The organism is Pseudomonas sp. KBW05, from assembly GCF_003852405.1.
Taxonomy (GTDB): Bacteria; Pseudomonadota; Gammaproteobacteria; order Pseudomonadales; family Pseudomonadaceae; genus Aquipseudomonas.
In genome coordinates, this window is sequence record NZ_QAJM01000052.1 from 1 (window position 1) to 57671 (window position 57671).

46 protein-coding genes and 1 pseudogene are annotated in these 57671 nt (G+C 60.1%); 23 read left to right on the plus strand and 24 right to left on the minus strand.

Annotation, left to right across the window (positions count from 1 at the left end; translation table 11 throughout):
- A pseudogene (locus tag DBR46_RS28980) lies at positions 1 to 355 on the plus strand (hypothetical protein); the annotation flags it as partial.
- A 56-nt stretch (positions 356 to 411) separates the two neighbouring features.
- Entirely contained in the window at positions 412 to 1434 is a 1023-nt protein-coding gene (locus DBR46_RS28985) for a hypothetical protein (protein WP_124529675.1), read from the plus strand.
- A gap of 113 nt (positions 1435 to 1547) precedes the next feature.
- On the opposite strand, the gene DBR46_RS28990 is transcribed toward DBR46_RS28985, so the two are convergent.
- The gene (locus DBR46_RS28990) at positions 1548 to 2495 is read right to left on the minus strand and encodes a DUF1853 family protein (RefSeq protein WP_124529677.1); all 948 of its coding nucleotides are present in this window, start codon (positions 2493 to 2495) and stop codon (positions 1548 to 1550) included.
- Between the two features lie 145 nt (positions 2496 to 2640).
- On the opposite strand from DBR46_RS28990, the gene DBR46_RS28995 reads away from it, so the two are divergent.
- The 8 genes from DBR46_RS28995 (at position 2641) to DBR46_RS29030 (ending at position 10915) form a co-directional block, all read left to right on the plus strand.
- Positions 2641 to 3531, plus strand: a complete 891-nt coding sequence (locus DBR46_RS28995) for an NAD(+) kinase (RefSeq protein WP_003217892.1) — start codon at positions 2641 to 2643, stop codon at positions 3529 to 3531.
- Positions 3531 to 4502 (plus strand): metallophosphoesterase, encoded by a 972-nt coding sequence (locus DBR46_RS29000; RefSeq protein ID WP_124529679.1) that lies wholly within the window; start codon positions 3531 to 3533, stop codon positions 4500 to 4502. The genes DBR46_RS28995 and DBR46_RS29000 overlap by 1 nt, the downstream gene beginning before the upstream one ends.
- On the plus strand, positions 4499 to 5374 hold the full coding sequence (locus DBR46_RS29005; RefSeq protein WP_124529681.1) for a rhomboid family intramembrane serine protease: 876 nt from the start codon (positions 4499 to 4501) through the stop codon (positions 5372 to 5374). The genes DBR46_RS29000 and DBR46_RS29005 overlap by 4 nt, the downstream gene beginning before the upstream one ends.
- A gap of 13 nt (positions 5375 to 5387) precedes the next feature.
- Positions 5388 to 5648, plus strand: a complete 261-nt coding sequence (locus DBR46_RS29010) for a YeaC family protein (protein ID WP_124529683.1) — start codon at positions 5388 to 5390, stop codon at positions 5646 to 5648.
- Positions 5645 to 6475, plus strand: a complete 831-nt coding sequence (locus tag DBR46_RS29015; protein ID WP_124529685.1) for a DUF2797 domain-containing protein — start codon at positions 5645 to 5647, stop codon at positions 6473 to 6475. Before DBR46_RS29010 ends, DBR46_RS29015 begins: the two co-directional genes overlap by 4 nt.
- A 13-nt stretch (positions 6476 to 6488) precedes the next feature.
- Positions 6489 to 9146: an aminopeptidase N gene (gene pepN, locus DBR46_RS29020; protein WP_124529687.1), complete on the plus strand. Its 2658-nt coding sequence runs from the start codon at positions 6489 to 6491 to the stop codon at positions 9144 to 9146.
- A gap of 5 nt (positions 9147 to 9151) precedes the next feature.
- Positions 9152 to 10258: a cell division protein ZapE gene (gene zapE, locus DBR46_RS29025; RefSeq protein WP_124529688.1), complete on the plus strand. Its 1107-nt coding sequence runs from the start codon at positions 9152 to 9154 to the stop codon at positions 10256 to 10258.
- Positions 10259 to 10423: 165 nt separating this feature from the next.
- Entirely contained in the window at positions 10424 to 10915 is a 492-nt protein-coding gene (locus tag DBR46_RS29030; protein ID WP_124529689.1) for a GNAT family N-acetyltransferase, read from the plus strand.
- A gap of 100 nt (positions 10916 to 11015) precedes the next feature.
- Here DBR46_RS29030 and DBR46_RS29035 read toward each other — a convergent pair whose 3' ends face one another.
- The 4 genes from DBR46_RS29035 to DBR46_RS30400 all read right to left on the minus strand — a co-directional run bounded on the left by DBR46_RS29035 (position 11016) and on the right by DBR46_RS30400 (position 15816).
- Positions 11016 to 11237, minus strand: a complete 222-nt coding sequence (locus DBR46_RS29035) for a hypothetical protein (RefSeq protein WP_124529691.1) — start codon at positions 11235 to 11237, stop codon at positions 11016 to 11018.
- A 153-nt stretch (positions 11238 to 11390) separates the two neighbouring features.
- Complete coding sequence (locus tag DBR46_RS29040; protein ID WP_124529693.1) at positions 11391 to 13628, minus strand: TonB-dependent siderophore receptor; 2238 nt, start codon at positions 13626 to 13628, stop codon at positions 11391 to 11393.
- Positions 13629 to 13756: 128 nt separating this feature from the next.
- Positions 13757 to 15499 carry a phosphoethanolamine transferase CptA gene (locus tag DBR46_RS29045; protein WP_124529695.1) on the minus strand — a complete coding sequence of 581 codons (1743 nt, stop codon included), beginning with the start codon at positions 15497 to 15499 and terminating at the stop codon, positions 13757 to 13759.
- A gap of 140 nt (positions 15500 to 15639) precedes the next feature.
- Positions 15640 to 15816 (minus strand): DUF6026 family protein, encoded by a 177-nt coding sequence (locus tag DBR46_RS30400; protein WP_256659418.1) that lies wholly within the window; start codon positions 15814 to 15816, stop codon positions 15640 to 15642.
- A 269-nt stretch (positions 15817 to 16085) separates the two neighbouring features.
- Between DBR46_RS30400 and gnd the strand changes: the two genes are divergently transcribed.
- From gnd to DBR46_RS29065, 4 genes are all read left to right on the plus strand, one after another.
- On the plus strand, positions 16086 to 17069 hold the full coding sequence (gene gnd, locus DBR46_RS29050) for a phosphogluconate dehydrogenase (NAD(+)-dependent, decarboxylating) (protein WP_124529697.1): 984 nt from the start codon (positions 16086 to 16088) through the stop codon (positions 17067 to 17069).
- Positions 17066 to 18589 carry a glucose-6-phosphate dehydrogenase gene (gene zwf, locus DBR46_RS29055; RefSeq protein WP_124529699.1) on the plus strand — a complete coding sequence of 508 codons (1524 nt, stop codon included), beginning with the start codon at positions 17066 to 17068 and terminating at the stop codon, positions 18587 to 18589. The genes gnd and zwf overlap by 4 nt, the downstream gene beginning before the upstream one ends.
- Complete coding sequence (locus DBR46_RS29060; RefSeq protein WP_124529701.1) at positions 18586 to 19416, plus strand: HAD family hydrolase; 831 nt, start codon at positions 18586 to 18588, stop codon at positions 19414 to 19416. Before zwf ends, DBR46_RS29060 begins: the two co-directional genes overlap by 4 nt.
- Before the next feature lie 96 nt (positions 19417 to 19512).
- On the plus strand, positions 19513 to 24231 hold the full coding sequence (locus DBR46_RS29065; protein ID WP_124529703.1) for a DUF6543 domain-containing protein: 4719 nt from the start codon (positions 19513 to 19515) through the stop codon (positions 24229 to 24231).
- 1 nt (position 24232) lies between these two features.
- Here the strand turns inward: DBR46_RS29065 and DBR46_RS29070 are convergent, their stop codons facing one another.
- Positions 24233 to 24493 (minus strand): hypothetical protein, encoded by a 261-nt coding sequence (locus tag DBR46_RS29070; RefSeq protein WP_124529705.1) that lies wholly within the window; start codon positions 24491 to 24493, stop codon positions 24233 to 24235.
- 345 nt (positions 24494 to 24838) lie between these two features.
- Here DBR46_RS29070 and DBR46_RS29075 point away from each other — a divergent pair, with 345 nt between their 5' ends.
- Positions 24839 to 26164, plus strand: a complete 1326-nt coding sequence (locus DBR46_RS29075; RefSeq protein ID WP_124529707.1) for a sigma-54 dependent transcriptional regulator — start codon at positions 24839 to 24841, stop codon at positions 26162 to 26164.
- Positions 26165 to 26228: 64 nt separating this feature from the next.
- Here DBR46_RS29075 and DBR46_RS29080 read toward each other — a convergent pair whose 3' ends face one another.
- The 7 genes from DBR46_RS29080 to DBR46_RS29110 form a co-directional block, all read right to left on the minus strand.
- Positions 26229 to 27536, minus strand: a complete 1308-nt coding sequence (locus DBR46_RS29080; RefSeq protein ID WP_124529709.1) for a hypothetical protein — start codon at positions 27534 to 27536, stop codon at positions 26229 to 26231.
- 49 nt (positions 27537 to 27585) lie between these two features.
- Complete coding sequence (locus DBR46_RS29085) at positions 27586 to 28332, minus strand: hypothetical protein (RefSeq protein WP_124529711.1); 747 nt, start codon at positions 28330 to 28332, stop codon at positions 27586 to 27588.
- Between the two features lie 38 nt (positions 28333 to 28370).
- A complete protein-coding gene (locus tag DBR46_RS29090; protein ID WP_124529713.1) occupies positions 28371 to 29051 on the minus strand; it encodes a C39 family peptidase in 681 nt (226 codons plus the stop codon).
- A 62-nt stretch (positions 29052 to 29113) separates the two neighbouring features.
- Complete coding sequence (locus tag DBR46_RS29095) at positions 29114 to 29851, minus strand: hypothetical protein (protein WP_124529715.1); 738 nt, start codon at positions 29849 to 29851, stop codon at positions 29114 to 29116.
- A gap of 67 nt (positions 29852 to 29918) precedes the next feature.
- Positions 29919 to 30470: an adhesin gene (locus tag DBR46_RS29100; RefSeq protein WP_124529717.1), complete on the minus strand. Its 552-nt coding sequence runs from the start codon at positions 30468 to 30470 to the stop codon at positions 29919 to 29921.
- Positions 30467 to 30928: a hypothetical protein gene (locus DBR46_RS29105; protein WP_124529719.1), complete on the minus strand. Its 462-nt coding sequence runs from the start codon at positions 30926 to 30928 to the stop codon at positions 30467 to 30469. The genes DBR46_RS29100 and DBR46_RS29105 overlap by 4 nt, the downstream gene beginning before the upstream one ends.
- A 329-nt stretch (positions 30929 to 31257) precedes the next feature.
- Positions 31258 to 32253: a FecR family protein gene (locus DBR46_RS29110; protein WP_124529721.1), complete on the minus strand. Its 996-nt coding sequence runs from the start codon at positions 32251 to 32253 to the stop codon at positions 31258 to 31260.
- 141 nt (positions 32254 to 32394) lie between these two features.
- On the opposite strand from DBR46_RS29110, the gene DBR46_RS29115 reads away from it, so the two are divergent.
- Complete coding sequence (locus DBR46_RS29115) at positions 32395 to 32664, plus strand: PepSY domain-containing protein (RefSeq protein ID WP_124529723.1); 270 nt, start codon at positions 32395 to 32397, stop codon at positions 32662 to 32664.
- Between the two features lie 20 nt (positions 32665 to 32684).
- Here DBR46_RS29115 and DBR46_RS29120 read toward each other — a convergent pair whose 3' ends face one another.
- A complete protein-coding gene (locus DBR46_RS29120; protein WP_124529725.1) occupies positions 32685 to 37832 on the minus strand; it encodes a DUF6543 domain-containing protein in 5148 nt (1715 codons plus the stop codon).
- Between the two features lie 204 nt (positions 37833 to 38036).
- Between DBR46_RS29120 and DBR46_RS29125 the strand changes: the two genes are divergently transcribed.
- Positions 38037 to 39077, plus strand: a complete 1041-nt coding sequence (locus DBR46_RS29125) for an Ldh family oxidoreductase (protein ID WP_124529727.1) — start codon at positions 38037 to 38039, stop codon at positions 39075 to 39077.
- 32 nt (positions 39078 to 39109) lie between these two features.
- Here DBR46_RS29125 and DBR46_RS29130 read toward each other — a convergent pair whose 3' ends face one another.
- Complete coding sequence (locus DBR46_RS29130; protein ID WP_017738628.1) at positions 39110 to 39430, minus strand: YqjD family protein; 321 nt, start codon at positions 39428 to 39430, stop codon at positions 39110 to 39112.
- Positions 39431 to 39593: 163 nt separating this feature from the next.
- Between DBR46_RS29130 and DBR46_RS29135 the strand changes: the two genes are divergently transcribed.
- On the plus strand, positions 39594 to 39848 hold the full coding sequence (locus DBR46_RS29135; protein WP_003190904.1) for a hypothetical protein: 255 nt from the start codon (positions 39594 to 39596) through the stop codon (positions 39846 to 39848).
- Here DBR46_RS29135 and DBR46_RS29140 read toward each other — a convergent pair.
- Positions 39841 to 40734 (minus strand): LysR family transcriptional regulator, encoded by an 894-nt coding sequence (locus DBR46_RS29140; RefSeq protein ID WP_124529729.1) that lies wholly within the window; start codon positions 40732 to 40734, stop codon positions 39841 to 39843. The two genes, DBR46_RS29135 and DBR46_RS29140, sit on opposite strands and share 8 nt — an antisense overlap.
- An 82-nt stretch (positions 40735 to 40816) precedes the next feature.
- On the opposite strand from DBR46_RS29140, the gene DBR46_RS29145 reads away from it, so the two are divergent.
- The gene (locus DBR46_RS29145; RefSeq protein WP_124529731.1) at positions 40817 to 41743 is read left to right on the plus strand and encodes a carbon-nitrogen hydrolase family protein; all 927 of its coding nucleotides are present in this window, start codon (positions 40817 to 40819) and stop codon (positions 41741 to 41743) included.
- A 110-nt stretch (positions 41744 to 41853) separates the two neighbouring features.
- On the opposite strand, the gene DBR46_RS29150 is transcribed toward DBR46_RS29145, so the two are convergent.
- The 3 genes from DBR46_RS29150 to DBR46_RS29160 are packed head-to-tail and all read right to left on the minus strand — an operon-like array spanning position 41854 to position 44327.
- Entirely contained in the window at positions 41854 to 42420 is a 567-nt protein-coding gene (locus DBR46_RS29150; RefSeq protein ID WP_124529733.1) for a GNAT family N-acetyltransferase, read from the minus strand.
- A gap of 5 nt (positions 42421 to 42425) precedes the next feature.
- A complete protein-coding gene (locus DBR46_RS29155; protein WP_124529735.1) occupies positions 42426 to 42887 on the minus strand; it encodes an LEA type 2 family protein in 462 nt (153 codons plus the stop codon).
- Positions 42888 to 42899: 12 nt separating this feature from the next.
- Positions 42900 to 44327 carry a nucleobase:cation symporter-2 family protein gene (locus DBR46_RS29160; RefSeq protein WP_124529737.1) on the minus strand — a complete coding sequence of 476 codons (1428 nt, stop codon included), beginning with the start codon at positions 44325 to 44327 and terminating at the stop codon, positions 42900 to 42902.
- A gap of 236 nt (positions 44328 to 44563) precedes the next feature.
- Here DBR46_RS29160 and DBR46_RS29165 point away from each other — a divergent pair, with 236 nt between their 5' ends.
- A complete protein-coding gene (locus DBR46_RS29165) occupies positions 44564 to 46189 on the plus strand; it encodes a methyl-accepting chemotaxis protein (protein WP_124529739.1) in 1626 nt (541 codons plus the stop codon).
- Positions 46190 to 46318: 129 nt separating this feature from the next.
- On the opposite strand, the gene DBR46_RS29170 is transcribed toward DBR46_RS29165, so the two are convergent.
- Genes DBR46_RS29170 through DBR46_RS29190 form a run of 5 tightly spaced genes read right to left on the minus strand, consistent with a single transcriptional unit; the run spans position 46319 to position 51404 of the window.
- Positions 46319 to 47296 carry a D-glycerate dehydrogenase gene (locus DBR46_RS29170; protein ID WP_124529741.1) on the minus strand — a complete coding sequence of 326 codons (978 nt, stop codon included), beginning with the start codon at positions 47294 to 47296 and terminating at the stop codon, positions 46319 to 46321.
- Entirely contained in the window at positions 47293 to 48585 is a 1293-nt protein-coding gene (locus DBR46_RS29175; RefSeq protein WP_124529743.1) for an MFS transporter, read from the minus strand. Before DBR46_RS29175 ends, DBR46_RS29170 begins: the two co-directional genes overlap by 4 nt.
- 45 nt (positions 48586 to 48630) lie before the next feature.
- Positions 48631 to 49572: a sugar kinase gene (locus DBR46_RS29180; RefSeq protein WP_124529745.1), complete on the minus strand. Its 942-nt coding sequence runs from the start codon at positions 49570 to 49572 to the stop codon at positions 48631 to 48633.
- On the minus strand, positions 49565 to 50347 hold the full coding sequence (locus DBR46_RS29185; protein ID WP_124529747.1) for a sugar phosphate isomerase/epimerase: 783 nt from the start codon (positions 50345 to 50347) through the stop codon (positions 49565 to 49567). Before DBR46_RS29185 ends, DBR46_RS29180 begins: the two co-directional genes overlap by 8 nt.
- 43 nt (positions 50348 to 50390) lie before the next feature.
- A complete protein-coding gene (locus tag DBR46_RS29190) occupies positions 50391 to 51404 on the minus strand; it encodes a LacI family DNA-binding transcriptional regulator (RefSeq protein WP_124529749.1) in 1014 nt (337 codons plus the stop codon).
- A gap of 246 nt (positions 51405 to 51650) precedes the next feature.
- Between DBR46_RS29190 and DBR46_RS29195 the strand changes: the two genes are divergently transcribed.
- The 3 genes from DBR46_RS29195 (at position 51651) to DBR46_RS29205 (ending at position 57637) form a co-directional block, all read left to right on the plus strand.
- Positions 51651 to 52949, plus strand: coding sequence for a hypothetical protein (locus DBR46_RS29195; RefSeq protein WP_256659419.1), 1299 nt, complete (start codon positions 51651 to 51653; stop codon positions 52947 to 52949).
- A gap of 213 nt (positions 52950 to 53162) precedes the next feature.
- Positions 53163 to 55154 (plus strand): hypothetical protein, encoded by a 1992-nt coding sequence (locus tag DBR46_RS29200; RefSeq protein WP_124529751.1) that lies wholly within the window; start codon positions 53163 to 53165, stop codon positions 55152 to 55154.
- 215 nt (positions 55155 to 55369) lie between these two features.
- Positions 55370 to 57637, plus strand: a complete 2268-nt coding sequence (locus DBR46_RS29205; protein ID WP_124529753.1) for an autotransporter outer membrane beta-barrel domain-containing protein — start codon at positions 55370 to 55372, stop codon at positions 57635 to 57637.
- Positions 57638 to 57671 lie beyond the last annotated feature (34 nt).

A 57671-nucleotide genomic window follows, 5' to 3' on the forward strand; every position in this document is an offset into this window, starting at 1 on the left:
CTACCCCGATGGCAGTGTTGTAGCTGATGGTCGTACGAAACCCGACTTCTTAAAACTCCAAAGCCTACGCACCGGCCGCGCCCGCGAGTGTTTTTCTATCATTCGCTACTACAAATGCCCGGACCGCCGCCCCCAACTATTACCCGAATGGCTCCCCGCCCCCGACAAACCCGGCTTCGGCCGTTACTTCATCGCGGACGAATGGGGCAATGAACTGCCGCGTTACCACTATCGCCTGCTCGGCAAGAGCGGTCAGTCATTCCAGGGCCGGACGGATCCCTCAGGACGCACGCAACCGTTGCCGGACAGCGCCCACCCACCGCTCGAAGTCCAGTTCCCCGAGCGGAAATGGTGACGCCAACTATGCGAACTCAGGCAACCGAGCCCGTTGATACCCAAAAGGACTTCGCCATGTTCTCCCGCATGCCCATGCTGTTATGCGCACTGTTTTTTGGTCTAAGCGGTTGCCGTCAGGACTACAGCCTGTCACCGCCTGCCGACAGTGAAAAGATAACCGTGACAGTAAAGCTGCCTGAGGGACTGAAAAATAAAACCATGTGGGTCATGTATCGTTCGGCCACCTGTAAACACATCGGCACTGGAGCCAGCGGCCAGCGCACCGAGCGAGATGGCTATCACTCGGTTTACAAGGAGTTGGAACGTCAAGGACAGAGTGATCTCTACCAGGTAGAGCTACCAAAAGATGGGGGAGGCGCATGCCGCTGGCACCTGGCGAATGTGACCTTTGGCGTGGAGTATGCCGACCTGACCCGTTTTGGCGAGAACGTGATTTGGGGCGGCGGCGGCGGTGTCGTTGTGATATTCGACCACAATAATTCACCACGGGGTGGGGCGGACTTCATCGTCGATGGGGATCTGAGAATCCGGAAGGATTATTACCCTTGGTTGAGTGAAGCATTTATAGGCGGTTATAAAAAACACATCAGTCTGGCGGGGGAGGGCCGTATATATCTGAAGTACCAAGCGTTGCAGGCTCGCCATATCTATTTCGAGCCCATACTGCATTCGGACTTTCGCGTTTTATCTGCACAACCAAAGGAGATAAAGGAAGGTAACTACACCGCGTTCACCTATCCCGACGGCAGTGTCGTAGCCGATGGCCGCTCCAAACCCGACTTCTTAAAACTCCAAAGCCTACGCACCGGCCGCGCCGGCGATTGCCTTTCCCCCTGGACCTACCACAAGTGCCCAGACCGCCGCCCTCAGCTGTTACCCGAATGGCTCCCCGTCCCGGACAAACCCGGTTTCGGGCAGTACCGCATTGTGGACGAATGGGGGAACAAGTTGCCGACCTATGACTATCGGCTGGTCGGTAAGGATGGCCGAATAAACAAGTGGAAGACGGATGCCAACGGGCTAACCTACCCGGTACCGGAAAGCATGCACCCGTTGCGCGAAGTGGAGTTTCCCTAATGGATAGGATGACGCCGCCCCAGCTAAGCCAGTTTCCACCGTTGGCCACGCCGCCGATCCACGGTGGGAGCTGGCTTGCCTGCGATGGGGCCAAGAAGCTCACCACTGAATTGTCAGCCACCCCCCGGCACATCCGGCCAAAGATCCGCCACCAAAAACAACCGCTCCGCCTCTTCCCAATCCTCACCCACCTGCACCATCCGCACCAACAACTGCGCCGGCGCCATCGGATCAAGTGCTGCCAGCCAGCCTTGCATCTGCGCTTCACTCCACACATCACTCGCACCATAGTGCGCCGGCGCCAGCCATGCATGGCGGGGTAGGGGCTGCCAGCGGCCTGGCGCGCTGGTGCTGACAAAGTCTGGCCAATCCCGTTGATGCAGCCAGCGGCCCCGCAGGTGCTGCGGATGGGCGCCAGCCGGGGCTTGGGCCAGGCCGGGCCAGGGGTAGAGCAAATATCCGCCGAGCCATAAATGTGCGTCGAATTGCTGGATATCCAACGCGGCCAGTGCTTCGCGGCTTTCCGGGCGTGCGGAGATGGGCAGTTGATGCTGGGCCAAGTGGGCCAATTTTCGGTCCAGTCGATCATGGCACCCAGGCCCCAGCCACAAGGCGCTGTCCTGGCCGTTTCCGTCCTGCGGCCCGAGGTAGAGTTTGATCGCCAGTTCCAGGTGATGCACGCCGTCACGGTCGCGCAGGAGCATATCCAGTTCACCGAGGGTATGCCCGCCACGGCGGATGGGCAGGTTGGCGGCCAGCAGCTCCACGCCCGGCGCATGCTGTACGGCGAATTGCCATAACCGCTCGTAATACAGGCCCAGGCGCCGGGTGCGGGACAGGCTTAGCCAGTGTTGCAAGGCGTGGCTGTCTTGATCGAGGTTACGCAGCCAGCGCTCAAGCAAATCCGGCGCTTGTACCCAATCACTGCCCGCCAACGGATGGCGTTGCGCCCACGGTGTTTGCGCGAGCATCGGCGGGGCGAGCATCACCCACGCGAGGTCGCGCACCTCAGGGTGGCGCAACTGGCGGGGCAGGTTGTGCAGATCCGGGAACACAGTCATGGTCCGAGCATAGCCGCTTAAATGTCGTACAGGTGGCTGAGAACCATTGTCATCAAGGCTTCGCGGCGACAAAGGGTTTTGCCTGGGACGGCCTTTCGCCCATAATCGCGGTTTTCCGCCACACCGCACATCCCGCAGGAGCCCCATGGAGCAATTTCGCAATATCGGCATTATCGGTCGCCTGGGCAGTACCCAGGTGTTGGACACCGTCCGCCGGCTGAAAAAATTCCTGCTGGAACGCCACCTGCATGTGATCCTCGAAGATACCATCGCCGAAATCCTCCCGGGCCATGGCCTGCAAACCTCGTCGCGCAAGATGCTTGGCGAAGTCTGTGACATGGTCATCGTGGTCGGCGGCGACGGCAGCCTGCTCGGCGCCGCCCGTGCGTTGGCGCGGCATAATGTGCCGGTGCTGGGGATCAACCGTGGCAGCCTGGGTTTTCTGACGGACATTCGCCCGGACGAGCTGGAAGTCGAAGTGGCCAAGGTGCTCGACGGCCATTACCTGGTGGAAAACCGCTTCCTGCTGCAAGCCGAAGTGCGCCGTCACGGTGAAGCCATCGGCCAGGGCGATGCCCTCAATGACGTGGTGCTGCACCCTGGCAAATCCACGCGGATGATCGAGTTCGAGCTGTATATCGACGGCCAGTTCGTCTGCAGCCAGAAGGCTGACGGCCTGATCGTCGCCACGCCGACCGGTTCTACCGCCTATGCGCTGTCGGCCGGCGGGCCGATCATGCATCCCAAGCTGGATGCCATTGTGATCGTGCCGATGTACCCCCATATGTTGTCCAGCAGGCCCATCGTGGTCGATGGCAACAGTGAGCTGAAAATCGTGGTGTCCAAAGACATGCAAATCTACCCGCAGGTGTCCTGCGACGGGCAGAACCATTTCACCTGCGCCCCCGGTGACACCATCACCGTGAGCAAAAAGGCGCAGAAACTGCGGCTGATCCATCCGCTGGACCACAACTACTACGAAGTGTGCCGCACCAAGCTGGGCTGGGGCAGCCGCTTGGGTGGTGGAGGCGACTGATGCTCGATCCCGCGCGTAGCTACGACCTGATTGGTGACGTGCACGGTTGCGCTCATACCCTTGAGCACTTGCTCGACCAAATGGGTTACCAGAAGATCGGCGGCGTCTGGCGGCATAAGTCGCGGATGGCGGTGTTCCTCGGCGATATCATCGACCGTGGCCCACGCATTCGTGAGGCGCTGCATATCGTCCACGACATGACCGAGGCCGGGCAGGCGCTGTGCATCATGGGCAACCACGAGTTCAACGCCCTCGGTTGGACCACCCTCGCACCCCCCGGCAGTGGCAAGCAGTTTGTGCGTGAGCACAACCCACGGCATGCGCGGTTGATCCATGAAACCCTGACCCAGTTCGAGCACCACCCGGCCGACTGGCACGACTTCCTTGGCTGGTTCTACGACATGCCATTGTTTGTCGATGCCGGACGTTTCCGCGTGGTGCACGCGTGTTGGGATGACGGCTTTATCGCGCCGCTGCGTGCGACATTCCCGGACGGCTGCATTGACCCGCACTTCCTGCAGGCCGCCGCCGTGCCTGGCAGTTTTGCCTGCAACGCCTTTGACCGCTTGCTGCGCGGCACCGATATGCGCCTGCCGGATGGCTTGACGCTGACCGGTGGCGACGGGCTGACGCGCTCGTTCTTCCGCACCAAGTTCTGGGAAGACGACCCGAAAACCTACGGCGACATCGTGTTCCAACCCGACGCGCTGCCTGACCCGGTGGCGCGTACGCCGTTGTCATCGACTGAAAAAAATTCCTTGTTGCGCTACGGCGTCGATGAACCCTTGTTGTTCGTCGGCCATTACTGGCGCAGCGGCAAACCGGCACCGATCCGCGAGAACCTGGCCTGCCTGGACTACAGCGCGGTGCTGTACGGCAAGCTGGTGGCTTATCGCCTGGATCAGGAAACCCGCCTGGATCCGAGCAAATTCGTATGGGTCGACGTTGAGCGCCCCGAGGTTATCCAATGAGTACCGTGGCTGTATTGCGCTTGCCCCTGAGCGTCGACCTGGGCGGTTTCGTCCAACTGTTGCAACGCATGCAAGTGCCCCATCGCGTCAGCGAGGAAGCGGGCGAGCAAGTGCTGTGGGTGCCCGAGACCATCAGTGACGACGTGCGCGTGTTGTATCAGCGCTTTCCCGCCGGTGACCCGGACCAGCAGCTGGACATTCCCGAGCAGCCGCAAGTGCCGGTGACCCGCCCAAGCTTTGTGCAGCAGGTGCGCCACAGTCCGGTGACGGCGTTGGTGTTGCTGGCGAGCATTATCGTTGGCGCCGTGACCTTGCTCGGTGACAACCTGCAAGCCATGGCCTGGCTGACCTTCCTGCCGTTTCGCATCATGGGCGAGTACATCCAGTTCACGCCGCTGGCCGACACCCTCGCGTCGGGGCAGTGGTGGCGGTTGGTCACGCCGATGCTGATCCACTTTGGCATCCTGCACCTGGCCATGAACGGCATGTGGTACTGGGAGCTGGGCCGGCGCATCGAAGTGCGCCAGGGCAGTATCAACCTGCTGGGCCTGACCCTGTTGTTCAGCCTGGTCTCCAACTACGCTCAGTACGCTTACGGCGGCCCGGGCCTGTTCGGCGGTTTGTCCGGGGTGTTGTATGGCTTGCTCGGGCATTGCTGGATCTTTCAATTACTCTCGCCAAACCCGGCCTACCGCCTGCCCCGTGGGGTGCTGGTGATGATGCTGGTGTGGCTGGTGCTGTGCCTGTCGGGCCTGGTCTCGATGATCGGTTTCGGCGAAATCGCCAACGCGGCCCATGTCGGTGGTCTGGCTATCGGTTGCCTCACCGGTTTGCTCGGTGGTTTGTACAACCGCCGCAAAGCTTCTATTTGATAAGGAAGAGCTCATGTCCTCTTTTGCTGAAATGATCGAAAATATCACCCCGGACATCTACGAGAGCCTCAAGCTCGCCGTGGAAATCGGCAAATGGTCCGATGGCCGCAAGCTAAGCGCCGAGCAGCGTGAACTGTCGTTGCAAGCGATGATCGCCTGGGAAATCCAGAACCTTCCGGAAGACCAGCGCACCGGTTACATGGGCCCGCAGGAGTGTGCGTCCAAATCCGAGCCGGTCGCGAACATCCTGTTCAAGTCGGATGCGATCCATTGATTGAGATCGGTCGCGGTGCAGTCAGCAAAATGTCGGCGCAACTCGGTGAGCCGACCGTTCAATATGCGTTCCGCCTGGGCGATGTCGAAGTGCCGGTCAACCCGTTGATCGGCAGCCATATCCGCCTGGAATACCTCGGCGCCATCCATTGCAGCCATTGCGGCCGCAAGACCAAGACCAGCTTCAGCCAGGGCTATTGCTACCCCTGCATGACCAAGCTGGCCCAGTGCGACCTGTGCATCATGAGCCCCGAGCGTTGCCATTACGACGCCGGCACCTGCCGTGAGCCGGGTTGGGGCGAGAAATTCTGCATGACCGACCACGTGGTCTACCTGGCCAATTCGTCGGGGATCAAGGTCGGCATCACCCGTGCCACTCAGCTGCCGACCCGCTGGCTGGACCAGGGTGCCAGCCAGGCGCTGCCGATCATGCGCGTGGCCACGCGCCAGCAGTCCGGTTTCGTCGAAGATGTGTTTCGCAGCCAGGTGGCCGACAAGACCAACTGGCGCGCGCTGCTCAAGGGCGATGCTGCGGCGGTGGACCTCAAGCACGTGCGCGATGAGCTGTTCGCGTCCTGCGCCGAAGGCATCAGCGCCTTGCAGGATCGCTTTGGCCTACAGGCCATCCAACCAGTGACCGACATCGAGCCGATAGAAATCCGCTACCCGGTGGAGCAATATCCCGCCAAGATTGTCAGCTTCAACCTGGACAAGAACCCGATTGCCGAAGGCACGCTGCTGGGGATCAAGGGCCAATACCTGATCTTCGACACCGGCGTTATCAATATCCGCAAATACACGGCCTACCAGCTCGCCGTGCATCAGTAGAAGGATTGCAAGCATGCGCACCGAACAACCGAAGATGATTTACCTCAAGGACTATCAGGCGCCGGACTACCTGATCGACGAGACCCACCTGACCTTCGAGTTGTTCGAGGACCACAGCCTGGTCCACGCGCAGCTGGTGATGCGCCGCAACCCTGAGCGCGGCGCCGGTTTGCCGCCGTTGGTGCTGGATGGCCAGCAACTTGAGCTGTTGAGCGTGAACCTGGCGGACCAGGAACTGACGGCCGCTGACTACCATTTGACCGACAGCCACCTGACCGTGCAGCCCAAGAGCGCAGCCTTCACCCTCGACACCACGGTCAAGATCCACCCGGAAACCAATACCGCCCTGGAAGGCCTGTACAAATCCAGCGGCATGTTCTGCACCCAGTGTGAGGCCGAAGGTTTCCGCAAGATCACCTACTACCTCGACCGCCCGGACGTGATGAGCACCTTCACCACCACGGTGATCGCCGAGCAACACAGCTACCCGGTGCTGCTGTCCAACGGCAACCCGATTGCCAGCGGGCCTGGCGAAGACGGCCGCCACTGGGCGACCTGGGAAGACCCGTTCAAGAAGCCGGCGTACCTGTTCGCGCTGGTGGCCGGTGACTTGTGGTGCGTGGAGGACAGCTTCACCACCATGACTAATCGCGAAGTGGCGCTGCGCATCTATGTCGAGCCGGAAAACATCGACAAGTGCCAGCACGCCATGACCAGCCTGAAAAAATCCATGCGCTGGGACGAAGAAACCTACGGCCGTGAGTACGATCTCGACATCTTCATGATCGTTGCCGTGAACGACTTCAACATGGGCGCCATGGAAAACAAGGGCCTCAATATCTTCAACTCCAGCGCCGTGCTGGCCCGCGCCGAAACCGCCACCGACGCCGCGCACCAGCGCGTCGAGGCCATCGTCGCCCACGAATACTTCCATAACTGGTCGGGCAACCGCGTGACCTGCCGCGACTGGTTCCAGTTGTCGCTCAAGGAAGGCTTCACCGTCTACCGTGACTCGCAATTCTCTGCCGACATGAACTCGGCCACGGTCAAGCGCATCCAGGACGTGGCGTACCTGCGCACTCACCAATTCGCCGAAGACGCCGGCCCGATGGCCCACGCGGTGCGCCCGGACAGCTTTATCGAGATCTCCAACTTCTACACCCTGACCGTGTACGAAAAGGGCTCGGAAGTGGTCGGCATGATCCACACCTTGCTCGGCGCCGAAGGTTTCCGCAAAGGCAGCGACCTGTACTTCGAACGCCATGACGGCCAGGCCGTGACCTGCGACGACTTTATCAAGGCCATGGAAGACGCCAACGGCGCCGACCTGACTCAGTTCAAGCGCTGGTACAGCCAGGCTGGCACGCCACGCCTGGCGGTCAGCGAGTCCTACGACGCGGCGGCCAAGACCTACAGCCTGACCTTCCGCCAGAGCTGCCCGGCCACCCCGGACAAAGTGGAAAAACTGCCGTTCGTGATCCCAGTGGCGTTGGGCCTGCTGGACGGGAAGGGCACCGGCATCGCCCTGCGCCTGGCCGGTGAAGCCACTGCGGGCGACACCTCCCGCGTGATCTCGGTGACCGAGGCCGAGCAAACCTTCACCTTCGTTGACATCGCTGAACAACCATTGCCGTCGCTGCTGCGCGGTTTCTCGGCGCCGGTGAAGCTGAGCTTCCCGTACAGCCGCGACCAACTGATGTTCCTGATGCAGCACGACAGCGACGGTTTCAACCGCTGGGATGCGGGCCAGCAACTGGCCGTGCAGGTGCTGCAGGAGTTGATCGGCCAGCATCAGGCGGACCAGCCGCTGGCGCTGGATCAGCGTCTTGTCGACGCCTTGCGTACCGTGCTGCGCGATGAAACGCTGGATCAGGCGATGGTTGCAGAAATGCTCTCGTTGCCGGGCGAAGCCTACCTGACCGAAATCAGCGAAGTGGCGGATGTCGATGCCATCCATGCCGCACGTGAGTTTGCCCGTCAGCAACTGGCTGAGCAGTTGTTTGACGACTTGTGGCCGCGTTACCAGGCCAATCGTGAGCTGTCGAAGAAAACCCCTTACGTGGCCGCCGCCGAGCACTTTGCCCGTCGCGCCTTGCAGAATATTGCGCTGTCGTACCTGATGCTCAGCGGCAAGCCGCAGGTGTTGGCGGCGGCGCTGGAGCAGTTCGACGCCAGCGACAACATGACCGAGCGCCTCACCGCGCTGGCGGTCCTGGTGAATTCGCCGTTTGAAGCCGAGAAGGCCCAGGCGCTGGCGGTGTTTGCCGAAAACTTCAAGGACAACCCATTGGTCATGGACCAGTGGTTCAGCGTCCAGGCCGGCAGCACGTTGCCGGGCGGCCTGGAGCGGGTCAAGGCGTTGATGGAGCACCCGGCGTTCACGCTCAAGAACCCGAACAAGGTACGCGCACTGATCGGCGCATTTGCCGGGCAGAACCTGATCAACTTCCATGCAGCAGATGGCTCGGGTTATCGCTTCCTGGCGGACCTGGTGATCCAGTTGAACGGCTTCAACCCGCAGATCGCCTCGCGCCAACTGGCGCCGCTGACCCGCTGGCGCAAATACGACAGCGCGCGCCAGGCGCTGATGAAGGCGGAGTTGGAGCGCATCCGTGCCTCCGGTGAACTGTCCAGTGATGTGTTTGAGGTGGTCAGCAAGAGCCTTGCGTAAAACCCATGGCGTTTGACTCACCCCGCGCAGCCTACGAACACGCCATCGCCCAGCAGGGCTTCGTTGCCGACGAAGCCCAGCGTCGGGCGGTGGAGGCGCTGCAAGCCTGCCATGAAGCGCTGCATCAAGGCCGCTCGCCGATCACCGGGGTTTACCTGTGGGGGCCGGTGGGGCGTGGCAAAACCTGGCTGATGGACCAGTTCTACCAAAGCCTGCGGGTGCCTGCGCGGCGCCAGCATTTTCATCACTTCATGGGCTGGGTGCATCAGCGCTCGTTTCAGCTCACGGGTGTTCAGGACCCCTTGCAGGCACTGGCCCGTGAGCTGGCCCGGGAAGTGCGCGTGCTGTGCTTTGACGAGTTGTTCGTCAATGATATCGGCGACGCAATCATCCTGGGGCGGCTGTTCCAGGTGATGTTCGAGGAAGGCGTGGTGATGGTCTGCACGTCCAACCAGCCGCCGGATCAGTTGTACGCGGGCGGCTTTAACCGTGAGCGTTTCCTGCCGGGTATCGCGGCCATCCAGCAGCATATGCGGGTGGTGGCGGTGGATGGCGCCGAGGATCATCGTTTGCACCCAGGCCTGGGCGTGCAGCGTTACTGGGTGAACCAGCCCGATGCGTTGGGCGAGGTGTTCAAGCAATTGACGGAGGGACAGGCTGTGCGCAGCGGGCCGGTCAGCGTTGGCTACCGTTCTATTGTCGCCGTGCAGTCCAGTGATAGCGTGCTCTGGTGTCGCTACGCCGATCTGTGCGAACAACCTCTGGCGGCGATGGATTTCATGCAGTTGTGTGATCGTTTTAGCGCGATCCTACTCGGCGAAGTCCCTAACCTCAGCGCGCAAAAACGCCCTGGGCGCATTGCGCGCGGCACCGAAGATGGTGTCCAGCGTGTCGAGGCGGGTGATCGGGAGTTGCCCGAGTTGTCGGTACACGATGACAGTGTGCGGCGCTTCATTGCCCTGGTGGATGAATGCTACGACCGCAAAGTGCCGTTATTCATCGAGGCCGAGGTGCCGTTGGAGTGCCTGTACACCGAAGGTTATCTGGAGTTTGCGTTTCGCCGCACACTGAGTCGTTTGCAAGAGATGCAATTGCAGCGTTTTGGGGTGTAAGAAAAATCCCCGGCACCTCACTGTTCACGCGTGTTCATGCGCGGAAGCACCGTATTTTCAGGCGGGAATTTGTCGTTAATCTCCTTCATCTATCGCCCGTACCGCGCTTACAATCGTCCGCCTCAAAGGGAGATGACTCCCGTGCAGTCGCTATCGAGGAAGGAAATGGACACCCCAGACATTCTGGTGCTGCAAGCCAGCTATACCAATCCCGTACACGCCGAGGCGATCAGCCTGGTACTCAACCATTACGCCGAAGACCCGATGGGGGGTGGCCACAGCCTGCCTGCCGATCTGCTGCAGCAACTGTCTGGCGAGTTGGCCAAGCGCCCGCATGCATTCAGCGTTCTGGCGTTTGTCGGCGGCGAGCCAGCGGGGTTGGTCAATTGCTTTGAAGGGTTTTCGACCTTTGCTTGTCGCCCCTTGGTCAACGTCCACGATGTGGTGGTGATGAATGCCTTTCGCGGCCTGGGCTTGAGCCAGAAAATGCTGCAGAAGGTCGAAGAAATCGCCCGTCAGCGCGGTTGCTGCAAGATCACCCTGGAGGTGCTCGAGGGGAATGCGGTGGCTCAGTCGGCATACCGTAAGTTCGGATTTGATGATTCGAAGTTTGATCCGGCACACGGACGCATGTTGTTTTGGCACAAGCCTTTGTAAGTGGCCAGTGTTAGAAAGTGCAAAAAAACAAGGCGCCAGATTCTGGCGCCAAGTTACCCTGGTCAAAGGAGCGGCATGACAAAGGGGGGTGACGGGTTAATCAACTTTTCGGTTGTGGCTCGTTGCTGTTTTGAACAGCAGGCACTGTTTTCGGATTCTTCACATTAGCGGCAGCCGTTTGTTCGGCCTTGCTGTTCTGCTGGTCTTGCATGAATTTGAAATTGGCATAGAACTCCCGCGAACGCTCGGCGCCACCTTCAGCAAAGGCGGCGGCAGAGGTCAGGGTCATCAGGCCGGCAAGCATCAAAGTAGAGAGTTTCATCGTCGGTATTCCCATAAGTATTTGATTGGCGTCTGTTCGCTTGATCAGACTCGTGGGGGCGATTATGTGCAGGCATTATTAAGTGAGGCTTAAGTGAGTGACCGCGAAACTTAACGACCTCGTTAAATTTCGCGGCTGCGCAGGCAAGAGGATTTACAGTTTCCAATCCAGGGCCAGCGTAATAGCGCGCGGGTCACCCCAATACACACCATTGTAGAAGCCGACGCGCTCGTAATATTTTTTATCAAATAGATTGTTTACGTTAAGGGATGCCGAAATGTGCTCGTCGAACTGGTAGCGCGACATCAGGTTGACCACGGTATAGGCCTGTTGGGTGATCTTGGCGCGTTCGGTGTTCAGGTAGCCTTCCGTGTCCCGGCCGCCGCTTGGGCGATCGGCGAACTGGTAGAAGTCGCTCTGCCAGTTCACCGCGCCGCCAACGGTCAATCCGCGCCATTCGCCTGGCAGGCGATAGGATGTCGAAACCTTGAGCATGTTCAATGGCACGTTGGTGTTGCTGCGCTGCTTGTCACCGTTCAGCGAGTGGGTGTAGCTGTAGCCCGCCGTGAGGTTCCAGTCCTGCATGACCTCACCTGACACCTCGGCTTCAAACCCCTGGACCTTGCTGCCTTTGCCCCCGGATGTGTAGAACTGTTCGCGGGTGATGGGGTCGGGTTTGGCGGCATTGTCCAGTTCGGCGACGTTGTCCTGGGTGCTCCAGAAATACGCGGCCGCCAGGTTCAGGCGCTCGTTCAACAGGCTGCCTTTAAGGCCGACTTCATAGTTGCTGCCCACCACGGGCTCCAGGTACTTCCTGCTGACGTCACGTACGCTTTGCGGGTTGAAGATGTCGGTGTAGCTGGCGTACACGGTGTACTCAGGCGTGATGTCGTAGAGCAGGCCGGCGTAGGGGGTCCACATGTCGTTGTGGGTTTGCCGGGTTTTTGGTGCGCGGGTCAACTGGAAGTTGGCGTCATACTCCGGCGAGACGCTTTCGATCTCCCAACTGCCATAACGGCTGCCTAGAACGGCGTGCAGTTTTTCGGTGAGGCTCAGGCGTGTCGCCAGGTAGCCGGCTTTTTGTTTCTTGCGCGAGTGCTCGCCTTGCAGGTTGGTGGTGCGGTCGGGGAACTTGGCGATGCCGCCCATGTGTTTCCAGTCTGCGATGTTCTCGTACCCATCCGGTGTTTCAAAACGCTGGTAGGGCGACGAGTCGCGCTGCTCGGACTCGCCGTAACCCACCATCAACTCATGTTCACGGCCTAGCAATGAATAGGTGCCGTTGAGATTCAGATCGACCACATCCATTTTCGACGTGCCCACCATCTGGTTGGTCCAGGCGGTCATGCCGCTGCCATCGGGGTTGGGAAAGCCCGAGCCGCCGTAATACACCTTGCCGTCGGTGTCACTTTGCCGGTGGGTGTAGGCGGCCTTCAGGCGCCAATCCGCAGACAGTTTGTGGTCGATGGAGGCGAAGGTGGTCTTGTCCTTGAGCGGCCAGGAGCTCCAATCGGCCGCCAGGTTGGCCGAGCGTGAGAGTCGCGCCTTGCTGCCGTCGCTGTTCCAATAGGGCAGGGTGCCCCAGGAGCTGCCCTGCACATGCTTGTTCTGGTAGTCAAAACCTACGGCAACCACGGTGTCGTCCGTCAGGTCGCCTTCGAGAATGCCGTAGCCGACTTCCCGTTGCAGTGCGTAGTTGTCGCGAAAGGACTTGCTATCACGGTACGCCAGCACCGTACGCCCGCGCAGCCGGCCGTCAAATGCCAGCGGCCCGCCCACATCCAGGTAGCTGTAGTAATTGTCATGGCTGGCGCCGCTGACGCCGGTCTGGGCTTGCCACTGGGCGGTGGGGCGCTTGCGAATCATGTTGACCGTGGCCGAGGGGTTGCCGGCACCGGTGGTCAGGCCGGTGGCGCCGCGGACCACTTCAATGCGGTCGTAGATGATGGTATCGGCGTCTGACTTCATGCGTCCGAAGGTGTTGAGCATGCCGTCGATCTGGAAGTTATCGATCCCGTAGCCACGGGATGAATAGCCCGCGCGATCCGAGTCCAGATGCTGCACGGTAACGCCCGTGGTCTGGCGCAGTACGTCAGTCAATGTATTGAGATTGAAATCATCCATCTGCTGGCGTGTGACCACCGAGATGGATTGCGGGGTTTCCTTGATCGACAGATTCAAGCGCGTGGCGGTGCTCATCGAGCCCGTGGTGTAGGCGCCGGTATGCTCGGTTGTAGCGCCCAGGCCTTCGGCGGTGATGCTGGTGCTGCCCAGCTCCAAGGCCTTGGCCGGTGTGGGTTCTGGGTCGGTTTCAGCCAGCAGGTCAGGGCTCAGCACGACGCTGAACAGGCCAAGGGTGAAGGTCATGGAACGGGTGAAGGGCGCGAACATCGCGGAAGACTCCTTGTCGTCTTTGCGGCCTTCTCGGTAAGAAAAGGCCATGGCTCAAAGACGAAAGGAGCGAGGGAACTTTAGGGCTAGATGAGAATGATTGTTATCTTTTTGTTACAAACTATCGATTACTTGGCCACCACATCAGTGGGTTCGGCCTTCTTCGGCTTGATCAAACTGAAATCAATCAACGGCTTCTGCTGGCGCAGGTACGGGTTGCCGATCATCTGTGGGCGCGCCTTGAAGCTGTCGCTGACCAGGCTTTTGCTGCGGTCCAGTTCGTCGAAGCTCAGCCCGGCCAGGTCGGCCCAGGTGTGAATCAACTGCGAGCTGCTGTAAGGGCGCTGCAAGTCGCCGGCAAAGCTCCAGTCGTGGCTCTCGCGCCATTTCGGCGAGGCGTAGGCCATGAACGGAATGGTGTACATCGGTGCCGTCGGCTTGCCTTCGTTGCGCCCCAGGGTGGTGTGGCCGGCAGAGTCGAATACGTCTTCGCCGTGGTCCGACAAGTACAGCAGGAAGCCGTTGGGATCGGTCTTGGCGTAATCCTTGATCAGGCTCGACACCACGAAATCGTTGTACAGCACCGCATTGTCGTAGCTGTTGTAGGTCGGCAACTGATCGTCGCTGACCCCGGCCGGTACGCCTTGGCGGTCGGTGAACTTGTCGAAGGTCGGTGGGTAACGGTACTGGTAGCTCATGTGAGTGCCCAGCAAATGCACCACGATGAACTTGCGCTCGGCCGGGTCGGCCAGGGCCTTGGCGAACGGTGGCAGTACGTCGCCATCGTACTGGCGGGCATTCTGGTTGCGGTTGTTGTTGAGGTAGACCTGTTCGTCAGCCTGTTCAGAGAACGTGGTGAGCATGGTGTTGCGCTTGGTCATGGTCTGCTGGTTGGTGATCCAGTAGGTCTTGTAGCCGGCTTGTTTCATCACGCTGACAATGGACGGGGTCTTGAGATAAAGATCCGGGTTCTCTTCGTCAGCAAAAGTGAGGACTTGTTGCAGCGCTTCAATGGTGTAGGGGCGCGGAGTGATGACGTTGTCGAACACCGCCAGTTGGTCGCGCAACTTGTCCAGTTCCGGCGTGGTGTTGCGCGGGTAGCCGTAGAGGCTCATGCGCTGGCGGTTGGTGGACTCGCCGATCACCAGCACCAGGGTCGAGGGTTGGCCTGCCATGGTGTCTTTGAGGTTACGCAGCGGTGGGATCTGGCTGGCACTGTCGAGCATGCCTTGCATATTGTCCAGCTGCTGGGTGTAGCGGTGGTAGGCGACGATCATCTGCCATGGCACCGCCGGCTCGATACGCGCTTCGAAGCGGTCGATGGCATCTTCCATGGTGTCGCTGCGGGCGATCTGCTTGACCAGCGGGTAGCCGACAATCGCGATCACGATGGCAGTGGCCGCCACCAGTGCCTGGCCACGTGGCAGGTACACCGGGCGTACACGGGTCCAGAGGAAAACGGCCAGGGCGGTGTGGGCAATGAACGCCAGCACGATCCACCAGGCGAAGTATTGGGTGGCATATTCGCCGGCTTCAGAGATGTTCGATTCGAACATGATGAAGATGACGCTTTGGGAAAATTCCTGCTGGTAGATGAAGAAATAACCCAGGCCTGCCATGGAACAGGCCCACAGCACCACGCCGATCAAGGCGGCGAACAAACGGGTGTGGCGTGGGAAGACCAACAGGGGCGCGAGCCACAGGGCACTCATGAAGAATGCCTGGCGAAAGCCCGCGAAACCGGAAGTGCCGGTCAGCAGGATAAGCAGTTGGGTAATACCCGAGAAGTACCAGAAAAACAGGAACAGCCAGCCAAGGCCGGCCCAATCAAAGCCTTTCGCAGACTTAGTGCTGCGTTTGAACATCGCCATCCAGCGCTCCAACCCGGTGATTTTTCAGTTGTGTGCAGGAATGCACGCAACAGAGGCCACCCTTGCATGGGGCGGCCCTTGGGGGCTGGAGTATCGGGAAGGGGGTGTGAAAACTTCGTGAGTTTTTTGTAAGGATTGCCTTACAGGGTGCTTAGCGCCGGGATCGAGGCCTGATCGAGCTGGGCTTGCAGGTGCGAGCGCAGGCGCAGGACTTCCTGCTGCAATTGATCGCGCTCATGCTTCAGCTGGCGCAACTCATCGCGACGGACAGTGACGTAGAGGGTCTGTGGAGGGCGGGTCATCTGTGCTGTGCTCATTGCTTGCCTCGCAAATAGCCGGTAGATCGCGGTGCCAGAACGCTTGATTCGAGGTTCTCGGCATCAGTCGGAAGCAAGTCTGAATTCTTTTTTGCGGCAAGGGAACTTTTTTATTTTTGATGGTCGTGTGACTTTCGCTGCCGTGATGGTGAAACGATGGCTACTTTTTTGTCATGAAACTGAATGGATCTGCACTGTTCTCATCCTCATTAGCCTCATTGCGCTATAAACTATGTCACACATTTTTTAGTAGTTAGGAGCATCAGCACATGCAACTGGGGATTATCGGACTAGGCCGCATGGGCGGGAATATTGCACGGCGCCTGATGCTCAATGGGCATACCACCGTAGTTTTCGACCGTAACGAAGCATTTGTCAAAACCTTGAGCGAAGAGGGCGCCACGGGCGTTTCCGACCTCAAGGCCCTGGTCGCCGGGCTGCAAAAGCCCCGCGCCGTCTGGGTGATGCTGCCTGCAGGTGCACCCACTGAAGACACCATCAATGAACTGAGCGAGCTGCTGGAAGACGGCGATGTGATCATCGACGGCGGCAACACCAACTATAAGGACGACGTGCGTCGCGGCAAGGCACTGGCAGACAAAGGCCTGCACTACGTCGACGTCGGCACCTCCGGCGGCGTTTGGGGCCTGGAGCGCGGCTATTGCATGATGATCGGCGGCGACACCGCAACCGTGCAGCGCCTCGACCCGATCTTCAAGACCCTGGCCCCAGGCCTGGGCAATATCCCGCGTACCAAGGACCGCAAAGACAGCGCTGACCCGCGCGCCGAACAGGGCTACATCCACGCCGGCCCTGCGGGTTCCGGGCACTTCGTCAAGATGATCCACAACGGCATCGAGTACGGGATGATGCAGGCATTTGCCGAAGGGTTTGACATCCTCAAGACCAAGAACTCGGACAACCTGCCGGAAGACCAGCGCTTCGACCTCAACGTCGCCGACATCGCCGAAGTCTGGCGCCGTGGCAGCGTGGTGTCGTCCTGGCTGCTGGACCTGACCGCCGACGCCCTGGCCACCGACCCGAAACTCGACGGTTACTCCGGCTCCGTGGCCGACAGTGGCGAAGGCCGCTGGACCATCGAAGCCGCCATGGAACAAGCCGTGCCGGTGCCGGTGCTGTCCACCTCGCTGTTCGCCCGTTTCCGCTCGCGCCAGCAGAGCACTTACGGTGACAAAATGCTGTCCGCCATGCGCTTCGGCTTCGGTGGCCACGTGGAGACTTCCAAAAAATGACCGCCAACGGCAAGAAGTCCAAGGCCGAACCCGCTCCAGCCACCACCCTGTTTCTGTTTGGCGCCCATGGCGACCTGGTCAAGCGCCTGCTGATGCCGGCGCTGTACAACCTCAGTCGCGATGGGTTGCTGGGCGATGGCCTGCGCATTGTCGGCGTTGATCACAACGCCATCAGTGACGCGGACTTTGCCAAGAAGCTCGAAGATTTCATCCGCACCGAGGCCGCAAGCAAGGTCAAGGGCAGTGCCGACAACGCCCTGGACCCACAATTGTGGGCCCAGTTGGCCAAAGGCATCAGCTACGTAGAGGGCGACTTCCTCGACGACAGCACCTATGCGGACATCGGTCAGAAAATCGCTGACAGCGGTACTGGCAATGCGGTGTTCTACCTGGCCACTGCACCGCGCTTCTTCAGTGAAGTGGTGCAGCGCCTGGGCAGTGCCGGCTTGCTGGCGGAAACCGAGGAAGGTTTCCGCCGTGTGGTGATCGAGAAGCCCTTCGGCTCCGACCTGGCCACCGCCGAGGCGTTGAACGCCAGCCTGCTCAAGGTGATGAGCGAGAAGCAGATCTATCGCATCGACCATTACCTGGGCAAGGAAACCGTGCAGAACATCCTGATCAGCCGTTTTTCCAACGTGCTGTTCGAAGCGTTCTGGAACAATCACTACATTGACCACGTACAAATCACCGCCGCCGAAACCGTCGGCGTCGAGACGCGGGGCAATTTCTTCGAAAAAACGGGCACCTTGCGCGACATGGTGCCCAACCACCTGTTCCAGTTGCTGGCGATGGTGGCCATGGAACCGCCTGCCGCCTTCGGTGCCGACGCCGTGCGTGGGGAAAAGGCCAAGGTGATTGGGGCAGTGCGTCCCTGGTCCCTGGAGGATGCGCGGGCCAACTCGGTACGTGGGCAATACACCGCCGGTGAAATCGGCGGCAAGCAGTTGCCCGGTTACCGTGAAGAAGCCAACGTCGCACCGGACAGCAGCACCGAAACCTTCGTCGCCCTCAAGGTGATGATCGACAACTGGCGCTGGGTCGGCGTGCCGTTCTATCTGCGCACCGGCAAGCGCATGAGCGTGCGCGACACCGAAATCGTCATCTGTTTCAAGCCGGCACCCTATGCGCAGTTTCGCGACACCGAAGTGGATGAGCTCAAGCCCACCTATTTGAAAATCCAGATCCAGCCAAACGAAGGCATGTGGTTCGACCTGCTGGCGAAGAAGCCTGGGCCGACCTTGGACATGGCCAATATCCAGCTGGGTTTTGCCTACAAGGACTTCTTCGAAATGCAGCCGTCGACCGGGTATGAAACCCTGATCTACGACTGCATGACCGGCGACCAGACCCTGTTCCAGCGTGCGGACAATATCGAAAACGGCTGGCGCGCGGTGCAGCCGTTCCTCGATGCGTGGAAGCAGGATGACGGGATCGAGGCCTACAAGGCCGGCGAAGATGGCCCGGCAGCGGCAGATGTGCTGCTGGCCCGTGATGGTCGCACTTGGCACACACTCGGATGAGTGATGCCGCGATTCATCCCATCCGATTTGTCCTCAGTGATGTAGACGGTACGTTGCTGCACCCGGATCACCGGCTCAGCCAGCGCACGCTGGATGCGGTGCGGGCCTTGCGCGCCGCTGGGGTGTTTTTCAGCCTGGCCAGCGGGCGCCCGCCCAAGGCCATGTTGCATCTGGTCGAGGCCTTTGGCATCGATATCCCGGTGGCGGGCTTCAATGGCGGCACGCTGATCAATCCCGACGGCAGCGTGCTGGTCGCCCATCATCTGCCCGCCGAAGCGGCGCTGGTCACCCTGGCGCTGTTTTCGGCCGAGCCGGATGTGGAGGTCTGGGTGTTTGCCGACGGCGACTGGTTGCGCCGTGATCCTCCCGGGCCGATGGTGCAGCGCGAGGCTGATGGCCTGGGCTACGGGCCGGTCGTGGTGGAGAGCTTCGAGCCGTATCTGGACCGAATTGACAAAATCGTTGCCGCCAGCCTCGACACCCAACGGTTGATTGAGCTGGAAGCGTTGTTGCAGCCCAAGGTGCAAGGCTTGGCTCAGGTCTCGCGTTCGCAACCGGTTTACCTGGATGTGACGGCGATGTTGGCCAACAAGGGCGAGGCGCTGAAAACACTGGCTGCACACCTCGGGGTTGCCCTGGAGCAGACCGTCGCGATTGGCGACGGCGGCAATGATCCGGCGATGTTTCATGTGGCCGGGCTGTCGATCGCCATGGGGCAGGCTGAAGAAGCGGTCAAACGCCAGGCCAGTGTGGTCACTGGCAGTAATGTCGAAGAAGGCGCGGCTGAAGCGTTTGAACGTTTCATTCTTTCTGCGGGTGTGCGATAGCCCGCTACCGCCTGCGCATCCTGCAATGTCTGAACACTGATGGCCGACCTTGGCGCCCCGATCTTCGGGGCGCTGTTGTTTAAAAGGAAGCGTGCCATGAACCCCGAAGTCTCCTTGTCCCCCAACTCCTATGCGTTGTTCCTGGCGCAGACGCTGCGGCGTTATTTTCTATCGTGCCCCAGTTTGCAGGAGGTAGCGGTCAAGTCCTTGCAACGCAGTCTGGGTGAGCGATACCGCTGGCTTACCATCGACCAGGCCCAGCCTGTCCTGATGGCGCCGCTTTACAGTTTTGATGGCAAGGCCCTCAAGTTGGAAGGTCACAGCAGCCTGACCGTGGTCGATGCGCTGATTGAGCGCTGCGCCACAGGGCGATTCGTCGACTACACCCAGGGCCAGTTCCTGGCACAGAGCCCAGGCAATGGTGCGCCGGTCGCGCTGCACGTGAAAAACAGCGATCTCGAGCAGGTGATCAATGAGCGTGGCGCAACCTTGCTTGAGGATTACCAGGAGGCACTGGTTGACTACTGGATGGCGCGAGATGCCAGCGGCACGGTGCGCTTCCGGTGGCTTGCGGATGTACTCAAGAATGCTTTGTTGTTGGCCGCCGGTAGCGCGCAAGCTACCAGCGAGCAATTGGATATGGTCATCGATGTGATCGTCGACCCGCAGCGGACCAATGGCACGCGTGCCTACATCGTTGATCAGTGGGGGGAGTCGGGCGCGACGAACCTGCAAATGCTCCGCGGCCTGGTTTTGGTCCGTCAGGAGGGGGGCACCACCCGGGTGTTGTTGTTCACCCTGGCCAGGGGAATTCAAGCCTTCGACTCGCTGCACGCGCTGGGAGATTGGCTGGTCAATCTGCTCAGTGATATTGCCCCGGGCCACCACATGCAATGGCGACTGTATGCCCCCGGCGGCAATGTTTTTGACAGCTTCAGCTTGACGTTCCTCGCCAAGCAGCTCGCGGACATCAAGGCCTTGTTGCCCCTGGTTCGACCATACAACAGTGAGTTGCGCGTGTTGGAGCGCGCTTTGCGGGTGGTGACCCGCGATTTTGATACCGCCCCCATCGAATCGCCGCGTCTGGCGCGCTTGCGTGCCGCCTTGCCCAACTGGCTGTTGCAGGCGCCGGCGGAGCTCCAGATGGACATGGCCCGCTACGCCATCGACCTGGCGAACGCTGTGCGTCAGCCAGGCTGGAAGCCTTTTGATGAAGGCGTTCCGTCCCTTGATACGTTTGCCAGGAACGCGTTGTCCGCACAGATGATCAAGAATTTCCCAGACAAACAGGCGTTCTCCCCCGATGCGGTGACCCTGCGCATGAAGCTGGACGAACCTGACCGCTCGGGTACGGTAAAACCTTTCTGGCATGTGCTGCCGTTACTGACCCACGCAGTGTGGACGCTACCGGCGCTCGCCTGGCTTGGTTTGAGCGAGCTGGAGCCCGGGCGGTTGTCCCTGGCCCCGAGCGAGCCTGAAGGCACCGATTTTGGGTTGACTGTCGGCGACATCATGGGCCTGATCACGGCTGCCAATATCGGCGGTAGTTTTGCGCAATTGATCGTCGGCCTGTTCCAGGACCAGGCGCAGGCCACCTGGCGAAAGGCGCGGTTTACGGAGCAATTGGGTCTGCAATTGCCCATGTTGGCACTGGAGTACCACCTCAAGTACCCCAAAGCCTTTTCGCGTTGGGCGTATGACGCGGTAGTCGCAGTACTGCAGCCCGAAGAGTCGGCGCGCAAGGTCGGTGAGCAAGCCATCGTCCTGCGTCCTTTGGCGTTCAAGACCAACGATGGCGGTCCCGATTACGTGCATAACATGTATGTGATCGGCCCCGAGGATGTCAGCGCCGGCAGCCATCTTCTTTATCGGCCGATGGCCAAGGTGAAGCTGATCGAGTTTTCCAGCTGGGACGCAATTCTCAGCGCCATCCGCCAACCGGGGTCGTTGCAATACCAGGTGTTGGCCTGGATGACCGAGCCCGGGCGCAGCCGCTACCTGATACCGGGCTTGCCCATTCCTGGTCCCGAAGTGTTCCAATTAATGGATTTCAACGACAGCGTGTGGACGAAAGACCCCGTTACCCATGTGCAAGACGTCGTGCAGGGCGACTACATGGGCGCGCTGTTCACCAGTGCCGTGGAAGCGTTATCCGACCTCCCGCAGCGGCCACTGTTGAAGGGGATGGAAAACCTCTGGGATTGGATCAAGCGCCATTTCGGCTTGGGTCTGGCACTGGTCCTGACCCTGTATGGTGGCCCTGTTGCCCAGGCGGCTGGCTGGTTGCTTGGCGCGTGGGCCATCGCGCAGGATGTGAAAGAGCTCGCTTCCGACGGGGTTCAAGGCAAGGCAGGCACGATCGCCGATTTGCTGCTCAATATTGGTTTGATTCTATTGAGTCGGGGCGGTGTCTCCACCACGCCGGTAGCACCAGTGGCGGCTGATACGTTGTTGGCAATGTCCGAAGGGGCTGACTTGGAGCAGTCTATCGAAATGAGCTGGTCGGAAGCGGCAGAGCTGCCTTCCGAAGGGGGTAACACCAGCAGAGCCACCCCAGAGCAGTTGCCGACTGAACAAGGTGCGTCTTTGCTGGTGCGTGGCGATAACAGCCTGGAGCAGACCTGGAGCGGCCTATACAGCCGCCTTTCGGTGATTCGACAGGCGGAGTTGGCGTTGTATCGTGTACGGGTACTCCCCTACGCGCAACGTATTCACACGGGAAACTACCGTGGGCTGTACCGCGCCAATGGCAGCATGTTTGCCGATATTGCGGGGGAGTGGTTCAAGGTCGAAGACCATGATGGGGTTGTCCGGGTGGTCAGCGATGAGTTGGTGACGCGTGACGGCCCTGCCTTGATGTCCACAGGGGCAGGGTTGTGGGGGTTCGCTCCCGAGCCAAAGCAGCCGGAAGACCTGAACCAGGCCTTGAAGCTGGAACAACTGCGCCTGAGCAAGCTGAAAAGTGATGAGCAACGGCGAATCGAGCTGGACGCCGAGTACGACACGTTGATCAGGCAATTCGACGGCCAGGTTTTTACCGACAATGAAACCCTGGAAGGCATTACGCACCGAGTCGCCGAGCCGGGAACCGGGGCATTGATTGATGATGAGTTGTTCAAGGCCGATGCATCGCACTGGTGCGCGGTGACGTTACTCGATGCCTTGGTGCGCCGTCGGCAACTGTTGCTGGTACGGGATTTCAGCGCGTTGTCCAACAGGTTCTCCTCCGGTGTGGTCAAGGCGCGGCGAATCCAGGTGACGCTGTATAGTGGCAAGCGCAACTTGATGTTGATGCAAGACCAGATCCGGGTGACGTCCTTTGATGCGTCCAGCCTCAGCGAGGTGGTGCTGACGCCCGCGACCTTGCGACAGGTGGCGGCCACGTTGCCCGATTATGTGGCGTTGCAACAAAAAGCCATCGAAGCCTGCAAAGAGGCGGAAGGGCGTTTTGAGACGATGAAGCAGCACGGTCGTCTTGCCGATACCTCGGTCGCCATTTTGGATACACCCGTCTGGGCGGGGCGGCGGATTTCACTGAAATGGCAGGAGTTGCAACTGCGCACGCTTGCTCTAGGGTGTTTTGATGCCAGCGCCACCTGTTACAGGGACGCCACCCTCGACCTGATTCAAGAAGTCACCTCGCTGTGCAGTTTGAAACTGTTGAGCCGTCGCGAGCTTTTCACCCCGGGCCGTTTCAACCTGGGCCAGCAACTGCGGGTGCTGAACGACGGACTCGACACTCTGGTCTTGGCCAACAGTCGCCTGTCCTATCAGTTGGGGCCATACCCGCGCTACATCAATGCCTGGGCGATAGGCGTCTACCGCAGTTTTATACGCGGCCTGCTCGAGGAGCTCGAACAGGATTTGATCGCGACCTATCGCTCGTACGAAGCCACGCCGCTCGCGACGCAATCATCATCGTCGGCCAGTGGTTCCAAGCAGATCATCGACGATGTGCTTGCTGGCCTTGTAATCGGCAATCGGCGCAGCGTCATGGAACTCGCAGAGATGGAGGAATATGTCGATGTGTTGGAGCCGTTCGACCATCGCAGTGTGTGGTCTTTCAAGCGCATGGGCACCGACAAGGAGCCGGTGTGGAAGGAAGTGCCGCGTGTGCAACCCGCAGTTGCGCCGGACCTGCCCGCCCATGAACGCCTAGCGGATATCGGCGGTGAGGCAAATCGCCTCTGGCGTGAGGCGGGCCGTCAGGTCACCCAGATTACTGCGTTGGAGGCCATCCCTCGCATGTCGCCACGTCGGGTACGCAGCGAGTGGGTGAATTACGCCAACAAGATGATTGTGCAGCGGGACCTGCTCATTGATGCACTGAAAGAGCCGCCGGCGTCGGCCAAGCACCAGGATTTACTGGAGTTTTTCAAATACTCACCGGTCATGTTGCATGACGAAGTCATGCGTTTCCTGGAACAGGCTAACCTGTCGCGCAAGCGCATGATTATGCGCAGCCCACCGTCGTCCGAAAACCTGTTGATTCTGTACAAGTCATGGATGATCGATGTGGTGGAGTTGACGACGGAAGAACCCTTGGTTCGACGCTTCGAGATCCGTGAAAACGCTACGGGTCGTCCGTTCTGGGTCGCCCATTTTGTCTACGAAGAGCAGGCGGCGCGTGACATCGGCTATCACTTTAGCCAAGGACTGCTCAAGCGTTATGCCGAACGTGGCATCAGTTATAGGAAGTTGAAGCAGCGCGCCATTAACCAGGAACTCCTGATCAATGTCCTGCGCTCGAACATTGACCATGAAGTTGCGGAGGTAGTGTTTTTTACCGAAGACGTCGAACCGGCGTCACACTGAGTTACTTGGGCATTGCCCAGGACTGCAACTGATAACCGCCTTTATCGAGTTCGGCGCGGGCTTGCAACAGCAAGTCTTCAAGTTGCGCCGGGTCGGCATAGTCGCTCGAAGACAGTTGCTTGCTGCCGATACGATTGTTGGTACGGTCGATGACGCTCAGGCTCAGGGCGCCATTGCCGTCATGCCAGGCCACGCATTGAAAGGGCTGGAAGGCACGGTCTGCGATCAAAAGAGCTTCGTTGATGCGGAGCGGGGCGTTCATGTGGGTCTTCTCTCTAAATGCCCAATCAAGTGGAGTGCCGTCGGTTGGGCGAGCCAGGCGGCGAGTTACTTGTACTGATGCTCGATGGCGGGGTACGGGTCACATGTTAGAGCAAGAAAATTCAAACTTTCGTGATGAGCGTCATGTAACCGGCTGTTTTGAAAGCTGAATGAAAGTTTCCGGGCGCGGCAACTTTTTCATCCCCAGCACAGCGAAGTGGCTTTTTGCCAACACTTATAGCGAAACGGTACAAGACACGCGTCAATACCTTGCTACTGTAACGATCAGGCATCACAAACCGTTGTTTCTAAATAAATTTAACAATTTTGACGCCAAGGAATAGTCATGGTTGTTACACCTGTGCAGCGCCGCTTGCTGGTGGTTGACCCCTGTGACGACTGTCACGGGTTACTGCCGGGTTTACGCACGGCCGGCTGGGAGGTGGACAGTTGTGCGCTGGAAGCCGTCGGGGACAGGTCATGTGACGTTGGATTGCTGCGGTTGCAGCCTTATCACCTGGAGCGGCCCGAAGCGGTCAAGGAACTGATTGGCCGCAGCGGTACCGAATGGATCGCCGTGCTCAGCCACGACGTCTTGCGCCTGCAGAACGTCGGCGATTTCGTATGTGAATGGTTCTTCGACTTTCACACCTTGCCGTTCGACGTGTCCCGGGTGCAGGTCACGTTGGGCCGTGCGTTTGGCATGGCGCGCCTGCGCGGCCAGGCCAATACGCCGGTGGACGAGCCCGAGCATGAATTGCTGGGTGATAGCCGCCCCATCCGCGAGTTGCGCAAGCTGTTGTCCAAGCTGGCCCCCACCGAATCCCCGGTGCTGATCCGTGGCGACAGCGGCACCGGCAAGGAGTTGGTGGCCAAGACCCTGCACCGTCAATCCCAACGCCATGCCAGGCCGTTTGTCGCGATCAACTGCGGCGCGATTCCGGAACACCTGATCCAGTCGGAACTGTTCGGCCATGAGAAGGGCGCGTTCACCGGTGCTCATCAGCGCAAGGTCGGGCGGATCGAAGCGGCCCACGGTGGCACGCTGTTTCTCGATGAGATCGGCGACCTGCCCATGGAGCTGCAAGCCAACCTGCTGCGTTTTCTCCAGGAGAAGCAGATCGAGCGCGTCGGTGGAAGCCAGCCGATCCCCGTGGATGTGCGGGTATTGGCTGCGACCCACGTCGATCTGGAAGCGGCGGTCGAGAAGGGCGTCTTTCGTGAAGACCTGTATTACCGCCTCAATGTCCTGCAAGTGGTGACCGCGCCCCTGCGCGAGCGCCACGGTGACGTAGCCATGTTGGCCAACCACTTTTCACGCTTCTACAGCCAGGAAACCGGGCGCCGCCCACGCAGCTTCAGCGAAAGCGCCCTGGTCGCGATGGGAAAACACCCTTGGCCGGGCAATGTCCGTGAGCTGGCAAACCGCGTGCGCCGCGGCCTGGTACTGGCCGAAGGGCGGCAGATCGAAGCCGTTGATCTGGGATTGCAAAGTGAGCAGGCAATTGTTTCGCCGATGGCTACACTGGAGGATTACAAGCACCGCGCCGAACGCCAGGCGCTGTGCGATGTGCTCAACCGGCACAGCGACAACCTGAGTGTCGCCGCCCGTGTGCTGGGGGTTTCCCGGCCGACGTTCTACCGGTTGCTGCACAAACACCAGATCCGCTAGGGCGGGTAAACCGAAAAGCCCCGCAACGACCCTTATCGTTGCGGGGCTTTTCCTTGTGTGGCAATCAGAAGTAGTAAGGGAATTTCAGGCTGAAAGTGAAGTCCGGCGCATCGTCGGTCATGCCGATGGCCAGGTTGGGCACGATTGTCAGGTTATCCGACGCAGCAATCGTCATGCCCACGTTGAAGTACCCTGCGTTGGCGTCGCTGGACACCACCGATTGCCAGTCGCCACCGTCAGGCTTGAGCTTGCTCTTGCGCTGGATCAGGTCGGAGACCGAAAACGACATACTCATCTTCTCGTTCAGCGCGAAGGCTACGCCGACGCCGAGTTGGAAGCTGTCGCCAAGGGCGACTTTGCCGCCGACTTTCTGGTTGACGTCGCTGCTGATGTCGTCAAACGAGCCTTCAAAGTTGTGGGTGTAAGACAGCGAGCCAAACAACACGGCGGGATCGAAGGTCTTCACCAGCGAGATGCCTGGCGTGATCGACCATACGCCGTTGCCCGTCGGCAAGTTCTCGGGCACATAAAGGTTGGTATTGGCCGCCGACTGCACCAGCTTGATCCCGAATGGCTCTTTGCCCGTCGGCGCCTTGACCCGCACCGACACCACCGCATCCGGCAGGGACGGGGTTTCGTCGAGGAACTTGTAGGACACCCCGAAGTTGACATCACCAATGGTCGGATCGCGAGACACCGACTCTTCGGAGGTCGAAGTGCCGCTGCCGCCGTTGGCGCCGCCGGATTGGTAGGTCGACTCGCGGTACACCACCGGCACGTTGACGTCGAACTGCCAACGGTTGTCGACGTTGTAGCGCCCGGTCAGGTCCAGGGTCCAGTTGTCGGACTTGATGCGGTCCAGGTTGATATTGCCGAGGAAGATCGAGTCCAGCGCCAGGAAACCGTTAAGGGTCAGTTGGCGAGCGTCGTAACGCGCGTAGGTGATGCCGGTTTCAAAGCTGAAATTGCCATTGCCGAAAAAGCCGCTGGCTTCGTTGTAGAGGTTGCTCACGCTTTGCGCAGGGGCCGAATCGTCCTTGAGGGCCTGGCCATAAGAACTGCCGCCACCGCCCGCGCCACCCGATGCGGCGGCAGCGCCAGTGCCGGCAACGGTGGCGCCGCTGGCTTTCTGGAAGTCTGCCGGGGATTTGGCCAGGCGTTTCGGTGCCGGGGTCGCCGGCTGATCCTCAACCTGGCGTACCCGCTGCTCCAGCACGGCCAGGGCCTTTTGCTGCACTTCGTACCGCTGCTTGAGTTCCAGAAGTTCCTGTTTGAGGGTCTCGATATCGGCGTCTGGCGCGGCATACAACATGGATGCGGGCAAGAGCGTACTTAAACAGACCACCGCACGTAGCGATAACGATCGATGCATGAAATAAGCCGTCCTTTTCTAATGCGAAAGTGTCGAGGGTCAGCGTAGTTCAATAACCGAGAGCGCGTAGGCCTTTGAGTTGGTCCAGGTTGCAGTTCAGCGCTGGGTTATTCAGTCCGTTATTGCCCATCACCACGTTGAGTTGGGTCATGTTGTTGACGAAGTTGGCGTTGCCGGTCAGGCGGATGGATTGGCCCACGTTACCGCCACCGATCTGCTGGAGACTGTTGCCTTGGTTGTTCTTGGCTTGAATCGCCATTTGCAGACCGCCGTTTTGCGCGGAAACGGCGATATCACCTGCCGCGCTTGTGCCCCTGACCACGCCACCCGCCAGGAGTACTTCCCCGGATTGCACGACATTGGCGGGCGCAAAGCCATTTTCAGTCACGCTGATACCGACATTGTTGTAGGCCGTGTTGCCATCGCCGGCGGCGCGTACGCTTTGCGTTACGCCTTGGCCGCTGCCCAAGCCGGCGCCTCCGGTTACCGTGCCGGTGCCCGGCCCTTGGCCAGTGCCCGTCCCCGAAGAACCGTAGGTATGCACATAAAACTGCGGGGTGACCGTGGACGAGTCGATCTGCATGTTGGCCGTGCCGGTGATGATGTTTCCGGCGGCATCTTTGAAGGTGCTGCTCATGACAATGCCAAAGCTGATGATTCGCCCCGGCATCACGTAACGGCCGCGTAGCTCGGCCATTTCCGAATCCTTGAGTTCAATGGGCTTGAACGCCGATGAAGCATAAGCGGGCATTGAGGCTGCCAGGCACATGACCGTCAGCCAACGGTAAGTGTTCATCTTTTGCTCCTGGAGCGTCCTGCCCCTTATTGCGCTTCTTAGAAGAAGTCGCTTTGGATGAAACCGAAGTCCATCAGCTCGGCATCGCCTATAGGCCTGAACTCATTCAACTGGTTCTTGGCAGTCAGCGGCAAGGGCGGGTCGAGCAGGGCGTTGGCCTTGTCGTACCCTTCACCCAGCACGGCGAAGACGATGCCATTCCAACCTTTGACGAAATCATCGTGTGAGTAGCGTTTATGGCCCAGCACCGGGTCGCCGATATAGACCCAGTCCTTGTCCGAACGCTGCAGTACCACGAAGTGCTTGTAGCCACGAATCTCCAGCAACACCACCACAGGGATCTTCAAGGTCGCCAAGGTGTCTGGCCCGATCTTGTAGCCCCGGGCACGCATGCCGATGCTTTCGAGGTAGCGCTTCATGTCCAGCATGGAAAACCCCTGGGTGCGTACCAGGTCCTGGTCGGCGTTGACCAGCATGCCTTTGATCACGTGTTCTTCATCTACGTCGAGCCAATAACCCTGGCGCAGGATGGTGGCGAGTGCGGCAGCGCCGCAGCTGAAATCGGTTTTCTGTTCCACCAGGTTGGCGAAGCGGCGTTCACGGATACTCTCGACCTTCTTGTAGATGACTGCACCGCCAGGCAAGGCGGAGATCGCCATGGTGCCTGCCCAGGTCGGGCCGGTGAGCAACATCAAGAGGGTGAGGGTCGCGAGGCGCATGATCGAATGACCTGTTGGACACTGGAATAAAAAAGGGCCTTGTTGCCAAGGCCCTCGTCACATCAGAAGCGCACGCCGCTGGCGCAGACAGTGCAACCTTGACCAATCGACAGGCTGTTGCTGCCTTGGTTACCCGAACCGGATTGCAGGTTCACACCTACGTTGCCGGAGTTGTGGTTAACCGAGTTGTCGAGGCTGGAGTTGTTCGACACATACTGAGGTTTGCCGTGATGGCCATACCCGCTGGCTGCGGCGTTGAGGTAGCTGTTGGCGAGCGAGTTTTGCTCAGTGTTGGCCGCGGCAGCGATGTTTTTGCCGTCAGCAGTCACGATCGCCAAGTTGTTTTTGCCTTGGTTACCTTGGCCGGCTTGACCGTTGTAACCCACGTTGCCGGAGTTCCAGTTAACCGAGTTATCCAGCGAAGCGTTGTTTTGCGTGCCTTTGTTCACGAAGCTGTTCAGCCCGCTGTTTTGATTCACATCGACCACGCCGAATACGGTTGCAGCATCGCCTTTAGCGCTGGAGATGGCAGCAGAGTTATCTGCCTGGTTGCCACTGCCGGCTTGAGCGTTGACCCCAGTGTTACCGTTATTGCTGTTGACCGAGTTATCGGCCGAGGCGTTGTTTTCAGTTTTAGTGTCGTCGAACTTGTTCAGCCCGCTGTTTTGCACGTCCGTAACGACGGCGGCAATAGTGCCGGTTGGTTGAGGTGCAGGGTGCCAGCCACCTGCTTGAGCAGCAGCAGCCATGAGTGCGGCGAGAGCGAAAACCATTGGTTTCAGAGCCATTTGAGGTTTCATGGTGTTTCTCCTTGCTTCTAATTAGTTGGTTAAGTGTTGGTACGGTCTAACTAGTGCTACCAAGCCTTTACTTGATAGTGATGCCCAGGGTGTTAGCCACTCGGTTCCCCACCCCAGCACTCTGGTTCACCTGAATCACTCCTCGGCTGCCTGTGAAGGCCTGGTCGCTTGTCACGACTTGGCGGCTGCCAGTGGTGGGGGTGAGCCCTGAGTCGGTTGCCAGCGTCGTCGTGTTCTGTTGCAACAGGACGCTGTCGTCGATGCTTTGCGGGCCAGCGTTGACGCTGATCCTCACGGCATTGACTAATTGGTTATTGGCCCCGGCGGACTGGTTGATACCCAACATGCCGTTGCCATTGGTAAAAGAGTTGCCCTCGATCGCTGCCTTGGCATTCAGGGAGGGGTCGACCTTGCCATCCATGTTCTGGATGTTGCGGGTGGTGGCCTGGCCACCGAGTGCAATCGCGCGATTGTTGGCGGTTTGCTGCTGGTTGCCCGCCGACTGGTTGATCATCACGTTGCCGTTGTAGGCTTTGCCGCTGTTGTTCATCACGGCAGTGTTGTCGGCCATCGCTGAGGTGCTGGTGAGCAGGGCGAGGATGAGCAGGGAGCGTGTCATTGTTTGCCTCCCATCATGCCGCCAAGGTTGTTCAGGGGCGCCAGACCACGTTGGATCGAGCCGCTGATCTGCCCGCCCATGCCGCCACTGCTGGCGCCACTGCGGCTGGCGGCTGCGCCAGCGCCCAGGGTGGACATGCTGTTTTGTGTGGCACTCAAGCCGGAGAGATTGCCGTTGGGCTGGAGGGAACGGTTGATGCTCAAGCCGCTGCTGACGTTGCCGAAGTCGCGGTCGCTCAGTTCGCCGGAAAGGGCGCCATGGATTTCCCGGCTCGGATTGACGTTGGCGGTTTGGGGGTATGGATCAGGACCGAACGATGCGCGACCTGCCATGTGCCCTTGCACATTGCGGCCTGTCACGATAATGCCGTCGCCGGCCAGGGTCGGAGCACTGATGCCAACGCTGAGTACACAGCTGATCAGCAGTACGTTCATCGAACCTTGAGTGAGTGTGATCACGGCGGCATTCCTTATTCTTCGCGCTGACCCTAAACAGCGCTGTAAGGGATAGAGCAGAAGCCGTGCCGCTTTTTAATTGTTGTTGTTTTTCAATGGGTTGCCACTTCTGCGTGAAAAAAACGCAGGCGTGTTGTTTCATTGCTGAGACAGTCGCGGTTCAGCCGGGCATACCTGGCCACACCTGAAGCGCTTCACCTGGCTGTATCAGTGGCGTAACACTGCCAATGACAAAACGATGAATCCGCCCCGCGTGGGCAGCGCAGAGGTGGGAGGTGTTTCAAAAATGGACACGGCAGGCGCAAAAAAAGCCCAAGCCTGTCGGTAGGGCTTCAGCCTTTAGGGGTTTTACGCGGAATCGAATTGAGCACAGGGTTGCCATCCTGGTTTTGCGTCAGGTAAACCGGCAAAACCTTGGGCAACGAGGGGACGAGGTTGTTGACCTCATTGATGTTGTAGATACCGCCAATGCGAATCGTGCCGGTATTGGCATCGGCCAGCATCACCGATTTTTTCAGGTAGCGGTTGATCAGAGGCAGCGCGTCAGCCAGGGCCAGGTTGTCGAGCACCAGCTTGCCCTGGCGCCAGGCCAGGGCCGTGTCATTGGGGTTGAACGCGTTGACTCGGGGGGTCGCATCACCTTGGCGGTAACTGGCTTGCATTCCCGGTGTGAGCGGCACGCTGCCGTGCACCCGGTCGCTGGCGATCTGTACCGAACCTTCAAGCAGCATCACGCGGACCTGGTCTTCATACTTCCAGACGTTGAACTGTGTGCCCGTCACCCGTACCTGGCCGTCGCCGGCATGCACGATAAACGGATGGGCGCTGTCATGGCTGACCTTGAAAAACGCCTCGCCTTTTTTCAAGGTGACGCGGCGCTGGTCCTTGTAGTTGCTATAGACCAGCTCGGTGCCCAGGTTCAGTTCCACTTGGCTGCCATCGCTCAGCGTAACTTGACGCAAACCGTTGGGTGCTTCGAAGCGCTCATAGGTGTTTGGCAACCAGCCTGCTTCCCAGCCAGTGAATGCCGCCAGCGGCAGCGCCGTCAGGCAGATTGCCGCCGCTACCGCAAGGCTGCGCAGGCGACGACGCGGTGTGAACGGCACCACCACCGACGCGGGCTCGTCGCGCGGCAGGTGGTCGGCGACGTCCCAGATCTCGAGCATGGCCGCGTATTCAAACGCGTGCAGCGGGTGAGCGTCGTGCCACTGTTCAAAAGCCTGGCGCTCGGCGGGTGTGCAATCGTGCGCGTGCAAACGCATGCACCAATGCGCGGCGGCGTCGGTGATCGCGTCATATTCGGCTTCTGAAAGAGACTTTTCTGTCATTTAAACGTCCTGATTTCCCACATTCTAACCTCCGAGGCTGGCGCCGAGAACTGCCATCATGGTGATTGCACGTCAATTGGAACTTATTCTCGTTTGTGTGCGCCTAAGCCTTTTAGGACATTCCCACAATGGAGTACGAAAATGCTGAAGAAAACCTTAGTCGCCCTGTGTGCAACCACCGCGCTGCTCAGCGCCGGCGCCGCCCTGGCTGATAAGCCGGGGGCGGGCTGGATCACGATTGAAAAAGCCATTGACGTGGCCAAGACCAAGGCCGGTTATGTCGAGGTCTACGCCGCCGAGGCCGATGACAACGGCTATTGGGAAGTCAAGGGCCGCAAGGCCGATGGCAGCGTGTACGAGGCGCGCATCGACGGCGCGTCGGGCAATGTGCTGCGTGATCAGAAAGACTGATACAGGGATCGGGGGCTGCTTCATGGCCCCCGATGCAGCGCCCGTCCCAGGTGCGTAATCAGGTATGTCACCGAGTCCGCATTGGCCAGGATGATGTCCATTCGCCGGTCTGCATCACTCATGAACGTTGCCCGGGCATCTTGCAATGTCTTGGCTCCGGTGAGGTGCAGTACCTTGTCGCGCACTTTGCTCGAACCGATGTCGCCCAAGTCTTCCCAGCGTTGTGACAAGTCATCCCAGGCCTTGAACAGCATGCTTGCAGGCGTTTGTATGGACAGCGCGCTACTTTGCAGGTTGGACAGCGCGGTATATTTTTTCAGGCCTTCGGCCGTTCCACGGTTGATGAGGTCCAGGAACGGGCGCATGGAGTCCATGTACGCGATGTCGTAAGTGTCTGAGACCAGGTGGCTCATTTCATGAATCAACGTGGCCGCTCGTGCATGGTCGTGGATCTCGAAGGGTGTATTCAGGTGACCCTGGTAACTGTCCATTGATGTACTGAAGAAGAGCTCCAGCAGATAGATTTTCTGCTCCACATCTTCCGGTATGACAAAGGCAAAGGTCTGACCAAGATGCCAGCGGGGCGAACCGACCACGAATCGCGTTGAATCGAACCTGAGCAGGCTCCGCTGGGTCAGGCCATCGCGAATTTCCCTGACGCGGTTTTGTATTTTCGCCATTTGTGTCGGGTTGAAGTTAAGCACGCCAAACATCTCCGTCAGCACTCGGCTGACCAGGGAATTGGGATCGTTTTGTGCGGCAAACAGCGTCAGGTTATCCAGGCAGGTGAAGGTGTAGTACAGCGCCACGTTGAGCGCCCGATGAATGGCCAGGGCTTTATCTATGTCCATCGCGCGGATGGCCTGCAATCCCACGGCTTCAACATTGATGGAGTCGCGTACTGTCCTTCGGGTGATGACCTGCCCCCTGAAACGCGACAAGGTCGGCCCGAAGCGCGGCTCGCGCTCGCTCAGGTCCAGTACCCATCGGCCCTGTGCATTGCGTTCGACAAACGGGCCCAACTCCGCAGCAAGGCTTATGCGCCAGTGCTGGCCACTGCGTGCCACCGGGTAAACCCGTCCCGCCACCGGCACATAACTGCGGTTGCTGACCGGCTGCGTGTACACCTGGTGCTGTGGGTCCAGGCGCAGATCATTCAGCGCTACGGTCATGTCTTCAAAATGCCGCAGTCGCGTACGCATCGGGTCTGTCACGTCGAGCGTATCACTGGTGGTCGCAGGTGCGGGGTCGGTCTGTGGCGGGTTGCCGGGCACGGGGGTTGGCTTATCAGGCAGCGACTCGTCGAGTTGTCTACGCAACGACGCCAGCGTTGCCAGGCCCTGGATAAACTTGCGCAGTCCCTCGCCAAAGCGCTGTTGCTGCAAGCCTTCGGCGGACGACTTGAACAGCTTGAAACTGCGCCATACCACTGACGGGTACTTCAGCTTGCCGGCAATGAACTGCATCGTCATGGGAATGCCGTTGCGTAACAGGCTGGTGATGCCATCCCACTGGTCCTTGCCTTCACGTTCGAACTGGCAGGCGAGCATTTTCAGCAGTTGCAGGGTGTTGTCGTGGAACAGCTGCGGCAGGATATTGCCCCGGACCGGGTTCGAGGCCAGGCGGATATCCGAGCCTCGGCGTTGCGGTGCACTCAGCAGGTTGCGGTAGGTCGCCTGCTGCGGCGTCTCCAGTTGGCGAATGACCCAATCCTGCAACGGACCAGGGCGGTTGATTTCGCCCAACAGCTCTTCTTCGCTAGCGTATTCCCTGAGCACGCGTAGCGGGCTGTAGGGCGCGTAGAGTACCAATGGCCCGGACGTCCGCGCTTGCGGACCGATCACGTACACCCCGACAACTTTGACCGTTTGCGCACCCTGCGTCGCCACCAGTTCCAGCGGGCGAATCATTGCCGTAGTGCCGCTCACCTGGTCGCGTGCCACCGCATCCGGCATGTCGAAGATTTGTTGAATAAACCCCCAGGCTGTCTCACTCAGGCGTTCTTCGAGTTTCTCTTCGTGGGCGTGGCGTAACAGCTGCCAGGGCAATTGCTGACAAAACAGGTCGCGCCGTTGGCGCGCATCCTCGGTGTCTGCTGCCAGGTGCGTGCCGAGCAGGGCGCGATAGGTTGACGCAATGTCCAACTGGCGTACCAGTTGAACCACCGCTGCACCGTCGAATGTCGAGGGCAGGGGTGTTGCACCACGAGCTTGCGGCTGAAGGCTGTCGGCGGGCAAGTCGGGCAAGTGACGCAGGGCAAAGTCCGTCAGGCTTTGGCGGTGCCCGTTGAGCGCGATGCGCGTGGGGATCAGGACATCGTCGGGGTTCAAGTCCTGGCCTGGGTAGCGTGCGTCGAGCAAGGCCCGCAGGCGCTCGGCGGCGTGCGTGCGCAGGGGTGGCAAGCTGTGCAGGTAATCGCGCTCATCCGGCGCGCTGAGGCGGTATTGCTCCAGCAATTCGGCGTGCAGCTGTTGCTCCTGGGGCGAGGCTATTCCGAGCCACACGGGTAATGCCTGCTGGTGAATTATCGCCTGGGCAACCGCTGTGGCCCGGCTCAGGTTGGACGGCGAGGCCTGCTGCATCTCGAGGTCCAGGCAATCCTGTAGCTGCGTAGGGCCAAGCGGCGCGGCCAGCCAGTAGTCAATGTTGTCGATCATCTGGTCGAGGTAGCTGCGTTGGCGGTTATCCAGCAAATGCTCGTCGATACGTTGCAGCGCGCCCAGGCCAAAGGTTTTGTGTGGGGGGTGCTGACGGATGGACAGGTTTTGCAGGAGTGCCAGGCGCATTACAGGATGGGCCAGACGTTGTTCCAAGTGCGCGCGCAGGGCATGTACGGAGGCGAAGGCTTCATGGCCACGCTGGGGCGTCCACAGCACTGCCTGGCCGGAGAGGTCTGGGTCGATACCGCCGCGTTCAGTCAATACAAAACAGTTGGCCAAAGGCAGTACGTCATTGCCTTGGGTGAGCGTCAATCCGTAGGCGTCCGGCAGAAATCCCAGCAGGCCATGGCGTTGCACGCGGGTCATGCTGTCGGGGCGTAGCACGGTGTCGAGGATGGCGTAGGCGCCGGGAGCCAGCGTCTTGTTCAACAAGCGCAGTTGGGCTTCGCTGCGTAGCCCGAGTAGGAGGGCGTTGGCCTCTGCATCGCGGTGACTGGCCAGGAAGCTGCGCGGCAACTCGCGCAGGTCATGGTTGGCGAACCCCAGCAGGGCATGGGTAACCAGGCTATTGACGGTCGTGCTGGTCAGGGTGTTCCAGCGCATGGCCGCGCCTGCCTGGCGGCGGGTGTAAAAGCCCATGTCCGGCGTATCGCCCAAGGGGCCGCCGACCTGCGCCAGGCGTTCGACAAAGTAATCGATCAGCGCCACCGAACGCAGCGGTATGCGCTCCTCGCGTTGCTCGGCCTGGGTGGCATAGGTGTTGATGTAAACGTCTCTGGCATCGATATCCAACCGGCGCTTGTGCAGTTCGGCATCCAGTGCGAGGCACACCAGGCTGCGCAGGGTGGGATGGTTGCTGCGCAGTGCAACGGATGCGGCCTGCGCCGCCTGCAGCAGTGGCAACTGCTGCTTGGCGCGTTCGGCCTGCATCGTTGAGGGGCGCCCGTTCCCGCTGCTGACCGGGTGCAGGCTCCAGCGGCCTGCGGCGTCCAGCGCCAACAGGCGGTTGTCGAGCATATGGCGAACGTCCATGGCGCAATCGAGCAGGGCCGCCAAGTCAACGGCGCCATCGCTGCGGCGAAATTGCCCGAGGGCATACTCCATATTGCTCATTTGTTTGTCGGCGATGTCCTTGACCATGCTGGCGAATACACTGCCGACCACTGGCAGGCCACTGACCTGGACCTCGTCCATGGCGATATAGGTACTGCGCTCCTCCAGAGACAGGAAGTTCAGCAACTCATCTTCGTGCCCTGCGGCCTTGAGCATGCTCAGCAACGTGTCATTGAGGTCGTCGAGGTCTTTGAGCACCTGCAGCCCGCGGGCTTGGGTGTAGAGGTAGGCGTGCTTGTCGCTGATCAGCAAGGTCGCGGCCAGCTCCACGTAATGTTGATAAGGCGCGTGGATGCTCACTTTTTCGATGCGCAGCGACGGCTTCCAGGCACGGCGCGCGGCCTGATCGGGCAGGTATATCGCGCGCAGGTCATGGCTCTCTTCAGCCGTCACGATGCCGGACTGGTGTTTTAACAGCAGGTCGACGCGGAATTTGTCACTCATCACCTGGGCAAACAGGTCCAGGCGCGATTGGCCGCTGTCGATGTCTTCGTTCCACCAGGTCAGCATCAAGCTGCTCAACAACTTGGAAAGGATGCCTGCGGTTTGTTGCACCAGGCTTTCCCAGCGTCGCAAGTCCTCGGCGCGTTCGTCAGCGCTGAAGTGGCGGGTGATGTGGCGTGGGTGGGTGAAGGTGCGTGTTTGGCCCGCAGGCCAGTCTTGCTTGAGGTAATACTGCAACAACACTTCGTCCAGGGTGGCGGAGCCGATCCAGCGGGGAATAGCGCTCGGATCGTGTTCGTCGGCAGCGGCGAAGCTGTTGACTCGCGTATCCCGCTGGTCAAGGCCGGGGAAATAGGACTGCGCCATGATGGCAAGCAAGGTCGTGAGCATCGACGACAAGGTCGGCGTTGTGCGTAGTTCCGTCAGCATGGCGTGCAGGTTGAGTGTCTGATTGGCGTTGATGGTGCGTGCCTGGTCTTCGAAGACCGCGCCGGGTATGGCCGCCGTATCTAATGTAAAGGCAGTGCCCGGCGGAATTTTTTTACGCTGCTCTGATGATAAAAAGCTAATTAAATCAATTCTTTGAGTCGTATTCATCAAGCGATTTATAAGCTCATCTACCACTTCATTACGGTCATGGAACACCTCGATCCCGCCATACGGTGTGTAGAGCAACTCTTTGTTGTCATCTGGGCTTGGGCTCATCAGGAAGGCCCCGGCCAGGGGGATGGATACCTCGGGAGACAGCGTGAGGATGATTGTTTCGACCCGCATGGGGTGATCGCGCAAGACGTCATCCTGACGCGCTTGATCGGTGGCGTAGTACAGCGTGTTCAACCATTCCAGGTCCTTGAGGGTCAGGCCCAGGTCGCGTTCACGTTCGGTAGGCTGTTTCCTCGTTACCGGACGGTGGAACTCCTGGAAGAAATACGGGGGGGTTACGCTTGCCATCCACTGCTCTCCTGCAAGGCCTGTCGCGGCCATAGTGTCGAGGTCAGGGTAGGAGGGGGCAAAGCATCCGTTGCGGTAGATAACTGCTGCAAAAGCGACCTGCCGGGTAAACGAAGATTGACAGCAGGCAGCCGGCGCGTTGTTTAATCACAGGCTTGAGTTACCCGTCTTGTTGCCCCTTCCAATCATAATTCGGAGCTGCAGATGTCTACCCCGTCCAAGGTCGTTGAGAGTTCCAATGTCTCTATCGCGTTCGGCGCGTTGGTGACGCTGCTGCAACAGGTATTCGAGCGCCATGGCACTTCGCCCGAGGTGGCTGCGATCCTCGCCACCAACTGCGCCAGCGCCGAACGCGATGGCGCCCACAGTCATGGTATTTTCCGTATTCCTGGTTACCTCAGCACCCTGGCCAGTGGCTGGGTGAATGGCCGCGCGGTGCCACAGGTCACGGATGTGGCCTCGGGGTTTGTGCGGGTGGATGCCGCCAACGGCTTTGCCCAGCCCGCCCTGGAAGCTGCGCGCCCGTTATTGGTGGAAAAAACCCGCAGCGCCGGGATTGCCTTGCTGGCGATCCATAACTCCCATCACTTCGCGGCCTTGTGGCCGGATGTCGAACCCTTCGCCGAGCAAGGGTTGGTAGCGCTGAGCGTGGTCAACAGCATGACGTGCGTGGTGCCCCACGGCGCCGACCGTCCGCTGTTCGGCACCAACCCCATTGCCTTCGCTGCGCCGCGTGCCGATGGCTTGCCGATCGTGTTTGACCTGGCCACCAGCGCCATCGCCCATGGCGACGTACAGATCGCCGCGCGCAAAGGCGAGCGTCTGCCGCCAGGCATGGGGGTTGATGGCCTGGGCCAACCCACGCAAGACCCCAAAGCCATCCTTGAAGGCGGTGCGTTGCTGCCCTTTGGCGGGCACAAGGGGTCGGCATTGTCGATGATGGTCGAGTTGCTCGCGGCAGCGTTGACGGGGGGCAACTTCTCGTTTGAATTCGACTGGTCGGATCATCCCGGCGCCCGTACACCCTGGACCGGGCAACTGTTGATCCTGATCGACCCGAGCAAGACCAGCGGCCAGGCGTTCGCCGAGCGCAGCCAGGAACTGGTGCGGCAGATGCATGCGGCGGGGTTGCGGCGGTTACCGGGGGATCGTCGGCATCGCACAAGGGCAAAGTCCGAGCAGGAAGGGATTTTGGTGGATGCCGAGGAGTTGCGAAACCTGCGGGCGCTGGCAAACGCCGGATAAACCGGCTGCGCCCTGGGCGCAGCCGGTTGTACTCAGTTGCGACGGCCTAACAGCAAGCCGACCACCAGGCCAAAGCCTGCGGAAATCGCCACGGTCTGCCACGGGTGGCCACCGATATAGGTTTCGGTGGCATCCACCACCGGCTTGCTGCGCTCACGCACGCTGGACACCGAGTCCAGAGCTTGCTTGAGCTTGATGGCGACCTGTTCGCGCAGGGTTTCGCCTTCTTCGCCCACCAGGGCAGCGCTGCTTTTGAGCAGTTTGTCCGACTCTTCGATCAACGCCGTCAGCTCACTGAAGGCTTGATCCTTGATTTGTTCCTCGACAGCTTGGGCGGCAGTTTTGCGGGCCATTGGGCGACTCCTTGCAAGTGAATGTGACAGTGAACAATGGAGTGTCGGGTATCGGCAAAAGTTGCAGTTTTTTTGCCGGCCGGCGGTTTTGCGCAAAATCCGAATCAGGAAAATTCGACCTACAGTGTAAGATGTCGCCTATTTGTGCAGCAGGTAATTCAACATGAGCTTCAATCTGGCCAACAAGACCCTCGCCGAACGCGCCGAGCTGGAAGATGAAAAGTCCCGCCTCTACGACCTGTGGCAAACCAATCTGGGCAAGGCCAAGGGCGAAGCGGCGCGGTTGTTCGGCGAGCGCGCCAAGCGCAAGGGCAAGTGGGCCGAGTGGGTACGCGCAGAACTCGACGGCATGTCGCCGCCGGAGTTCTCCAACATGGTGCGCAGTGAGGTCAACAAGTTGATGGCGGCGGCTAAATAAAGCTCGCCACAATTGCCTCGCGCACCTTGAGCAACAACGGGTCCAACTGCGCCTGGGTGCGCCAGCCCAGCTCCACCGGGTAGCGCGGTAGCGCCAGCGGGCAGGGCACTACCCGCAGGCCGCTCATCTCGGCGATCGCCTGGGCCGCATGCCCGGGAATGGTCGCCACGGCCTGGCTGCCCTTGAGCAGAAACGGCAACGCGGCGAAGTGACTGGTTGAGGCGCAAACCTGGCGGCTCAACCCTTGGGCCGCCAAGCCTTCATCGGTAATCCCGATAAAACCGCCGGACGACACCAGCACATGTTCGCGCGTGACGAACTCATCCAGGTCGATGCTGGCCTGGTCCGAGTCCAGCAGGCAACGGTAATCGCCTTCTCCCAGCACCTGGCGGCTCAACCGGCCCTGGGCAAAACCGCCCGCCGTGATCGCCAGGTCCAGGCTGCGGTCGAGCAGGGCGGCGGCGACGATCTGGCTGTGGGTCTGGCGGAAGATCACCCGCAGCTTTGGCGCCCGCTGTGCGATGGCCGCCATCAGCCGGCGCCCGTAGGCAATTTCGAAATCATCGGACAGGCCCAGCACCACTGAACGGCCCTGATACTCCTGGTTATCCGGGTTGACCATGGCCAGGCTGTGCCGGCAGCGATCCAGCGCTTCACTGATCACCGGCCGCAACTGGTTGGCCCGCACGGTAGGCGCCAAGCCACGTCCGGTGCGCACAAACAACTGATCGCCATACACCTCGCGCAAACGTCGCAGCCCTGCGCTGATGGCCGATTGGGTCACCCCCAGGCGCAACGCCGCGCGGCTGGCGCTGGACTCATCGTGCAGGGCTTCGAAGGTTTTCAGCAGGTTGAGATCGATCTTGTCGATATTCATTTGGCTCATATCATTTAGCACTGAGGTGGGCTTTATTCATGATCGCGGCGGGCGAGAGAATGGGCAACCCCCACTATTCGGAGTGATCGAGATGCCTGTTTCCACAGTCGCGGCCCTGCAAATCGGTGCCTTGCCCGGCGGCAAGGCTGAAACCCTGGCGCAAATCCTCGGCTATGAGGACGAGATCCTGCGCAGCGGCGCGCAATTGGTGGTGATGCCCGAGGCATTGCTGGGCGGCTATCCCAAAGGCGAAGGGTTTGGCACGCAACTGGGTTATCGCCTGCCGGAAGGTCGTGAAGCCTTTGCGCGGTATTTCGCCAATGCCATCGATGTGCCTGGCGCCGAGACAGACGCATTGGCCGGCCTGGCGGCGCGCACCGGTGCCAGCCTGGTGATCGGCGTGATCGAGCGCAGTGGCAGCACGCTGTATTGCACCGTGCTGTATTTCGAACCTTCGGGCGGCCTGGTGGCCAAGCACCGCAAGCTGATGCCCACCGGCACCGAGCGGCTGATCTGGGGCAAGGGCGACGGTTCGACTTTGCCGGTGATCGACACCGCCGTCGGGCGTATCGGCGGGGCGGTGTGCTGGGAAAACATGATGCCGCTGTTGCGCACGGCGATGTACGCCAAGGGCGTCGAGGTGTGGTGTGCGCCCACGGTGGACGAGCGCGAGATGTGGCAGGTGAGCATGCGCCACGTAGCCCATGAAGGGCGTTGCTTTGTGGTGAGCGCGTGCCAGGTGCAGGCGTCGCCGGCAGCGTTGGGTGTGGAGATTGCCAACTGGCCGGCGCAGCGCCCGTTGATCGCGGGTGGCAGTGTGATTGTCGGGCCGATGGGCGACATCCTGGCGGGGCCGTTGGTGGGCGAGGCGGGGTTGTTGACGGCGCAGATCGACACCGACGAGTTGGTGCGGGCGCGGTATGACTATGACGTGGTGGGGCACTATGCCCGGCCGGATGTGTTTGAGTTGGTGGTGGATGAGCGGGAAAAGCCCGGAGTTCGCTTCGTCACTGATTAAACGCCGTCCAAAATGTGGGAGCGGGCTTACTCGCGAATGCGGTGGGTCAGTCGAAGCATATGTAACTGAAACACCGCATTCGCGAGCAAGCCCGCTCCCACACAAGCCCACTACACATTAGATCTGTATTGGCCGGGGGATTGGGATTCCAGCCATTCTTCGCGGCTCATCTCCCAGATATCCCGTGGGAAAGTGCCTTCCACAAACTCGCCTTCATCCGTCCTGATCAACCGCATCCCCTCACGCTCGGAAATCCGCCGCGACCCCAGGTTGGGCGCCGCCTTGGGCACCCGCAACAACGGCTGCTCCAGCACGCCAAACCAATAGTCAGTCACCGCCGCACTGGCTTCGCCCATCAAGCCTTGCCCTTGCCACTGCGGGCCAAGCCAGAACCCCCGGTTGTTATCCACTTCATCCATCAAGCTGACATTGCCGATCAACTGCTCCGGCGCGCTTTTCAGGCGGATCGACCAGTGCCATTCCGCGCCGCGGGCCATGGCGGGCAGGGCGACGTGTTGCAAGTAGTCGAGGGCGCCGTTGGCCGGGTAGGGCCAGGGCACCAGGGCGTTGAGGTAACGCACCACATCCCAATGGGGGAACTGCTGCTGGATGCCCTCGGCGTCGTCCAGGGTCAACGGGCGCAGGATCAGGCGTTCAGTGAACAAGGTGGGTTGCATGGCGGTTACCAGGTGGCAGTGTTCGGCAGGTCCAGGGTGCCACGGTCCACAAAGCGCATAGTGCCAAACAGCCCGCCCGCCAGTTTGCCCCGCAGCACGTAGGGCAGGTTATTCAAGCTTTGGGTCTGGCTCAGACCCAGGGTCTGGCGCAACAAGGAGAACGCCGAAACACTCACCGGCACCATCAGAACGGTCTCGGAGAAACGTGGGATGGTTCCAGCCTGGTCGCTCACCCCCGACGCCAGTGGGCGGCCATTGACCTCCAGGTCCAGGGCCACGCCGTTGTAGTCGATCGCCGTTTCATTGGGGTTCTGCACCCGCAGTTTCACGGCGAAGCGCACTTCCAGGTCCTGGCTTTGCAGGGGCTCGATGCCCACCACATTGATATTCACCGGGTCACGGTTGGGGAACAGCGCGCAAGCGCTCAGGGTCAGCAGCAGTAACGAGAGAACCATGAGCTTGCACATAAAAAGTGTCCCTTATTTCGTGACGTCCGGGTCCTGCATCACTTTGAGGGTAGAGGACTCCGGATCAAATTCATCTTCTTCCAGCTCTATGAACTCTTCCGGCAGGAAAATGTTCAGCAGGATTGCACAGAATGCGCCCACGGTGATCGGCGATTCGAAGATGTTGTGCAGCGCCTTGGGCAGGTCGCGCAGCACTTCCGGCACGGCGGCGACGCCCAGGCCCATGCCGAGGGAGATCGCCACGATCAGCACGTTGCGCCGGTGCAGGCCGGCTTCGGCGAGGATCTTGATCCCGGCCACCGCGACGGTGCCGAACATGATCAGGGTGGCGCCACCCAGCACCGGCTTGGGCATCAATTGCAGCACCGCGCCAATCATCGGGAACAGCCCCAGCAGCACCAGCAGGCCGGCGATAAAGTACGCGACGTAGCGGCTGGCCACGCCGGTCAGCTGGATCACGCCGTTGTTCTGCGCGAAGGTCACCATCGGCAAACTGTTGAAGGTGGCGGCCATCGCCGAGTTCAGGCCGTCGGCCAACAGGCCCGACTTGATGCGCTTGATATACAGCGGGCCCTTGACCGGCTGCTGGGAAATCATCGAGTTGGCCGTCAGGTCACCGGCCGCTTCCAACGGCGAAATCAGGAAGATCACGGCCACCGGGATAAACGCCACCCAATCGAACGAGAACCCGTACTTGAATGGCACCGGCACACTGATCAACGGCACCTGCGGCAAGGCCGCCATGTCTACGCGGCCGAGCATCCAGGCCACCACAAAGCCCAGGGTCAGGCCGATAACGATGGAGCCCAGGCGCAGGAACGGATTGCTGAAGCGGTTGAGCACGACGATGGTCAACAGCACCAAGGCCGCCAGGCCCATGTTGGTGGCCGCGCCAAGGTCCTGGGCGCCATACCCGCCGGCCATGTCGGTGACCGCGACCTTGATCAGTGACAAGCCCATCAAGGTAATGATGGTGCCGGTGACCACCGGGGTGATCAGCATGCGCAGCTTGCCGATGAACTGGCTCAGCACCACTTCGATAAACGCGGCAAAAAAGCAGATGCCGAAGATCGTCGAGAGAATCTCCTCGGTGCCGCCGCCCCGGGCCTTGACCATAAACCCGGCGCTGAGGATCACGCTGATAAACGAAAAACTCGTGCCTTGCAGGCACAGCAGCCCCGAGCCAATGGGCCCGAACTTGCGCGCTTGCACAAAGGTGCCCAGCCCCGACACAAACAGCGCCATGCTCACCAGGTACGGCACTTCGCTTTCCAGGCCCAGCACACCGCCGACAATCAGCGTGGGCGTAATGATGCCGACGAAACTGGCCAGCACGTGCTGCAGCGCGGCAAAAATCGCGGCGGTGAAGTGCGGGCGGTCTTCCAGGCCGTAGATCAGGTCGGATTTATAACGGGGGCGGGGGGCTTGAGCGTCAGACAAAATGCGGGCTCGGGTCAGAAAATGGAGGCGCAGGATGCCAGAAACTGCCTAGCGTCAGAAGTGTAAAAAAATATTTATAAACGCCCTGCATAAATCGGCAAAGCCTGCCGATACCTCGTATAGGCCCACATTCCAACCATAACAGTGGTGACCAAAGGTCAGAACGGCGCGTTGACGCCGGCTGATCGTTTCGCGGCAGGGACGCTCGCAAACACTACTTCTGAGAGCACCCCCCTATGTCACTTCGTCAGCTGAATATCGCCCCACGCGCGTTTCTCGGTTTCGCTTTTATTGCGTTGTTAGTGGTTTTATTGGGGGTGTTTGCGGTCAATCGCATGACGCAGATACGCCAATCGTCGGTGGACATGAGCGCGAACCAGGTGCCCAGCGTGACGTATCTTGGCGCTATCACCGAGAACGTGCTGCGCCTGCGCATCCTGTCGTTCCGTGTGCTGGTCAACCGTGAACCGGCAGGTCTGCAAGAAGCCGAAACGCGCATGGGCGTGCTGGCCGACAAGGTGAAAGCGGCCCAGGCTGGTTACGCGGTGCTGCCCGCTGGTACGGAGGAGGCCGCGCTGTACAAGACGTTTGTCGCCACCCTGGACAACTACTTCAAGGCCCAGGCCGAGATGCTGACCCTGTCCAAGCAAGGCAAGGTCGAGGACATGCGTACCCTGATCAATACCCGGATCAAGGATGGCACCGACCAGATGGGCGAGCAGTTGAACAAGCTGATCGCCATCAACGCGGCCGATGCCAAGGATGCCGACGCTGAGGCCGGGCACAGTTATCAGGGCGCGATCACCGGTGTGATTGCCGTGTCGGTGGTTGCCGCGCTGCTCACGGTGCTGCTGGCCTGGTTGCTCACGCGCAGCATCGTCGCCCCTTTGCGCAAAGCCGTGGAAGTGGCCGAAACCATCGCCAGTGGCAACCTGAGCAAAGTCATCGAAGACGATGGCAAGGACGAACCGGCTCGCCTGTTGGGCGCGCTGGCGGCGATGCAGGCCAACCTGCGCCAGACCATCCAGCACATCGCCGGCTCGGCCACGCAGCTGGCTTCCGCCGCTGAGGAACTCAGCGCGGTCACCGAAGAGGCGTCCAAGGGCCTGCAACAACAGAACAATGAAATCGACCAGGCCGCCACGGCGGTCAACGAGATGACGGCGGCGGTGGAAGAAGTGGCGCGTAACGCGGTGTCCACCTCCGAAGCATCCAGCCAGTCCAACCAGGCAGCACGTGAAGGCCGCGACCGTGTGGTGGAAACTGTCGGCGCGATCCAGACCATGACCCAGGATGTGCAAAACACGTCCGTGTTGATCGAAGGCCTGGCCACCCAAGGCCGCGATATTGGCAAGGTGCTCGACGTGATCCGTGCGATCGCCGAGCAGACCAACCTGCTGGCGCTCAACGCCGCCATCGAAGCGGCACGCGCCGGTGAAGCCGGGCGCGGTTTTGCGGTGGTGGCCGACGAAGTGCGGGCCTTGGCCCATCGCACGGCGCAGTCGACCCAGGAGATCGAGAAGATGGTTGCCGGTATCCAGAACGGCACCGGTGAAGCGGTGCAATCGATGCAGCAAAGCAATCAACGCACACAAAACACCCTGGAAATGGCCCGCGCTGCTGGTGTGGCGCTGGAGCAGATCACCCAGTCCATCAGCCTGATCAACGAGCGCAACCTGGTGATCGCCAGCGCTTCGGAAGAACAGGCCCAGGTGTCCCGCGAAGTGGACCGCAACCTGGTGAACATCCGCGACCTCGCGACCCAGTCGGCGGCGGGTGCCAACCAGACCAGCGCAGCCAGCCATGAGCTGTCACGCCTGGCGGTGGATTTGAATGGGATGGTGGCGCGCTTCGTGATCTAACAGTCACCGCAAACCCTTGTGGGAGCTGGCTTGCCTGCGATAGCAACCTGTCAGTCAATGCATCATTGACTGAACCACCGCGATCGCAGGCAAGCCAGCTCCCACAGTTTTTTCAGCGGTGTGTCAGGGTTACTGAGTCCAGGCCGCGGGGTTCACCAGGTTCTTCGGCCTTTCCCCGGCCAACGCCTGCAGCAGATTGTCCACCGCACATTTGGCCATTGCCTCTCGTGTCTCATGGGTCGCCGAGCCGATATGCGGTGTTGCCACCACATTGTTCAAGCGCAGCAATGGTGATCCGTGATCCAGCGGCTCCTTCTCAAATACATCCAACCCCGCTGCACGAATCGTGCGCTGTTGCAACGCCTCCACCAGCGCCGCTTCGTCGACCACCTTGCCCCGTGAGATGTTGATAAAGATCGTCTCCGGGCCCATCAGCGCAAACTCTTCGGCGCCAATCAGTTTTTCTGTTTCGGCCGTCAATGGCAACGTGAGGCAGACAAAATCGGCCTGTTGCAGCAGGTCAGGCAAGCTGCGGTACTGCGCACCAAAGCGCTGTTCCACCAACGGTTTGGGCGAATGGCTGTGGTAGATCACCGGCATGCCAAAACCAAAATGCCCACGCTGGGCCAGGGCCTCGCCGATGCGGCCCATGCCGATGATGCCCAGGGTCTTGCCGTGCACATCGCTGCCGAAGTGCGCGGGGCCGATGTTTTTGTTCCACTGCCCGGCGCGCACCATGTCGGCCAGTTCAACCACGCGGCGGGCGGTGGCGAGGATCAGCGCAAAGCCGGTGTCGGCGGTGGTTTCGGTGAGCACGTCGGGGGTGTTGCTGAGCAGGATGCCGCGCGCGGTCAGGTAGTCGATGTCGTAGTTGTCGACGCCCACGGACACGCTCGCCACCGCTTTCAACTGCGGCGCAAGCTCCAGCAATTGCGCATCCAGGCGCAAGCTCGCGCCGAGCAGGCCGTGGGCAGTCGGCAGGGCGTCGCGCAGTTTGGCCAGGCCGCTGGCGTCCAGCGCTTCGATCAGGGTGACGTCCGCCTGTTCATGCAGGCGCGCCATCAGCGGTGCGGAGAGTTTTTTGTACAACACGACAGACTTTTTCATGCGGTCTTTACCTTCAAATCCAGGGTTGGCGCCGGCGCGCGGTCGCTGGCGCCGGGCTTGAGGAAAATCGTCAACACCACCGACAGCAGCAGCGCGCCGCTCATCAGCAGGTACGAAGCACCGGGCGAGCCGGTGCTGCTATTGAGGTAGCCCACCAGGTACGAGCCGCCGAACGAGCCGAGGGCGCCCATGCTATTGATCAGCGCCATGGCGCCGCCGGCGACGTTGGCTGGCAGGATCTCGGGGACGATGGCAAAAAATGGGCCGTAAGGTGCATACATACAGGCTCCGGCAATCACCAACAGGGTGTAGGACCACCAGAAGTGTTCGGCACCCAGGGCGTAGGAGCCATAGAACGCGACGGACGCGATCAGCAGCGGCGGCCAGACAAACCGTTTACGTTTTTGCAGCTTGTCCGAGCCCCACGACACCACCAACATGCCAATCACCGCCGCTAGGTACGGTAGCGCCGACAGCCAGCCGGCCTCGACCATGTCCATCTGCAACCCGGCCTTGAGGATCGACGGCAGCCACAGCACAAAGCCATATACGCCGATGCTCCAGCAGAAGAACTGCAACGCGAGAATGATCACCTTGGGCGAACGGAACGCTTCGCCATAGTTCTTCACGGCCTTGATGCCCACCTGTTCGGCGGCGAGGGCGGTTTCCAGGCTGTGCTTTTCGCTGTCGCTGAGCCACTTCGCATCCTTTGGCCGCTCATCGGCCAGGCGCCACCAGATAAACGCCCACAGCACGGCGGGCAAACCTTCGATGATAAACATCCAGCGCCAGCTGAAATGCTGCACCAGATAGCCCGACACCACCGACATCCACAGCATGGTCACCGGGTTGCCGAGGATCAGGAAGGTGTTGGCCCGCGAGCGTTCGGCACGGGTGAACCAGTGGCACAGGTACACCAGCATCGCCGGCATCACCGCAGCTTCGACCACGCCAAGCATGAAGCGAATCACGATCAGCATGTAGGCGTTGGACACCACGCCGGTCAGCGTGGCCAAGCCGCCCCAGAGGATCAGGCTGACAAAGATCAGCTTCTTCACGCTGCGCTTCTGAGCGTAGATCGCCCCCGGCACCTGGAAGAAAAAGTAGCCGAGAAAAAACAGTGCCCCCAGCAACGACGACATGCCGGGGGTGATCATCAGGTCTTCGGCCATCCCGGAGGCGGCGGCGAAACCGTAGTTGGCGCGGTCCAGGTAGGCCAGGCTGTAGGTGATAAAAACGATGGGCATGATGTACCACCAACGGCGGGTGGCGAGTTTCACGGTTTCCATGGGGTTGCTCCTGAGCTTGTTGTAGTTGTGGCAACAGGTAGTGGGTTAGGCAACGGATCGAACGGGTAACTCTGAACGGGTAGGCAAACCTTCCATGTCGCCGCGACTTTGCACGGCACGGCTGCCGATCCAGTTGCCGCGCTGCACGGCCTCGGGGAAGCTGAGGTTTTCCAGGAGGGCGCTGATCATGCCGACGGCAAAACCGTCGCCAGCACCAACGGTGTCGACGACGTTGGCCACGGGCACGGCGGCGATAAAACCCTGGTCCAGGTGCGTGCGGTAGTAAGCGCCGTCTGCGCCGAGCTTGATGGCCACGGCTTCGGCGCCACGGTCGAGGTAGAACGCGGCGATATCGGCCGGGTCATCGAAACCGGTGAGCAGGCGGCCTTCGCCCAGGCCCGGCAAGACCCAGTCGGCCAGGCTGGCGAGGGCATTGATTTCGCGGACCATTTGCGCCTGGCTGGCCCACAACGCGGGGCGCAGGTTGGGGTCGAACGACACGCTGCGCCCGGCGCTGCGCATTTGCGTCATCAGTTCCACCGACAGCTCGCGGGTCGCCTCGGACAGCGCGGGCGGAATCCCGGTGGCGTGCAGGTGACGGGCGTCGAGCAAGGTCGGACTGATCGCCGCAACCGACAGGTGACTGGCTGCCGAACCCTTGCGGAAGTACTCCACCTGCGGGTCGGCACCGGCTTCTTCGCGGGACTTGAACTGGAAGCCCGTCGGATGCAGGGGATCAACCGCCACATGTCGGCAATCCAGCCCTTCGTTTTGCAACGTATCCACCACAAAACGCCCGAGGGAGTCATTGCCCACGCGGCTCAGCCACGCCACGTTGAAACCCAGGCGCGACAGGCCGATGGCGACATTGCTGTCGGCGCCGGCAATGCGCTTGTGGAACTGCGCAACCTGGGCCAGATCGCCGGTTTGCTCGGCGACGAACATCGCCATGGTTTCGCCAAACGAGAGGATATCGATCTCAGACATGGGCGTTCTCCGCACGCGGTTGGCCAAGGTGGGCGAGGGTGCTGACTTGCTGCGCGGTGACGGCGATCAGGTCGTCGCCTTGCAGCGGGAATTCCACCGCCCGGGTAATCCCTTGAGTCATGTGCTTGAGCAATTGTTCCCACAGGTGCAGGTCGGTGGCGCCGGGCGGTAGGGCGACGAGTTTGCCGTCCGGGCGGCGGGCCACGGCCTTGCAGTGCAGGTAATCCACATGGCGGCCGAGCAGGCGCGCGGCGGTGAGGGCGGATTGGTCTTGCCACTGCCAGTTGCCGATGTCGAAGGTCATCTTGATCGGCAGGCCCAGGCGTTCGACCTCGGTAAAGAAGCGCTGCATCGGCTCGATCCGTCCGCCGTGCAGGGTCTGGTCATTTTCCACCAGCAGCTGCACCGGGTGGCGGTTGAGCAGGGCGTGCAGGCTGTCGAGGTCGTTGGTGTCGGTGAAATAGCCGAGGGAGACTTTCAGCCAGCGCGCACCGAAGGCCTGGGCGCGGTCGAGGGTGGCGGCGAGCTCGGCGTTGGGCTGGGCGCGGCCGGCGACCCACAGTTCCAGGGGCGAAGAGAATACCGATTGCAAGTCATGCTGCGCGGCGGCCTGGGCCAGTTCGGCGGGGTGTTCGTGGGTCAGTAACTCTTCGCGCCATTCGATGCGCTGGGCACCGGCGGCGGCGAGCAGCTCGACAAAACTCAATTGGCCCTGCTGGCGGACCAGGTCGGCGCCGTAGCTGGAAAGGCTGATGGAGACGGGGTATTTGTGCATTGTTGTTTACCTCTGAAACCGGTTTCATTTTTAAGCAAAAAATTTAGAGCCTCTGGGTGGAGCCTCTAACAATCAGTTGTGGCAGGAAGTCCAGGGTGCGCGTCGGCTCGGTATCGCCGCGCAGGCGCTTGAGCAGGCACTCGAATGCGCTGGCGCCGATGGCTTCGGTGGGCTGGGCGAGGGCGGTGATGCCATTCCCTACCAGCGGGTACCAGTCCAGGTCATCCAGGGCGATCAGGCCAACGTCGTCGAACAGGTTGCAGCCCAGGTGCTTGAGCGCGCGGGTGCAGGCCAGCGCGGCGACGCCGTTGGCACAGAACAGCGCCTTGGGGCCGGATTTGGCGAGAAATATTTGCAGGTGCTGTTCCAGTTCGCCGTCCAGTTCCAATACCGCACCGGTCAGCTGCGGGCGGCCGGCAATCTCGGCCTTGAAGCTGTCCAAGCGCTCCAACCGCGAACTGGTGCCATCGGTGGCTTCGCTCACCAGCAGCACGTCGCGATAACCCTGTTGCTCCAGATGCTCTACGGCCATGCGCACCGCCGCCGGGTTGTCCAACCCCACCAGGTCGCTGTGCAGCGGCGCGAGCTTGCGGTCCACCAGCACCAGGGGCATTTCCCGTTGCAGTTCCAGCAGTTGGTCGAGGTGATGGCCGAGGGTGTTCACAATCAGCCCTTCGATGTTGTACGAACGCAGCGCGGCGAGGTGCTGGCGTTCCTGTTCGTCATCGCGGTCGGTGTTGCACACCACCAGGCTGTAGCCGTGCTGGCGGCAGGCGGTTTCGACGCCGTGCATCACGGCGATGGAATAGGGGTTGCGGATATCGGCGACGAGCATACCGATCAGGCGTGTGCGCCCACGTTTGAGGCCACGGGCCATTTGGTTGGGACGGTAGCCAAGTTGCTCGATGGCTTGCTCGATGCGCAGCGCGATAGCATCGGAGAGCAGGGCGCGATCGTCGCCGATAAAACGCGAGACGCTGGCTTTGGACACGCCGGCGTGTTGGGCCACGTCGAGCATGGTCACGCGGCTGCGCTGGGCGGCGGAAAATGAAGTCACGGTGGAGCCTTTCTTATTGGAATTCGGAGTGCGCTGAAACCGGTTTCAGAAGACACCAGCCATTGCTTGCAGTCAAGAGGAAATTCGCAGGATGACGCCGTGTTCAGGTTGATGAACCCGACGGGCGGCAATCGCACCTGTTAGTTCTGACAGTATCCGGGCGGGCGTTCCGGGTGTTCAATCGCCTTTAAGTTAACGGCATTACCGCATTACGCGTGTTGGATGTTGGGTCCACAGGAGGGCGATATGAGCAAGCCAAAAGCCATAAAGTCAAAGCCCGCAAAATCAAAGCCCAAAAAATCACAGGCGGGTAATGTTACTGCTGGTTCTGGGGCCGTGCTGGCGTTTGATGGCCCCCGGGTGGTTCGTGCGCTGTCAGATGGATTAGTGCCTGCAGCGTACTATTTCGACAACCTTGCGTGCGAAATCGAAACGCCATGGACCTTCCTCCCCGGCGTTGGCGAGACTCACTACGTCATACCCGTGTGGGATGACCACAGCGCGGCACCCGTCGACGTGTTGCCGGCCCTGCAACTGGATGGTCCGCTGACCCCCGGCGACTTTCCTATTCCATTTGAGATTCCCCAGGCGTTCTTGCTGAACAGCGCGCATGTCGATCTCTCTTTCCGGGTTCATCTCGACTCGCCAACCTCGCCAAATTTCGATACGTCTGACCCCACACTGCTCAGAATAGATCGGGATGCGCCTGGGGCTGGAGGGCCGCTGCCGCCGGCGATTTATCCAATTGATCCGATCACTGACCTGTACTTGGGCATGACGCCATTGGTGCCCATGGAAGTCCCTGGGGGTTATCTGGGGCGTGAGGTGGGTGATGAAATACTGATGTATTTTTCGGATGTGAACGCGCTACCGACGGTTGCGCCCACGGTGATTTCTCCGCCGCTGGTGAGTGCCACTGGGTCAATAATCGTGCAAGTCCCCAATACGGTTTTCCAGAACTTCCCTGGCGCTGCTTTTATTTTCTGCTTTTATCGGCTGAGGGATCGGGCCGGCAATCTCAACCCAGAGTTTTCCCTGGTCGCGCAGGCTGCGCTGGAGGTGGGGCTGCCCGTTCCGACTTACCCTCGGCCGCGTTTTCCGCAGACTGATTCTGAACCCATAGCGAATCCAAACCGATATATGACATGCGCCTGTACACCAAGAATCTGGTTCGGCGTCGAGATTCGCATTGAACCGAGTACTGGGCCGGGTTTGGGTATCCAGCATGGGGACTTGGTTGTGATGCACTTTCAAGGTTATCGCCAGGCCCCTGACGTGGACCCACTTCCAGGCATCGCCGATACCCAAAGCCACATTTGGGACTCGGTAGCTGACGCATTGGGTTACTCCTTCTGGATTCTCGATGTTGAGCGTCTGATCCGCCCGCTCAAGGAAAGGGCGGGAGGGGAGGCGAGTTACAGGGTGTACAGGGGGGGATTAATGATTGGCCGGTCTGCTTCCCGGTTCGCACGGTTTGACCGCGTAGTGCCGTCGACGCCACCCACTCGCTATTGCTGGATACACGGCAATGCGCCTGAGCCCTGACCCTGGGCGCAGATGCACAGCATCCTATGGGTAAAGCGTTATAGGGGCGCCGAGGCAGATTTCACCGCAAGCACTAAGTGTTTTGGCTATGCCGCACATGAAGCGGTAGGGAGATGTATTGCCGGGAAATGAGTTCGTCCTCGGTATGTCCCAGGCGGATAAGTGGTTTTTTTGAAAGAAACCTACATTGAACGAACGTGGAGATCATCAAAAATGAGCAGCAATCCGAATGTGCCATTGGCTCCCCTGGAAGCCCCAGCGGCCCCCACTATCGTGGGTGCCCTTGATGATGCTACCGGGCTGATTCTGGCCAGTAATGCGACTGCCCCCCTCACCGTACGATGCAAAACGGGCGATATTTCAGATTTCGATGATTTTTTCGTCGTCGAAATGGCGGACGCTACACAACCACTGTTGGTCTGGGTTGCGTTGACAGCGCCGATTCAACTGAGTGAGACCCCTATCCCCATCCCTGACAGGTTCGAAATCACCGTGCCCGCTCCACCCGGTGGTTTCCGGCATGGTTTCTATCAGCTACGTAGCGTTCAGTACCTCAACATCGGTGGTGTTCCGGCAGCGACGGGAGAACACTCGGAGCCTGGGAATTTTACCGTTGACCTGCTTTCGCCGTATTCCGATCCCTCTTTTCGAGATCAGCCCTTTGCAATAATGTGGCCCGGCACGCTTCCCGTAGGTACGCCGATAGACAATGCGTATTTGGCCTTGCACGGCGGGGTGATGTTCCAAATCCCCCAAAACACGTTCGTGCCGCCCCCTGGCCAGTGGGCACTCGGAGATTTTATTACGTTCTACTGGAGCTCGGTGATGTTCCCGCGTCCACAGGACATCGTCAGCCCTGCCGGGGGCATTCCAATGTTGCAGACAGGCAACACAGCTTTTTTCCTGCCGGCAGCAATGATCGACGTGAGTGGCGACCTTAATGCGTTCTACACCATCACAGACAGGGCGGGAAACGTCAGTCGTCCTTCATTCATCGAAACTCGGCGCGTTGCGTTGATCGACGATCCAGAACGTGGCACCCCATTTCTTCCTTTTGCGCCTGCGCCCGAGGGCGGTAGTACAGACGATTTGATCAATATTGCAGACTACCTGAGGGATCCTGAGGTAGTGGTCAGGCTTTATAACAACCACGCGCCCACGCTTGATCGCCTGGAGGTACAGTGGGATACGCAACCTTTTGGCCCATTGGGCATGCCATTCACGTCGTTTCCGCAGACATTCATCGGCATGCAGGCAGCAATCAGGGGCGCTTATACCCAAACCACGGTTGGGCCGCAGTCGGTGCCTGTGCGCTATCGGATTTCCCGCAACGGCGCCCTGTTCCCCTCTTTCGACAAAACCATCCGGCTCGATTTGTCGGTAGGCGGTGCCATCAACCCTGGGGACCCAGGTACTCCCAATATCAACCTTAACTTGGCCCACGTATTCGGCGCCGGTTCGACGACCCCGGATGTGCTGCTGCCTGCCCATGCTGATCAACAGGTACGCGTGGACATCGTCTTGTGGACCGTTGCAGTGGCGCCGCATCCGGGGCTGTCGATCATCTTTCTCTGGGAGGATGAGCGGGTTGGACCGTTCCCTATCGGTACTGCGGCGGGGGGCAGTACGTTCTCGTTCAATATCGATTGGGCCGTGGTTGCCCGTCATGGCAACGACCTGAAGACCATCAAATATCTGGTCCTCGACCCGGCGACAACCAACGAAAACGAGTCGCCATCCACCACGGTCGATGTACAGGACGCCGTCGTCGTGGAGTTGGCGAAAGCGCAGTATGTGGCTGCGATCGCGGGTCGTTGGTTCTGCTCGGACTTGAAAACTCGGACGCCCGGGACCCCCCCTGTGCTGTTTGGTGAGGTTTATGTGCCAGGCGATCCACGGATGGCCCTCGGCGTGTCACTGACATTGACGTTGAGCCTTACCAATACATATCCAGGCCTGCCAATTGGGACGTTCCCGGTTACGAAGATTCACCCAAGCTTGAGCCAACCCGACATCGACAACGGAATCACGTTCGAAATTGACTACATGCCGGACCTGGCCCAGGCCCCGAGGGGCACTATCGTGGCGACCTATGAAACGGTTTTGAGCAATGGAGTGACTGGCCATGGTGAACCGTCGGAAATACGGAGCACGCTGGCGAACACCCACTTCTTCTGCGACGGGACCAATATTCCCTCATCTTGATCGAACCTGAAAAAGAATAGGGGAGCGTAGCTCCCCTTTTTTGCGCAAGCATTTCCCCCGCCCTGGCTGCTGCCGGTTCACTCACCTCAATAAGATAAGTCCTACAGAGCTTGGGATGTTTGGTACGTACTCTTTGCGCCGCACAGGTAAGGCTCCATTCCTTGGGAACGAGCCTAACCGTTTTCATCGGCTCCCCCCCCAGAGAGTGAACGACTATGTACGTACCCGACAACTTCAAGCTCAAGCCCCTGAGCGCGATGATGAAAGTCCCGACCATGACCCTGCTTATGTTTGCAGCGGTTCATGGGGCTGCCCACGCCGATCAGCTGATTGGCGAACAAAAGACCATTGACTCCAGTGAGTCGTCCAAAGACTGGCAACTGGACCATAAGTCCGAACTGACCCTTAACGGCGCCACTGCACAGAGTATCCTGGCCAATGATTCGGCATTGATCGTGAACGCCGGCAGTCGAGTGAATGACATCCGCGCTACGCAAGGCTCGACCGTCAGCCTCACGGGCGCACATGTAGAGTCGCGCAACCCGTCGTTTGGTGCCGTGCGCCTGGATGACAGCACTGCAACCATCACCGGCAGTACCCTGATCAGCCATACCAATTTCGGCTTGCAGGCGTTCCAGAGTGCCGGTTCGCTTAAAGGCGGGGTTGCCGATGTGTTCAACAGTGTCATCAAAGGCGTTACTGCCGGTGCGCTTGCGCAAGGTAACAGCGAGCTGCACTTCAACCAAAACAGCTGGGTTGAAGGCACCGGTGCCGACAGTGCCGGCGTTCGACTGGACAGCGGCGCACTCGTGACCGCCAGCCAAAGCACATTGATCGGTGGCAAGAACGGTGTGCTCATGACGAACCTGTTGAACAGCGCCGAATCCAGCAAGTTGGTGCTGGACAACTCCCACGTCGAAGGCCGCACGGGCTCCGCGATTCTTGTCGAGGGCCGCCCAGGACGCGTTCCGACCGTCGACATCGACGTACGCAATGGTTCGACCTTGACCGGTGGTAATGGCACGCTGCTGGAAGTGAACAGCGGCGCGACTGCCAACATGAATGTCGACAACAGCCGTTTGAACGGCAATGTGATTGTCGAGGATGGCAGCACGGCGCATTTGAGCCTGCAGAACAATGCCGGCCTTACCGGCCAGTTGAAGAATGTCACCAGCCTGAACGTGGGCGATGCATCTTTCTGGGAGTTGACCGGCAACAGCCAGGTGGGCGCCTTGAGCCTGGCGGGTGGGACGGTCAAATTTGGCGACACTAACGCCTTTTATCAATTGGACCTGGACAGCCTGGAAGGCAATGGCACCTTTGTCATGGGCACTGATTTTGCCCGTGGCGTTACGGACTTCCTGAACATCGAAGGCGAGGCCAAGGGCAATCACAGCCTGTTGCTCGCGGCCAGCGGTACAGAGCCGGTGAAGCCTGAAGAGATTCGCGTGGTGCACACCGGTGGTGGCGACGCCAACTTTTCCCTGGTGGGCGATGTGGTCGACGTGGGTGCTTTCTCCTACGGTCTGAAGAAGGAAGGCACCGATTGGTTCCTTGATCCCAACAACCGCGTGATCAGCCCAGGCACCCGCTCGGTGCTGGCGCTGTTCAACACCGCACCGACCGTCTGGTACGGCGAGGCCACTTCACTGCGTACGCGTATGGGTGAACTGCGATTTGAGCCAGGTCAGGCGGGTGTATGGGTTCGTGGTTATGGCAATAAATACAAGGTGGCCGAGAGCACTGGCGTGGGCTACGACCAAACCCAGCAGGGTTTCACTCTGGGTGCCGACACGCCGCTGGTCGATAGCCAGTGGATGGTGGGTGTGATGGCTGGCCACAGTTCGTCCGACCTGAACCTCAAACGCGGCACTTCCGGTAACGTGAAGAGCTACTACCTGGGTGCCTATGCCACCTGGCTGGATGATGAAAGCGGCCTGTATTTCGACGCCGTTGCCAAGGTCAACCGCTTCCACAACGAGTCCAAGGTCGGTTTGAGCGACGGCACTTCGTCCAAGGGCAAGTACAACAATACCGGTGGTGGCTTGTCGGCTGAGTTCGGTCGCAACATCAAGCTGGATGACGGCTTCTTCGTCGAACCGTATGCCCAAGTGTCGACCGTGGTGATCCAGGGCGCCAACTACAACCTGGATAATGGCCTGAAAGCCGACGGCGAACGTACCCGCTCGATCATGGCCAAGGCCGGTGCGACGGTTGGGCGTGATATTCAACTCGACAGTGGCAGCGTGGTCCAGCCTTACCTGCGCGCGGCGATGGTGCACGAGTTTGCCAACAACAATAAGGTGTCGGTGAACAACAATGTGTTCAACAACGACCTGTCCGGCTCGCGTGCCGAGTTCGGCGCAGGCGTCGCGGTGAAGCTGTCGAAGAACCTGCAACTGCATGCCGATCTTGAGCACAGCAGCGGCAGTAAAGTTGAACAGCCTTGGGGGGCCAACGTGGGTGTTCGGTACACCTGGTAAACCCCGATCAAAAAAGCCCGTATCGCAAGATACG

Coding starts and splice junctions, on each gene's coding strand:
- DBR46_RS28985 (WP_124529675.1), top strand. CDS start 412: ATGTTCTCCCGCATGCCCATGCTGTTATGCGCACTGTTTTTTGGTCTA.
- DBR46_RS28990 (WP_124529677.1), bottom strand. CDS start 2,495: ATGACTGTGTTCCCGGATCTGCACAACCTGCCCCGCCAGTTGCGCCAC.
- DBR46_RS28995 (WP_003217892.1), top strand. CDS start 2,641: ATGGAGCAATTTCGCAATATCGGCATTATCGGTCGCCTGGGCAGTACC.
- DBR46_RS29000 (WP_124529679.1), top strand. CDS start 3,531: ATGCTCGATCCCGCGCGTAGCTACGACCTGATTGGTGACGTGCACGGT.
- DBR46_RS29005 (WP_124529681.1), top strand. CDS start 4,499: ATGAGTACCGTGGCTGTATTGCGCTTGCCCCTGAGCGTCGACCTGGGC.
- DBR46_RS29010 (WP_124529683.1), top strand. CDS start 5,388: ATGTCCTCTTTTGCTGAAATGATCGAAAATATCACCCCGGACATCTAC.
- pepN (WP_124529687.1), top strand. CDS start 6,489: ATGCGCACCGAACAACCGAAGATGATTTACCTCAAGGACTATCAGGCG.
- zapE (WP_124529688.1), top strand. CDS start 9,152: ATGGCGTTTGACTCACCCCGCGCAGCCTACGAACACGCCATCGCCCAG.
- DBR46_RS29030 (WP_124529689.1), top strand. CDS start 10,424: ATGGACACCCCAGACATTCTGGTGCTGCAAGCCAGCTATACCAATCCC.
- DBR46_RS29035 (WP_124529691.1), bottom strand. CDS start 11,237: ATGAAACTCTCTACTTTGATGCTTGCCGGCCTGATGACCCTGACCTCT.
- DBR46_RS29040 (WP_124529693.1), bottom strand. CDS start 13,628: ATGTTCGCGCCCTTCACCCGTTCCATGACCTTCACCCTTGGCCTGTTC.
- DBR46_RS29045 (WP_124529695.1), bottom strand. CDS start 15,499: ATGGCGATGTTCAAACGCAGCACTAAGTCTGCGAAAGGCTTTGATTGG.
- DBR46_RS30400 (WP_256659418.1), bottom strand. CDS start 15,816: ATGAGCACAGCACAGATGACCCGCCCTCCACAGACCCTCTACGTCACT.
- gnd (WP_124529697.1), top strand. CDS start 16,086: ATGCAACTGGGGATTATCGGACTAGGCCGCATGGGCGGGAATATTGCA.
- zwf (WP_124529699.1), top strand. CDS start 17,066: ATGACCGCCAACGGCAAGAAGTCCAAGGCCGAACCCGCTCCAGCCACC.
- DBR46_RS29060 (WP_124529701.1), top strand. CDS start 18,586: ATGAGTGATGCCGCGATTCATCCCATCCGATTTGTCCTCAGTGATGTA.
- DBR46_RS29065 (WP_124529703.1), top strand. CDS start 19,513: ATGAACCCCGAAGTCTCCTTGTCCCCCAACTCCTATGCGTTGTTCCTG.
- DBR46_RS29070 (WP_124529705.1), bottom strand. CDS start 24,493: ATGAACGCCCCGCTCCGCATCAACGAAGCTCTTTTGATCGCAGACCGT.
- DBR46_RS29075 (WP_124529707.1), top strand. CDS start 24,839: ATGGTTGTTACACCTGTGCAGCGCCGCTTGCTGGTGGTTGACCCCTGT.
- DBR46_RS29080 (WP_124529709.1), bottom strand. CDS start 27,536: ATGCATCGATCGTTATCGCTACGTGCGGTGGTCTGTTTAAGTACGCTC.
- DBR46_RS29085 (WP_124529711.1), bottom strand. CDS start 28,332: ATGAACACTTACCGTTGGCTGACGGTCATGTGCCTGGCAGCCTCAATG.
- DBR46_RS29090 (WP_124529713.1), bottom strand. CDS start 29,051: ATGCGCCTCGCGACCCTCACCCTCTTGATGTTGCTCACCGGCCCGACC.
- DBR46_RS29095 (WP_124529715.1), bottom strand. CDS start 29,851: ATGAAACCTCAAATGGCTCTGAAACCAATGGTTTTCGCTCTCGCCGCA.
- DBR46_RS29100 (WP_124529717.1), bottom strand. CDS start 30,470: ATGACACGCTCCCTGCTCATCCTCGCCCTGCTCACCAGCACCTCAGCG.
- DBR46_RS29110 (WP_124529721.1), bottom strand. CDS start 32,253: ATGACAGAAAAGTCTCTTTCAGAAGCCGAATATGACGCGATCACCGAC.
- DBR46_RS29115 (WP_124529723.1), top strand. CDS start 32,395: ATGCTGAAGAAAACCTTAGTCGCCCTGTGTGCAACCACCGCGCTGCTC.
- DBR46_RS29120 (WP_124529725.1), bottom strand. CDS start 37,832: ATGGCAAGCGTAACCCCCCCGTATTTCTTCCAGGAGTTCCACCGTCCG.
- DBR46_RS29125 (WP_124529727.1), top strand. CDS start 38,037: ATGTCTACCCCGTCCAAGGTCGTTGAGAGTTCCAATGTCTCTATCGCG.
- DBR46_RS29130 (WP_017738628.1), bottom strand. CDS start 39,430: ATGGCCCGCAAAACTGCCGCCCAAGCTGTCGAGGAACAAATCAAGGAT.
- DBR46_RS29135 (WP_003190904.1), top strand. CDS start 39,594: ATGAGCTTCAATCTGGCCAACAAGACCCTCGCCGAACGCGCCGAGCTG.
- DBR46_RS29140 (WP_124529729.1), bottom strand. CDS start 40,734: ATGAGCCAAATGAATATCGACAAGATCGATCTCAACCTGCTGAAAACC.
- DBR46_RS29145 (WP_124529731.1), top strand. CDS start 40,817: ATGCCTGTTTCCACAGTCGCGGCCCTGCAAATCGGTGCCTTGCCCGGC.
- DBR46_RS29150 (WP_124529733.1), bottom strand. CDS start 42,420: ATGCAACCCACCTTGTTCACTGAACGCCTGATCCTGCGCCCGTTGACC.
- DBR46_RS29155 (WP_124529735.1), bottom strand. CDS start 42,887: ATGTGCAAGCTCATGGTTCTCTCGTTACTGCTGCTGACCCTGAGCGCT.
- DBR46_RS29165 (WP_124529739.1), top strand. CDS start 44,564: ATGTCACTTCGTCAGCTGAATATCGCCCCACGCGCGTTTCTCGGTTTC.
- DBR46_RS29170 (WP_124529741.1), bottom strand. CDS start 47,296: ATGAAAAAGTCTGTCGTGTTGTACAAAAAACTCTCCGCACCGCTGATG.
- DBR46_RS29175 (WP_124529743.1), bottom strand. CDS start 48,585: ATGGAAACCGTGAAACTCGCCACCCGCCGTTGGTGGTACATCATGCCC.
- DBR46_RS29180 (WP_124529745.1), bottom strand. CDS start 49,572: ATGTCTGAGATCGATATCCTCTCGTTTGGCGAAACCATGGCGATGTTC.
- DBR46_RS29185 (WP_124529747.1), bottom strand. CDS start 50,347: ATGCACAAATACCCCGTCTCCATCAGCCTTTCCAGCTACGGCGCCGAC.
- DBR46_RS29195 (WP_256659419.1), top strand. CDS start 51,651: ATGAGCAAGCCAAAAGCCATAAAGTCAAAGCCCGCAAAATCAAAGCCC.
- DBR46_RS29200 (WP_124529751.1), top strand. CDS start 53,163: ATGAGCAGCAATCCGAATGTGCCATTGGCTCCCCTGGAAGCCCCAGCG.
- DBR46_RS29205 (WP_124529753.1), top strand. CDS start 55,370: ATGTACGTACCCGACAACTTCAAGCTCAAGCCCCTGAGCGCGATGATG.